The sequence below is a fragment of the Halorubrum sodomense genome (assembly GCF_900111935.1).
Classification (GTDB): domain Archaea; phylum Halobacteriota; class Halobacteria; order Halobacteriales; family Haloferacaceae; genus Halorubrum; species Halorubrum sodomense.
The window spans coordinates 837,570-894,194 of sequence record NZ_FOYN01000002.1 but is presented as its reverse complement, the minus strand read 5'-3'; the positions used below and the strand labels follow the sequence as shown (position 1 = coordinate 894,194).

General features: G+C 69.5%; 52 protein-coding genes and 2 tRNA genes (2 of these 54 running past the window's edge). 24 read left to right on the top strand and 30 right to left on the bottom strand.

What is annotated here, in order from left to right:
* Positions 1–293, bottom strand: the 5' portion of a protein-coding gene (locus BM286_RS09270) for a GNAT family N-acetyltransferase (RefSeq protein ID WP_092921261.1). Its footprint begins 175 nt before the window's first position; 293 of the gene's 468 nt are visible here — the first part of the coding sequence; the start codon lies at positions 291–293; the stop codon falls past the left edge of the window.
* Between the two features lie 164 nt (positions 294–457).
* Between BM286_RS09270 and BM286_RS09265 the strand changes: the two genes are divergently transcribed.
* Together BM286_RS09265 and BM286_RS09260 are read left to right on the top strand one after the other, a co-directional pair.
* On the top strand, positions 458–1,288 hold the full coding sequence (locus BM286_RS09265; protein ID WP_092921260.1) for an amidohydrolase family protein: 831 nt from the start codon (positions 458–460) through the stop codon (positions 1,286–1,288).
* 82 nt (positions 1,289–1,370) lie between these two features.
* The gene (locus BM286_RS09260; protein WP_092921259.1) at positions 1,371–1,832 is read left to right on the top strand and encodes a DUF371 domain-containing protein; all 462 of its coding nucleotides are present in this window, start codon (positions 1,371–1,373) and stop codon (positions 1,830–1,832) included.
* A gap of 30 nt (positions 1,833–1,862) precedes the next feature.
* Here BM286_RS09260 and BM286_RS09255 read toward each other — a convergent pair whose 3' ends face one another.
* Positions 1,863–2,210, bottom strand: a complete 348-nt coding sequence (locus tag BM286_RS09255) for a hypothetical protein (RefSeq protein ID WP_092921258.1) — start codon at positions 2,208–2,210, stop codon at positions 1,863–1,865.
* A 54-nt stretch (positions 2,211–2,264) separates the two neighbouring features.
* On the bottom strand, positions 2,265–2,864 hold the full coding sequence (locus BM286_RS09250; protein ID WP_092921257.1) for an NUDIX hydrolase: 600 nt from the start codon (positions 2,862–2,864) through the stop codon (positions 2,265–2,267).
* A gap of 524 nt (positions 2,865–3,388) precedes the next feature.
* Between BM286_RS09250 and proS the strand changes: the two genes are divergently transcribed.
* The 3 genes from proS (at position 3,389) to BM286_RS09235 (ending at position 7,395) form a co-directional block, all read left to right on the top strand.
* Positions 3,389–4,864 (top strand): proline--tRNA ligase, encoded by a 1,476-nt coding sequence (proS, locus tag BM286_RS09245; protein WP_092921256.1) that lies wholly within the window; start codon positions 3,389–3,391, stop codon positions 4,862–4,864.
* Positions 4,865–5,001: 137 nt separating this feature from the next.
* A complete protein-coding gene (locus BM286_RS09240; protein WP_092921255.1) occupies positions 5,002–6,072 on the top strand; it encodes a hypothetical protein in 1,071 nt (356 codons plus the stop codon).
* A 108-nt stretch (positions 6,073–6,180) separates the two neighbouring features.
* A complete protein-coding gene (locus BM286_RS09235) occupies positions 6,181–7,395 on the top strand; it encodes a helix-turn-helix transcriptional regulator (protein WP_092921254.1) in 1,215 nt (404 codons plus the stop codon).
* 39 nt (positions 7,396–7,434) lie between these two features.
* On the opposite strand, the gene BM286_RS15205 is transcribed toward BM286_RS09235, so the two are convergent.
* The 7 genes from BM286_RS15205 to btuC form a co-directional block, all read right to left on the bottom strand.
* Positions 7,435–7,566 (bottom strand): rubrerythrin-like domain-containing protein, encoded by a 132-nt coding sequence (locus tag BM286_RS15205; RefSeq protein WP_137694416.1) that lies wholly within the window; start codon positions 7,564–7,566, stop codon positions 7,435–7,437.
* Between the two features lie 173 nt (positions 7,567–7,739).
* Positions 7,740–7,812: transfer RNA gene (locus BM286_RS09230), tRNA-Thr, on the bottom strand.
* A 583-nt stretch (positions 7,813–8,395) separates the two neighbouring features.
* Entirely contained in the window at positions 8,396–8,785 is a 390-nt protein-coding gene (locus BM286_RS09225; protein ID WP_092921253.1) for a peptide ABC transporter ATP-binding protein, read from the bottom strand.
* Positions 8,772–8,993 carry a hypothetical protein gene (locus BM286_RS09220; protein ID WP_092921252.1) on the bottom strand — a complete coding sequence of 74 codons (222 nt, stop codon included), beginning with the start codon at positions 8,991–8,993 and terminating at the stop codon, positions 8,772–8,774. The genes BM286_RS09225 and BM286_RS09220 overlap by 14 nt, the downstream gene beginning before the upstream one ends.
* Positions 8,994–9,076: 83 nt before the next feature.
* Positions 9,077–10,072 (bottom strand): class I SAM-dependent methyltransferase, encoded by a 996-nt coding sequence (locus tag BM286_RS09215; RefSeq protein WP_092921251.1) that lies wholly within the window; start codon positions 10,070–10,072, stop codon positions 9,077–9,079.
* A gap of 67 nt (positions 10,073–10,139) precedes the next feature.
* Positions 10,140–11,423 (bottom strand): ATP-binding cassette domain-containing protein, encoded by a 1,284-nt coding sequence (locus BM286_RS09210; RefSeq protein ID WP_092921250.1) that lies wholly within the window; start codon positions 11,421–11,423, stop codon positions 10,140–10,142.
* On the bottom strand, positions 11,420–12,586 hold the full coding sequence (btuC, locus tag BM286_RS09205) for a vitamin B12 ABC transporter permease BtuC (protein ID WP_092921249.1): 1,167 nt from the start codon (positions 12,584–12,586) through the stop codon (positions 11,420–11,422). The genes BM286_RS09210 and btuC overlap by 4 nt, the downstream gene beginning before the upstream one ends.
* A gap of 62 nt (positions 12,587–12,648) precedes the next feature.
* On the opposite strand from btuC, the gene BM286_RS09200 reads away from it, so the two are divergent.
* A complete protein-coding gene (locus BM286_RS09200; protein ID WP_092921248.1) occupies positions 12,649–13,878 on the top strand; it encodes a PGF-CTERM-anchored ABC transporter substrate-binding protein in 1,230 nt (409 codons plus the stop codon).
* Positions 13,879–13,926: 48 nt separating this feature from the next.
* Here the strand turns inward: BM286_RS09200 and BM286_RS09195 are convergent, their stop codons facing one another.
* Positions 13,927–15,174: a pyridoxal-phosphate dependent enzyme gene (locus tag BM286_RS09195; RefSeq protein WP_092921247.1), complete on the bottom strand. Its 1,248-nt coding sequence runs from the start codon at positions 15,172–15,174 to the stop codon at positions 13,927–13,929.
* 316 nt (positions 15,175–15,490) lie between these two features.
* Between BM286_RS09195 and BM286_RS09190 the strand changes: the two genes are divergently transcribed.
* Positions 15,491–16,807, top strand: coding sequence for an NAD(P)/FAD-dependent oxidoreductase (locus BM286_RS09190; RefSeq protein WP_092921246.1), 1,317 nt, complete (start codon positions 15,491–15,493; stop codon positions 16,805–16,807).
* Between the two features lie 151 nt (positions 16,808–16,958).
* On the opposite strand, the gene BM286_RS09185 is transcribed toward BM286_RS09190, so the two are convergent.
* From BM286_RS09185 to BM286_RS09175, 3 genes are all read right to left on the bottom strand, one after another.
* The gene (locus BM286_RS09185; RefSeq protein ID WP_092921245.1) at positions 16,959–18,140 is read right to left on the bottom strand and encodes a thiamine pyrophosphate-dependent dehydrogenase E1 component subunit alpha; all 1,182 of its coding nucleotides are present in this window, start codon (positions 18,138–18,140) and stop codon (positions 16,959–16,961) included.
* A 22-nt stretch (positions 18,141–18,162) separates the two neighbouring features.
* Complete coding sequence (locus tag BM286_RS09180; protein WP_092921244.1) at positions 18,163–18,645, bottom strand: hypothetical protein; 483 nt, start codon at positions 18,643–18,645, stop codon at positions 18,163–18,165.
* A 241-nt stretch (positions 18,646–18,886) separates the two neighbouring features.
* The gene (locus tag BM286_RS09175; RefSeq protein WP_092921243.1) at positions 18,887–19,927 is read right to left on the bottom strand and encodes an NAD(P)-dependent alcohol dehydrogenase; all 1,041 of its coding nucleotides are present in this window, start codon (positions 19,925–19,927) and stop codon (positions 18,887–18,889) included.
* Between the two features lie 133 nt (positions 19,928–20,060).
* On the opposite strand from BM286_RS09175, the gene BM286_RS09170 reads away from it, so the two are divergent.
* Together BM286_RS09170 and BM286_RS09165 are read left to right on the top strand one after the other, a co-directional pair.
* Positions 20,061–21,122 carry an amidohydrolase family protein gene (locus tag BM286_RS09170; protein ID WP_092921242.1) on the top strand — a complete coding sequence of 354 codons (1,062 nt, stop codon included), beginning with the start codon at positions 20,061–20,063 and terminating at the stop codon, positions 21,120–21,122.
* Positions 21,122–22,054, top strand: coding sequence for an iron-sulfur cluster assembly protein (locus BM286_RS09165; protein ID WP_092921241.1), 933 nt, complete (start codon positions 21,122–21,124; stop codon positions 22,052–22,054). Before BM286_RS09170 ends, BM286_RS09165 begins: the two co-directional genes overlap by 1 nt.
* 82 nt (positions 22,055–22,136) lie before the next feature.
* Here BM286_RS09165 and BM286_RS09160 read toward each other — a convergent pair whose 3' ends face one another.
* From BM286_RS09160 to BM286_RS09145, 4 genes are all read right to left on the bottom strand, one after another.
* Entirely contained in the window at positions 22,137–22,337 is a 201-nt protein-coding gene (locus BM286_RS09160; RefSeq protein ID WP_092921240.1) for a hypothetical protein, read from the bottom strand.
* Positions 22,338–22,369: 32 nt separating this feature from the next.
* Complete coding sequence (locus tag BM286_RS09155) at positions 22,370–23,161, bottom strand: metallophosphoesterase (protein WP_092921239.1); 792 nt, start codon at positions 23,159–23,161, stop codon at positions 22,370–22,372.
* The gene (locus BM286_RS09150; RefSeq protein ID WP_092921238.1) at positions 23,158–23,988 is read right to left on the bottom strand and encodes a J domain-containing protein; all 831 of its coding nucleotides are present in this window, start codon (positions 23,986–23,988) and stop codon (positions 23,158–23,160) included. Before BM286_RS09150 ends, BM286_RS09155 begins: the two co-directional genes overlap by 4 nt.
* A 107-nt stretch (positions 23,989–24,095) precedes the next feature.
* Positions 24,096–24,353 carry an MTH865 family protein gene (locus BM286_RS09145; RefSeq protein ID WP_092921237.1) on the bottom strand — a complete coding sequence of 86 codons (258 nt, stop codon included), beginning with the start codon at positions 24,351–24,353 and terminating at the stop codon, positions 24,096–24,098.
* Positions 24,354–24,602: 249 nt separating this feature from the next.
* On the opposite strand from BM286_RS09145, the gene BM286_RS09140 reads away from it, so the two are divergent.
* Together BM286_RS09140 and BM286_RS09135 are read left to right on the top strand one after the other, a co-directional pair.
* Positions 24,603–25,781: an inorganic phosphate transporter gene (locus BM286_RS09140; RefSeq protein WP_092921236.1), complete on the top strand. Its 1,179-nt coding sequence runs from the start codon at positions 24,603–24,605 to the stop codon at positions 25,779–25,781.
* 113 nt (positions 25,782–25,894) lie between these two features.
* Complete coding sequence (locus BM286_RS09135) at positions 25,895–26,953, top strand: M42 family metallopeptidase (protein WP_092921235.1); 1,059 nt, start codon at positions 25,895–25,897, stop codon at positions 26,951–26,953.
* Positions 26,954–26,976: 23 nt separating this feature from the next.
* On the opposite strand, the gene BM286_RS09130 is transcribed toward BM286_RS09135, so the two are convergent.
* The gene (locus BM286_RS09130) at positions 26,977–28,278 is read right to left on the bottom strand and encodes an MFS transporter (RefSeq protein ID WP_092921234.1); all 1,302 of its coding nucleotides are present in this window, start codon (positions 28,276–28,278) and stop codon (positions 26,977–26,979) included.
* A gap of 293 nt (positions 28,279–28,571) precedes the next feature.
* Here BM286_RS09130 and BM286_RS09125 point away from each other — a divergent pair, with 293 nt between their 5' ends.
* On the top strand, positions 28,572–29,462 hold the full coding sequence (locus tag BM286_RS09125; protein WP_092921233.1) for a substrate-binding domain-containing protein: 891 nt from the start codon (positions 28,572–28,574) through the stop codon (positions 29,460–29,462).
* 53 nt (positions 29,463–29,515) lie between these two features.
* On the opposite strand, the gene purN is transcribed toward BM286_RS09125, so the two are convergent.
* The gene (gene purN / locus BM286_RS09120) at positions 29,516–31,120 is read right to left on the bottom strand and encodes a phosphoribosylglycinamide formyltransferase (RefSeq protein WP_092921232.1); all 1,605 of its coding nucleotides are present in this window, start codon (positions 31,118–31,120) and stop codon (positions 29,516–29,518) included.
* A 168-nt stretch (positions 31,121–31,288) separates the two neighbouring features.
* Between purN and purB the strand changes: the two genes are divergently transcribed.
* The 6 genes from purB (at position 31,289) to BM286_RS09090 (ending at position 37,248) form a co-directional block, all read left to right on the top strand.
* Positions 31,289–32,770, top strand: coding sequence for an adenylosuccinate lyase (gene purB, locus BM286_RS09115; RefSeq protein WP_092921231.1), 1,482 nt, complete (start codon positions 31,289–31,291; stop codon positions 32,768–32,770).
* A gap of 93 nt (positions 32,771–32,863) precedes the next feature.
* A complete protein-coding gene (locus BM286_RS09110; RefSeq protein WP_092921230.1) occupies positions 32,864–33,202 on the top strand; it encodes a zinc ribbon domain-containing protein in 339 nt (112 codons plus the stop codon).
* Positions 33,203–33,251: 49 nt separating this feature from the next.
* On the top strand, positions 33,252–34,160 hold the full coding sequence (locus BM286_RS09105) for a sensor domain-containing protein (protein WP_092921229.1): 909 nt from the start codon (positions 33,252–33,254) through the stop codon (positions 34,158–34,160).
* A gap of 42 nt (positions 34,161–34,202) precedes the next feature.
* Complete coding sequence (locus BM286_RS09100) at positions 34,203–34,883, top strand: hypothetical protein (protein WP_092921228.1); 681 nt, start codon at positions 34,203–34,205, stop codon at positions 34,881–34,883.
* Entirely contained in the window at positions 34,884–35,561 is a 678-nt protein-coding gene (locus tag BM286_RS09095; RefSeq protein WP_092921227.1) for a metal-dependent hydrolase, read from the top strand. It begins immediately after the preceding gene.
* Between the two features lie 85 nt (positions 35,562–35,646).
* Complete coding sequence (locus BM286_RS09090; RefSeq protein ID WP_092921226.1) at positions 35,647–37,248, top strand: phytoene desaturase family protein; 1,602 nt, start codon at positions 35,647–35,649, stop codon at positions 37,246–37,248.
* 39 nt (positions 37,249–37,287) lie between these two features.
* Here BM286_RS09090 and BM286_RS09085 read toward each other — a convergent pair whose 3' ends face one another.
* The gene (locus tag BM286_RS09085) at positions 37,288–37,692 is read right to left on the bottom strand and encodes a PAS domain-containing protein (RefSeq protein ID WP_245779336.1); all 405 of its coding nucleotides are present in this window, start codon (positions 37,690–37,692) and stop codon (positions 37,288–37,290) included.
* Between the two features lie 309 nt (positions 37,693–38,001).
* On the opposite strand from BM286_RS09085, the gene BM286_RS09080 reads away from it, so the two are divergent.
* On the top strand, positions 38,002–39,522 hold the full coding sequence (locus BM286_RS09080) for a Matrixin (RefSeq protein ID WP_092921225.1): 1,521 nt from the start codon (positions 38,002–38,004) through the stop codon (positions 39,520–39,522).
* Between the two features lie 350 nt (positions 39,523–39,872).
* Here the strand turns inward: BM286_RS09080 and BM286_RS09075 are convergent, their stop codons facing one another.
* Positions 39,873–40,295 (bottom strand): hypothetical protein, encoded by a 423-nt coding sequence (locus tag BM286_RS09075; protein WP_245779335.1) that lies wholly within the window; start codon positions 40,293–40,295, stop codon positions 39,873–39,875.
* Positions 40,296–40,394: 99 nt separating this feature from the next.
* Between BM286_RS09075 and BM286_RS09070 the strand changes: the two genes are divergently transcribed.
* Positions 40,395–40,598: a type II toxin-antitoxin system HicB family antitoxin gene (locus tag BM286_RS09070; RefSeq protein WP_092921224.1), complete on the top strand. Its 204-nt coding sequence runs from the start codon at positions 40,395–40,397 to the stop codon at positions 40,596–40,598.
* A complete protein-coding gene (locus tag BM286_RS09065) occupies positions 40,595–40,846 on the top strand; it encodes a type II toxin-antitoxin system HicA family toxin (protein WP_092921223.1) in 252 nt (83 codons plus the stop codon). Before BM286_RS09070 ends, BM286_RS09065 begins: the two co-directional genes overlap by 4 nt.
* A gap of 157 nt (positions 40,847–41,003) precedes the next feature.
* Here the strand turns inward: BM286_RS09065 and BM286_RS09060 are convergent.
* Positions 41,004–41,075, bottom strand: a tRNA-Ala gene (locus tag BM286_RS09060).
* A gap of 69 nt (positions 41,076–41,144) precedes the next feature.
* Positions 41,145–41,714: an SRPBCC family protein gene (locus BM286_RS09055; RefSeq protein ID WP_092921222.1), complete on the bottom strand. Its 570-nt coding sequence runs from the start codon at positions 41,712–41,714 to the stop codon at positions 41,145–41,147.
* Between the two features lie 501 nt (positions 41,715–42,215).
* Here BM286_RS09055 and BM286_RS09050 point away from each other — a divergent pair.
* Positions 42,216–44,300 (top strand): ABC transporter ATP-binding protein, encoded by a 2,085-nt coding sequence (locus tag BM286_RS09050; protein WP_092921221.1) that lies wholly within the window; start codon positions 42,216–42,218, stop codon positions 44,298–44,300.
* 18 nt (positions 44,301–44,318) lie between these two features.
* Here the strand turns inward: BM286_RS09050 and gltB are convergent, their stop codons facing one another.
* The 3 genes from gltB to BM286_RS09040 all read right to left on the bottom strand — a co-directional run bounded on the left by gltB (position 44,319) and on the right by BM286_RS09040 (position 50,839).
* A complete protein-coding gene (gltB, locus tag BM286_RS09045) occupies positions 44,319–49,064 on the bottom strand; it encodes a glutamate synthase large subunit (protein WP_092921220.1) in 4,746 nt (1,581 codons plus the stop codon).
* A gap of 232 nt (positions 49,065–49,296) precedes the next feature.
* Positions 49,297–49,464 carry an HEWD family protein gene (locus tag BM286_RS15610; protein ID WP_167603374.1) on the bottom strand — a complete coding sequence of 56 codons (168 nt, stop codon included), beginning with the start codon at positions 49,462–49,464 and terminating at the stop codon, positions 49,297–49,299.
* Positions 49,465–49,564: 100 nt separating this feature from the next.
* On the bottom strand, positions 49,565–50,839 hold the full coding sequence (locus BM286_RS09040) for a PGF-CTERM sorting domain-containing protein (RefSeq protein ID WP_245779334.1): 1,275 nt from the start codon (positions 50,837–50,839) through the stop codon (positions 49,565–49,567).
* Position 50,840: 1 nt separating this feature from the next.
* Here BM286_RS09040 and BM286_RS15840 point away from each other — a divergent pair, with 1 nt between their 5' ends.
* Positions 50,841–51,167 (top strand): hypothetical protein, encoded by a 327-nt coding sequence (locus BM286_RS15840; RefSeq protein WP_245779333.1) that lies wholly within the window; start codon positions 50,841–50,843, stop codon positions 51,165–51,167.
* 1,953 nt (positions 51,168–53,120) lie between these two features.
* Here the strand turns inward: BM286_RS15840 and BM286_RS09035 are convergent.
* Positions 53,121–53,804, bottom strand: a complete 684-nt coding sequence (locus tag BM286_RS09035) for a DUF6517 family protein (RefSeq protein ID WP_092921219.1) — start codon at positions 53,802–53,804, stop codon at positions 53,121–53,123.
* A 140-nt stretch (positions 53,805–53,944) separates the two neighbouring features.
* On the opposite strand from BM286_RS09035, the gene BM286_RS09030 reads away from it, so the two are divergent.
* Positions 53,945–54,685 (top strand): hypothetical protein, encoded by a 741-nt coding sequence (locus tag BM286_RS09030; protein WP_092921218.1) that lies wholly within the window; start codon positions 53,945–53,947, stop codon positions 54,683–54,685.
* A 58-nt stretch (positions 54,686–54,743) separates the two neighbouring features.
* On the opposite strand, the gene BM286_RS09025 is transcribed toward BM286_RS09030, so the two are convergent.
* Both BM286_RS09025 and BM286_RS09020 read right to left on the bottom strand, forming a co-directional pair.
* On the bottom strand, positions 54,744–55,253 hold the full coding sequence (locus BM286_RS09025; RefSeq protein WP_092921217.1) for a DUF7097 family protein: 510 nt from the start codon (positions 55,251–55,253) through the stop codon (positions 54,744–54,746).
* Between the two features lie 79 nt (positions 55,254–55,332).
* Positions 55,333–56,625, bottom strand: the 3' portion of a protein-coding gene (locus BM286_RS09020; RefSeq protein WP_092921216.1) for an alkaline phosphatase family protein. It continues 54 nt past the right edge of the window; 1,293 of the gene's 1,347 nt are visible here — the last part of the coding sequence; the start codon falls outside the window, past its right edge; the stop codon is at positions 55,333–55,335.

Below are 56,625 nucleotides of genomic sequence, written 5' to 3'. Positions count from 1 at the left end.
TGTTCCGCGTCGATTTCGACGTTCACGATGCTGAGGTATCTGGACCGCTTTCGGGAGGGACGACTGCCGGTTTCGAGGGTGACGAACCCGACGGTCTCGCCGTCGACGACGACGAGGTAGTCGGTTATCGACGGGTCTTCGAGGTGCGCGCGAAAGCCGTCGTCCGGAACGTCCGTCGCGTCCTCGTAGACGATCTCGTTCAGCTCCGAGTACGGCTCCATCGCCGTCGCGAGGCCGAACCATCGGTCGACGAGGGCGCCGAGGTCGTTCTCGGTCGCTTCGACGAGTTCCATATCGCCCCACGACGGCAGACGACCTTCAGTTTTCGTGCGCCGTGGGCCGTCGTCACATCCGAGAGGGGTGTCGAGTCGCGCTCGCAGCCGGGAGGGCGGGGCGACCCGCCGTGCGACCGACAGGCACATGCGGGTCGCCCGAGACGGGACGGTAGAGAGCCGCCATGCTCGGGCTTGAACACGACTTCCGGATCGTCGACACCCGCGCGACTCTCGACCCCGACGAGTCGTCGGTCGCCACCCACGGGCGGGACATCTCCCCGGAGCGACTGGAACGCGAGATGCTCCAGGCGGGGATCGTCCGCGCCGTGGCGAGCCCCGGCCAGCGCGCCGCCGGACGGAGCTACCTCCGCGCGAACAACGCCGTCGCCCGGCTGGCGATCGACCGCCCGTTCGTCGCGTTCGCCCGCCTCAACGGTCCCCGCGACCCGGGTACCGGCCCGGTGTCGGCCGTCCGGAACCTCCGCGCCGAGCGCGACGACCACCACACCCGACCGGACGACGTCGAGCAGTACTCCTACGACGACCGCTTCCACGGCTTCACGCTGGCGCCCCACGTCGACGGGCTCCCGGACGAGGACGTGCTCCGGCGGCTGGAGGACGCCGACCTCCCCCTCTTCGTCCACGCGGGGCGGGAGTTCCCGCCCGAGGCGGTCGAGACGGAGCTGCTCGGCTACGACCTCCCGGTCGTCCTCGGGAGCTTCGGCGGGTACCCGCTGGACGCCGAGCTGATGAATCGGACGCTGGACCTACTGGACGAACACGACCGACTGTACGTCGACACGAGCGCGGTCCGGTACCGCGAGGTGCTGGAACGCGGCGTGTTGGAACACCCCGACCGCGTCCTCTTCGGCTCCGGCGCGCCCGACGTCCACCCCAACGTCGGCGTGATGGAGGTGCTCACCCTCGACGTCTCCGAGGACCTGATGGCCCGGGTGCTGGCGAAGAACCCCGCCCGCCTCGTCCCCGCGCTCGCCGAGGGCGCCGACGTCTGAGGCGGTGGGAGCCGACGGCTCCGGCACCGGTCCGCGCCGCCGAAGCGACGGCCACTTGTCGCGCGCGCCGGATTTCACGGTAATGAGCGACGACGCCGACGACCCCCTCGTGGAGGTGATCCGCGCGGTCGGCCACGAGAACGTGACCGCCGAGCACGCGAGCACGTTCGAACTCACGACCGACGACTGGCTCACGCCCGCCGGCGACTGTATCGTCGGCGTGGAGGCCGACCGAACCCCGCGGGACTTCTCCGCCGCGTTCCGGGAGGCGTGCCGGGACGCGGACGCGACGATCGAGGCGACGCTCGTCGTCGACGCGGGCGACGAGACGTACGCGGAAACGGTCACCGGGCGCGGCCACCCCGACCTCGCCCTGCTCGACGACCGCTCGATGGTGGGGCGCACGAGCGAGTACACCGACGACGAGCGGACGGTCCTCGTCGACGGCGACGCGGCCGCGGCCGATCTCGACCGCGACCTCGTGGCCGCGCTGGCCGACGAGGCCGAGCTGACGCTCCGACTGGCGGTCGAGCCCGCCGAGTGAACGGCCGTCCGGGAGCCGCGGGCCGCGCGGTCAGGACCGGTCGGCGGCGTCGATGAGGTCGAGGACGGGAAACGGCTCGGTCCGGTCGAACGAGGCGAAGATAGCCTCGTAGCGGGCCGAGGGCAACACGAACACGACGACGTTCTCGAAGAAGAGCGTCTGGGCCTCGAACGACTCGTCTATGAGCTGCTTGAACTCGTCGCCGGTGACCTGGTTCGCCATGATCAGCCGGTACGCGGACTCCAGGTCCCGGTCGGAGTACCGCGACTCGAGGTCGTCCCGGACGTACTCGACGGTGAAATCGAGGGACCCGAGGTGGGCTATCACCCGGGCCTCCGCGCCGTCGACGGCGCGGAGGCTTTCGACGAGGTCGACCATGCCGATGGATTTTGCTCCCGTGTGGTAAAAGTACCCATCCGGAGCTAACGACCCTCAAATCGGCAGTTCCGCGTCTGCCCCGACGACGCGATCCGGCTCCTCGGGGACACGCCAGTCGGTGGTTCGCTCCAGCAGTTGGACGACCATCCGCCCCGTCACGCCCCAGACGGTGTAGCCGTCGACGTGGAAGTAGTGGACGCGGTGATCGCCGTACTCAGGGTGGCCGACCCGCCGCTCCGACTCGTAGTTGTCGGGGTCGGTGAGGGCGTCGACGGGAAGCACCGCCACCTCCGCGACCTCCGACTCGTCGGGGACGTACTCGCGGTCGGACGCGACGCCGACGAACGGCCGGACCGAGTACTTGCTCGACGTGCGCGTGTCGTCGAGACGGCCGATCACGTCCACCTCGTTCGCCCGCATTCCGACCTCCTCGTCGGCTTCGCGGAGCGCGGTGTCCGTCAGCGTCCGATCGATCGGCTCTCGGCCGCCGCCGGGGAAGCTCATCTGGCCGGGGTGTTCGCCGAGGTGCGCGGCGCGCTTGGTGAACAGCAGGTGGGCGTCGCCGCCGCGCTCGATGACGGGCGCCAGCACCGCCGCCTCTCGCCGCCCGGCGAGCGACCGCGGCGTGTGTCGGCGCAGCCCCGACAGGTCCATGGGCGAGGTAGGCGACGCGAGGCGGTTAACGTTTCCCCGGCGACGGTATCGGTGGATGTGAACGTGTCACGCGTTCGGGCGGATTCCGGACGCGACGGTCCGACGGGCGTCCGGGGAGGGGCTCCGGCGACCCGTCGTTCCCCGATTGCCCCGGTCACACCGCGAGCGCCTGCTGGACGATCGTCGCCGCGAACGCCGACAGCACGAGGGCCGCTGCGATGAGTAGGACGGTCCGTTTCGTCGGGAACCTCATGCGTCGACCCACAGGTGGGACGGACAAGTACCCCGACGACCGTTCACACCGGATTTCGCTCGTTTTACGCCGAAAGCGGGCCTTACCGGCGATATTTATGAGGAGTAATCGGAGCCAACCGAAGCGGACGGCGCGCCGGGAGGACGACCGGTCCGACCGGGACCGCCGACGCGATGCGTCCGCGAGCGAGAGCGGGGCGCGCATGGCCGCCGCCCCGACGCGGCGGTCGGGTTCGGACCTTTTAAGCCCGCGACACCCGCTTTCGAGAGTAATGAGCGACGACGACCAAGAGCTCGGCATCACCGAGTCCAAGACGCACAACACCGGCGAGTGGTACGCCGAGGTCGTACGGAAGGCGGGGCTAGCCGACTACGGACCGGAGGGCATGAGCGGCTTCATCGTCACCCGCCCGCGAGCGTACGCCGTCTGGGAGCGGCTCCAGGGGTTCCTCGACGCGAAGTTCAAGGAGACCGGAGTCCAGAACGCCTACTTCCCGCTGTTCATTCCCGAGTCGTACCTCGAACGGGAGAAGGACATCGTGGAGGGGTTCGACCCCGAGGTGGCGTGGGTCGAGGAGGCGGGGAACAAGGAGCTCGAGGAGCGCCTCGCCGTCCGGCCCACCTCCGAGTCGATCATCACCCCGTACATCAGCCAGTGGGTGCGGAGCCACCGGGACCTCCCGCTGCGCGTGAACCAGTGGTGTTCCGTCGTCCGGTGGGAGGCGACCGAGACGAAGCCGTTCTTCCGCACGAAGGAGTTCCTCTGGCAGGAGGGCCACACCGCGCACGCGACCAGCGAGGACGCGTGGGACGAGACGCTGACGCGGCTCGACCAGTACGAGTCCGTCTACGAGGACCTGCTGGCGCTCCCGGTCCTCAAGGGACAGAAGCCCGACCACGACAAGTTCCCCGGCGCGGACACCACGACGACCGTCGAGGCGCTGATGCCCGACGGGAAGTCGGTCCAGGCGGGCACCTCCCACCACCTCGGACAGTCGTTCGCGGAGGCGTTCGACATCACCTACTCCGACGAGGACGAGGAGGAGCGGACCGCACACACCACCTCGTGGGGGCTCTCGTGGCGGGCGCTCGGCGCGCTGATCATGACCCACTCCGACGAGCAGGGGCTCGTCCTCCCGCACACGGTCGCGCCCACGCAGGTCGTCGTCGTCCCCATCTGGCAGGAGGACACGAAAGACGACGTGCTGGAGTACGCCGAGGGCGTGGCCGAGGACCTTGACGAGGCCGGAATCCGCGTCGAGCTCGACGACCGCGACGAGCGCAACCCCGGGTTCAAGTTCAACGAACACGAGCTGAACGGCGTCCCGCTCCGGATCGAAATCGGGCCCCACGAGGTCGACGACGGCGAGCTCACCCTCGTTCACCGCCCCGACGGCGAGACGATCGAGGTCGACCGCGACGGCGTCGCAGACGCCGTCCGCGACGGGTTCGACGAGATCTACGCCAAGCTGTACGCGACCGCCGAGGAGACCCTCGACGACGGCGTGCGCGAGGCCGACGACCGCGCCGAGATCCTCGGGACGCTCGGCCAGCACGGCGGCTACGTGAAGGCGCCGTGGTGCGGCGACGAGGCCTGTGAGGAACCGATCAAGGAGCCGCTGGCCGCCGAGATCGTGATGGTCCCCTTCGAGGACGACGACCCGCTCGTCGACGGTGACGGCGACGAGACGTGCGCGATGTGCGACGACGACGCCGAGCGGACCGCGTACTTCGCGAAGACGTACTGACGCGGGACGAGGGGGATCCCGCGGCGACGCACGTTTCCGAATATCACCCCGTCCCCGTCACGTCCCCCGATTAATCCGCGTTGATCCGGCTTAACGGAGTTCCGGATATATAGGTGAGGGACGCGTACGGACTGGTGATGAACCGATGGATCGCGAGTCTCCTCGCGGCGGCCGTCGCCGCGGCGGTGATCGCCGTCGCCGTCGCCGGCGCACCGGCGGGAACGGTGACCGCACAGCTCGACCCGACGACGACGAACGGGAGCGGCGCGAACGCCTCGCTCGACCTCAGTCCCGGTGAGCGTCTCGCCGGCGTCGTCGGGGTTCAGGGCGCCGAAATCGAGGGAGAAGTCGAGTCGCGCGCCTTCGAGGTGGCGCTCAGACGGTCCGAGACCAACGAGAGCCGCGCCGACGTCGTCGCGGACCGGCTGAACCGAACCGAAGAGCGCCTCGCGGAGCTGGAGCAGCGGCAGCAGGAGCTCCGCGAGCGGCGCGAGGCCGGCGAGCTGAGCCGGGGCGAGTACGCCGCCCGGATGGCGAGGACGACCGCGCGGATCGAGACGCTCTCCCGGACGCTGAACCGGAGCGCGAGCGTCGTCGCGTCGCTCCCGGCCGCCGTCCGGGACGAGCGCGGCGTCGACCCCGAGCGGTTGGCGGCGCTACGCGAGCGCGCGAACGAGCTCAGCGGCCCCGAGGTCGCCGCAATCGCCCGCAGCGTTGCCGGCGGGGGCGTCGGGGGGCCGATCGGACCCGGACGGCGCGGGCCGCCAGGGAACGGGACCGAGCGCGGACCGCCGGGCGACGCCGGCCCACCCGAGAACGGCTCGTCCGGGGGTGGCCCCGGGAACGGATCGGTCGGACCGCCGGGAGCCGGAGCAGCCGGTACGCCCAGCGCCGGTTCGGGAAACGGGTCGACGGGACCGTCGGAGACGGGCCCCGGGAACGGATCGAGCGGCGTCCCCGGACCGAACGGTCCCGCCGGAGAGAGTGCCGAAAACGGCTCGGAGACCGATACCGCGGACGGCTCCGACTCGTCTGACCCGCCCGGAAACGGTACCGCGACCGACGACGATTCCGGAAACGCGTCGACGGGCGCCCCGCCCGACTCCGGAGACGACGCCGACGGGGAGACCGGTCCGGGCGGTCCGGGCGGTGACCGTTCCGAGGGGAACGGCTCGAACGGCGACGCCGGGCCGCGACTCGGTGGGTGAGCGATGCCGCGCGGTGGGCTCGGAACGCGGCGCAGTTCGACCCGCGCCGGGGTATCGGAGCCGTCGCGGATGAGAAGGAATTTATCGGCTCTCCGCGTGACGTGATCCGTGCAGCGAGCGTCGGTTCTCCTCGTCGTCGTCGCCCTCCTCGGAGTCGCCGGTCTCGCGCTCGGTGCCGGCGGCGCGGGCGCGGTCCCGTTCGAGGGCGGCTTCGCGCAGATGGACGTCGAACCGGACGACGTGTCGCTGGCGGTCGCGGTCCAACCGGACGGCGACGCGCAGTGGACCGTGGAGTACCGGATCCGACTCGCAACCGACGAGGAGGAACGGGCGTTCGAGGGACTCCGCGCGGACGTCGAGAGCGACACCGACGCGTACACGAGCCGCTTCCGCGAGCGGATGGTCTCGACCGCGGCGACCGCCGAGTCGGCAACGGGCCGAAACATGACGGTGTCGAACGTGACCGTGACCGCCGAGCGCCGCGAGCTCCCCCAGGCGTACGGCGTGTTGACCTATCGGTTCGAGTGGACGAACTTCGCCGCCGTCGACGGCGACCGACTCCGGGTCGGCGACGCGGTCGGCGGGCTGTTCTTAGACGGCTCCTCGTCGCTCATCGTCTCGTGGCCCGAGGGGTACCGCCTGGAAGAGACGACGCCGGACCCGGACGAGGTGCGCGAGCAGTCCGTCGTCTGGAACGGCCCGGTCGACTTCTCGGCCGGGCAGCCGCGGCTCACGGTCGCCCCCGCGGGCCCGCTCTCCGGGCTGCCGACCGCCGGAGCGGTCGCGCTCTTCGGCCTGCTCGTCGTCGCCGGGGGGGCCGTCGCGTATCGTCGGCGGGGCGACGAGGACGACGCGGGCGCGGGAGTCGTCGCGGCCGGGAGCGAAGAGACGGCGACCGAGAGCGAGGCGACCGCGGGCGAGGCGGCGGACGCGGCGACCGTCGGCGCGGCCGCGAGCGACGGGGCGGAGCGCGACGGCGGCGACGCGGACGGCGGCGAATCGGAGCGCGGGTCGGCCGAGACGCCGCCCGTCGACAGCGACCTGTTGAGCAACGAGGAACAGGTGCTTCGGCTGATCGAGTCGCGGGGCGGGCGGATGAAACAGAAGCGGGTGGCCGAGGAGTTGGACTGGACCGCCGCGAAGACGAGCCAGGTGGTGACCGGACTCCGCGACGAGGGCGACCTCGACGGGTTCCGACTGGGCCGCGAGAACGTCCTCTCGCTCCCCGGCTACGACCCCGAGGCGGACGCGGGCGACGGCGAGGGAGCCGAGAGAGACTCCGACGACGGGAGCGACGAGGCCGACGCTACCGGGGACAACTGACCGAACCGACGACCGTCCGAGGTCGGTCGAGTCCGCCGGTCACAGGTCCCGCGAGCGCCCGAGGTGGTGGAGTTCACCCCCGCATTCGCACTCGCCCGGCGAGCCGGTCCGACGACCGCATTCGAAACACTCGTACACTTCTTCGCCGTCACAGTCGTATTTTGGTCGCATATATCTACACACGCTCCCGTGGTAGATAATCACATTCCTAATATTATTTGGATAATATGAATACTATATCGAGTTCCGGTGACCGAACGATCGGACGTAGTCGATCGGGGAAAGACGGGAGTGCGACGGCGCCCGAGTCGAGGCTCCTCGGTTCGGCGGCGGTCGGTGAAAAGAGCCGGAGGAGGGATTTGAACCCTCGACCTATTCCTTACGAAGGAATCGCTCTGCCAGCTGAGCTACTCCGGCACGCATGCTTCAATTCCCGGACGGAAAAATAAGGGTTCCGAAACGGTGACGGAGCGGCGATTCGGCGCCTCCAGTCGCTCGCTAGAACCGGTGAATTATTCCGATATTAATCAGACATACGTCTCTGATACCCTCGAATACTATCATGAGACACACAAGAAATCGGGAGACAACACAACTATATAAGGAAAAAGACTAAATACGTGTTCGGACTTCAATCTGAGCGTGATGACACCGCCCGCGTGCCGAGACGGCGGGGATCGAATCCCTCGGCGGTGCGTGCCCGGTCGAAGCCCGTGCCGGGCGGCGAAGGTCCCGCCGGTCGTCACCCCCACGACGACTCGGCGCGGCCGTCATCCCGATCGGCGTTCCGTCGCGGCTACCGTGTGAAACGCGTCTCCGACGCGCCAAGCGCAGAATCGCCTCTGGTCCGAGACCGCCGCCGCGACCGCTTGTCATGTGACGGGCCACGGCCGCGCCGCCCCGACCCCCTCGGGCGGCGCGGCGTTCTCGCTGTCTCGACGCCTCCTCGCGAGCGGCCGGACCGCTCGGCGCATCCGAGCGTCGGCGCGCGAGACGCGAACTACGCGAACAGCCGCCGCGTCCGGCGCGCCGCCGCGGAGAGGCCGCCGTAGCCGGCGCCGACGAGCCCCGCGAGCCGGACCTCGGCGGGCGCGACGCCGAGGCGGTGAGAGAGCGGACCGGGGCGCGCGTCAGCGCCCGCCACCGCAACCGTTCGGCCGCGGACCCTGACCTCGGCGGTGAGCCCGCCGCGAACCAGCTCCGCGACCGCGAGGTTCGAGACGGACTCGTCCGGGAGTCGCCGGGCGATGCGGAGGGCGTCGCGAGCGCTGTCGACCTCGACGAACACCCGGCGGTCCGTCGCGTGGACTTCGGCCTCCGCCCCGCCCGTCGACAGCGTCAGGTCCTCGGTCTCGACCGTGAGCCGCCGCCCCGACTCACTCCCGCTCACTCGTGGTGACCCGGACCCCGCCGTCGATGCGCCACTCGGCGTGTTCGGCGTCGTCGCCCGTGCCGCTCGGCACCTCGACGGTCATGTCCTCGAACTGGTAGTGTATCTCCGCGTCCCGTCCGGTCAGTCGGTCGTACAGTCCGATCGCCAGCTCCGGCCAGGTGGTCGTCTCGTCGATGCGCTCCTCGGGGTCTGCGGCGTCACTCATGCCATGAGACGTTAGTGAGCATCACTCATAAGTTACTCCCCTGACGTGTCTGTCCGAGCGCCCCCGGGCGCCCGGCGGCGGGCTCAGTCGTCGACGCGCGTCAGCCGGACGTCGAGACAGACGTTGTACTCGTGAGGGGCGTACGACCTGACGACGCGCTCGGTCTCGACGTCGACGGCGTAGGCGTCGCCCGCGGCCGCCTCGATCGCGCGCCGGCCCGGGCCGAACGGGTCGTCCTCGTGTTGGATGTCGTAGTAGTGGACCGCGCAGTCGTCGCCCGCGAGCGCGACCGCGGCCTCCAAGAACTCCTCGGCGGAGTGCGGGAGGTTCATCACCAGGCGGTCTGCGGTCCCGGCGTGCGAGTCCGCGAGGTCGCGGGCGTCGCCGGCGATCGCGGTGACGCGGTCCGCGACGCCGTTGCGCTCGGCGTTCTCGCGGAGGTACTCGACCGCGCGCTCGTTGAGGTCGCAGGCGACCACGTCGGCGCCGCGGGACGCCAACGGGATCGCGTAGGGCCCCACGCCGGCGAACATGTCGACCGCCGACTCCCCCGATTCGACCTGCTCGACCACGCGGTGGCGCTCGGTCGCGAGCCGCGGCGAGAAGTAGACCGCCGCGACGTCGAGCGCGAACTCGTGGCCGTACTCGCGGTGGACGGTCTCGGTCCCGTTCCCGGCCAGCACGTCCCACTCGCGGACCCGGAGTTCGCCCTCGATCGGCGACGCGCGGTTGAGGACGGTCTCGCAGGGGAGGTCGGCCGCCATCACGGCGTCGGCTATCTCGCGGGCGCGCTCGTCGTCGTCCTCGTCGATTATGACGATACCCCCCAGCCGTTCGAGCGAGGGCTCGTAGCCGAGGATCTCCGCGGGCGCCGTGGGGCGGTCCCGCGCCGCCGCGTCGCGGGCGACGATCCGGTCCGCGAGGTCGGCGGGGACTCGGTCGCGGCCGACCACGGGGATGTATATCGTGTCGTCGTCGACCGCGATCTGGTGGTCGCCGTCGAGGGCGTCGGCGTCGGCGAGCCGGCTCCGAACGGTCTCGCCGCGCTCGCGGGCGACGGCGACGCAGGGAACGCTCATCGTCGGACGGAGGGGGGCGAGCGAATAAACGGTGACGCTTCGCGGATGGCGCGCGGAACTCGGCGGGTCACCCTCGGTCCGCGGTCGCGGCCGCGGCCCCGACCGCGTCGAGCAGTTTCGCGTCGTCGACGTCCGCCGGAACGGGAACGAGGCGGTCCGCGGCCGCCGCTACGTCCGCGTTCGGGCCGCCCGCCTTCGGGCCGCCCGCGATCACGGACTCGCCCCCGGCGGTCCCGACCGCGAGCGTCGCGTCCGCCTCGGCGGCGAGGTCGCGGGCCGCGGCAGTCGTCTCCGGGGTCGGTCCCTCGAACGGCGGCGCCGTCACCGCCGTCGCGCCCGCGTCCGCGGCGGCGCCGGCGGCCGCATCGCCCTCCGGGATCACCCCGACCGACGGCTCGTGGCCCGCGGCGGCCAACCGGGCGACGACGCGCGCGGCCGGGCGCCCCGTGCCGATCACGTGAACCCGCCGTGGTTCGACGTCGCTGTGCGGGAACGCCGTCACCGCGGGCGTCCCGGTCGCCGGGTTGCGACCGACGAACGCCTCCGCGTCGAAGGCGGCGCCGACCGCGGACGCCGACAGCACCGACTCCGGCGGGCCGGCCGCCCGGACGCCGCCGTTCGCGAGGACGACGACCTCGTCGCAGTACCTCGCGGCCGCGTCCAGGTCGTGGATCGCGGCGATCGCACCGCGTTCGCCGTCGTCGACGAACTCGCGGACCAGTTCGAGGGTCTCGACCGCGTGGTTCACGTCGAGGCTGGCGGTCGGCTCGTCCAGGAGGAGGAGCGGGGCCGCCTGCGCCAGCGCCCGCGCGAGCAGCACGCGCTGGCGCTCACCGCCCGAGACCGCCGTGATCGACCGGTCCGCCAAGCGCTCGACGTCGGCCGCGGTCATCGCGGCGTTGACCGCGTCGTCGTCCTCGACCCCGTGCGCGTCGAGGCGACCGAGGTGCGGCGTTCGCCCCATCTCGACGACGTGTCGCACGGGGAAGTCGAACGCCAGGTTCGTCGTCTGCGGGACGCTCGCGACGCGGCGCCCGACCTCGCGGGGCGACAGCGACGACGCCCGCTCGCCCCCGATCCGGACCGTTCCCGCGTCCGGCTCGACCGCGCCGGTGACCGCGCGCAGCACCGTGGTCTTGCCGGCGCCGTTGGGGCCGACGAGGCCGACGAGCGAGCCGGGCTCGACCCGGAGGTCGACGCCGGAGACGACGTCGACGTCGTCGAACGAGACGGCGACGTCCGACGCCGACAGGAGCGGTTCGTCACCGAACGAGAGCGACGTGTCGGGGAGCGACTCGGGGTCGGCCGCGGCGGCCGAGGGAGCCTCGTCGTCGGAGCGGTCCGCGCTCACAGCTCCGTCACCTCCCGGGTCACGAGCAGGTAGACGAAGAAGGGCGCGCCGACCGCGGCGGTGATGATGCCGACCGGGTACTCGGCTGGCGCCGAGCGCGCGACCGTGTCGGCCGCGACGAGGAAGGTGCCGCCCGCGAGCGCCGCGGTCGGGAGGAGCACTCGGTGGTCGGGGCCGACGACGAGCCGGAGCATGTGCGGGACGATGAGGCCGACGAACCCGATCACGCCGGCGAACGCGACGCCGGCGGCCGTGACGAGCGCCGAGGCCGCGAGCAGGATCCGCTTCGTGCGCTCCACCGCGATACCCAGCCCGCGGGCCTCCTCCTCGCCGAGCAGGAGGACGTTGAGGTCGCGGGCGTACGCGAGCAACACGGCGAACAGCGGCGGCACGACGGCGGCGGTGACGGCGACCTCGCTCCACGCCGCGCCCGAGAGGTGGCCCATCAGCCACGCGACGATCTGCCGGAGCGACTCGCCGGCCTGTAGCTGGAGGTACGAGACCACCGCGCCGAGGAACGTCTGGACCGCGACGCCGGCCAAGAGCAGGGTGGCGACGGGCGTCCGACCGTGACGGGTCGCGATGGCGTACACGCCGAAGGCGGCGACGAGCGCGCCGGCGAACGCGAAGAGGCTGGTCCCCGCGCCGCGCGAGAGCGAGACCTCGACGGCGCCGAGGAGGGGGACGGCGACGGTCGTCGAGAGCGCGACGGGGAAGACGATGAACGCGACCGCGCCGACCGCGGCCCCCGAGGAGACGCCGATGATCGACGGGTCCGCCATCGGATTGCGGAAGAAGCCCTGCATCACCGTGCCGGCGGCCGCGAGCGCGAACCCGACGAGCGCGGCGAGCAGGATCCGCGGGAGCCGCACCCCCACGACGATCTGCTGGTGGACGGCGTCGACGGGGAACGCGAACGGCGACGCGAACGCGAGGCCGAGTCCCGGGAGCGTGAGCGGCCCGACGCCGGGGACCGGCAGCGGGCCGACGCCGCTCGCGGTCGTCTCAATTCCCGACGGCACGGAAAAGGCGTTCAACACCGATTTCACGACGGTCTCGGGTGGGATTCGGACCGGTCCGATCGCGGCGCTGACGACGACGACGACCGCGAGCAGCGCGGCTATCGCCGCCGACCAGCCCGCCGACCGCACCCAGGGACGCATCCGTACTCCAACACAACTTGTAGTAGGTAAATACTTATTGGACGAGCCCGGTCGTGGATGCGATGCGAAACAGCTTCGCGATCGCGATGGCCGTGCTGGTGACGACCGCCCTGATCGGCGGCGTCGCCGGGACTGCCGCGGGCGCACAGCCGACGATATCGATCGACGGACCGACCGCGGGCGCGCAGCCGGCGGTCGGAGCCGCGGGCGCGACGGGGGGCGGCCCCGCGCAGACTGACGGCGCCTGCGGCTTCCCGGTCAGCGCGACCGACGCCACCGGGACCACGGTGACGCTGGAGGAGCGCCCCGAGCGGATCACGACGATCAACCCCTCGGCCGCGCAGACGCTGTGGGAGCTGGGCGCACAGGACCGGGTCGTCGGCGTGAGCCGGTTCGCCACCTACCTCGACGGCGCCGAGGAGCGCGCGAACGTCTCCGCCTCGTTCGGCGCGAGCGTCGAGCGCGTCGTCGCCACCGAGCCCGACCTCGTGCTGGCGCCGAACTCCTCGGCGGCCGACGTCGAGCCGCTCCGCGAGCAGGGGCTGACGGTGTACCACTTCCCCGCGGCCACCTCGATCGACGACATCGCCGAGAAGACGGAGACGATCGGTCGGCTCGTGGGGGCGTGCGACGCCGCCGCGGAGACCAACGAGGAGATGTACGACGCGGTCGAGGCCGCGGAGGAGCGGACGAGCGGCGTCGACCGCCCAGCTGCGCTGTACCCGCTCGGCGGCGGCTACGTCGCGGCGAACAACACCTTCATCGACGCGATCATGACCGTCGGCGGGACCGAGAACGTCGCCGCCGACGTCGGATCGGGGTACCCGCAGCTCTCCGACGAGGTCATCCTCGAAGCGAACCCGGAACTGATCCTCGTCACCGACCCCGAAGCGGCGATCCTCGACACCGAACCGTACGCCAGCACGACCGCGGGCACCGAGGACAGCTACGTGGTCATGAACGTGAACTACCTCAACCAGCCGGCGCCGCGCAGCGTGATCGAGTCGACGACGACGCTGTCGAACGCGGTGGTCGAACTCCGGAGCGAGGGCGGCGAGTCGACGGACGGCGCGGACGACGGCGATTCGTCGGGCAACGGTACCGCGACCGACGGCGCGGACGACGGCTCGTCGACCGACGGCGCGGACGGGAACGAAACGGATCTGACCGCCGCGGACGGGAACGAGAGCGACGGAAGCGCCGGAGAGACGGGCGCGGAGTCGCCCGGCTTCGGCGTCGTCGCGGCCGCCCTCGCGCTGCTCGCGACCGGGCTGCTCGCGCGGCGCGAGTGACCGGCGAGGAGCGCGCGAGTCGCACCGACCGCTGACCGACGTTCCGGCTCAGATTCCCTGACCCATCAGGTGGCTGCGCAGGACGTCCGGCGTCTTCAGTCCGGCGTCGCTGTTGAGCAGCACGACGGTCTCGTCGCCGTCGAAGAAGCCGTCCTCCGCGAGCGCCCACGCCCCGGCGGGGGCCGCGCCGCCGGTGGCGCCCATCTCGACGACCTCGTTCTGCGCCACGGCGGTCGCGCTCGCGAGGATGTCCTCGTCGTCGACGCCGACCGCGGTCCCGCCGCTCTCCGTGACCGCCTCAACGGCCGCGGCGCCGCCAGCCGGGTCGGGGATCTCCAGTTCGCCGCAGATCGTGTCCGGCGTCTCCCACGGCTCGGGCTCGTCGAGGCCGCGCTCGACCGCGGCCGCGATCGGGGCGCAGCCGGACGCCTGCGCCGCGACGACCTTCGGAGTCCCGTCGATCGCACCGACCCGGTCGAGCTCGACGAACCCCTTGCGGACGCCGGCGACGACCTCGCCGGACCCGGTCGGGACGACGACGACGTCGGGGGCGTCACCGAGGTCCGCGACGAGCTCGAACGCGACGGTCTTGGCGCCCTCGTGGCGGTACGGGGTGACGAACTCCCCGAGGTCGGTGTAGTCGGTCTCCAACTGCTCGTCGACCGCTTCGGCCGCGTCCGGGAAGCGCCCGCCGACCACGCGCATCTCGCCGCCGTGGACGTTCGTCATCGCCTTGTTCGAGAAGGCGCACCGCGAGGGGACGAACGCGTACGAGCGCAGGTCCGCTCGGCCCGCGTACGCCGCCATCGACTGGCCGGCGTTTCCGGGGCTCGCGCAGACGAGCGGCTCGACGTCGGCGCCGTCCGCGACCCGTCCCGCCACCGCGGTCATCGCGAGCGAGAGACCGCGGTCGAGGACGGTCCCGGTGGGGTTCCGGCCCTCGTCTTTGACGTACACCGATGCCACGTCGAGCTCGTCGGCGAGGCGGTCGGTGGCCACGAGCGGCGTCCCGCCCTCGCCGGCGGTGAGCGCGTCCGCGGCCGGGAACGGGAGCAGCGCGTCGAAGCGCCAGTGGCCGCGGGCGGTCGCGGGCGCCGCGCGAGCGTCCCCGCTCCCGCCACGAGCCGCCGGGTCGAACAGGTCGTCCGGGTCGACCGCGTCGTAGTCGTAGGTCGGGTCGAGCCCCCGCGCCCGCTCGTCGTCGTCGATCGCCGCCGCGTCGGCGGTCTCGTGAACGCGTCCCGACGCCCGACTCTTCAGCCCGCGAAACGCCGGCGTGGTCTCGGTCGTCTCCATACCGAACCGTGTGGCGGCGGCGACTAATCGCTTCGCACTCGGACGCGAGTCGCGGGAGGATGGACCGCCGGCGGTGCGGCGGCGCGCGCCTTCGAGCGGCCGCCCTCGGCGGCCGCGAGACAGCGCGTGCGAGGGAGTCGGTGGTTCGGAGCAACGCGGAGGACCACCGACGAGGCTGGGGAGGCGTGAGGCTGCGGTGCCGTGCGGGGCGGGACTCGAAGGGGCAGCCGGGAGGCGGGCGCAGGCGTTCACGAGAGCGAAAGCGACTCGTATCGACTCGCCGCCGCTTATAATCCCGCGACCCGAAACCGCACCTATGAACGGAGACGCCACGGTCGTCGGCGGCGGGCTGGCGGGGCTCGTCGCGGCGACGCGGCTCGCCGAGTCGGGCGCGGACGTGACGCTGTACGAGCGACGGCCCGAGGTCGGCGGCCGGGTACGCACGGAGACGGTCGACGGGTTCACCCTCGACCGCGGCTTCCAGGTCCTCTTCTCGGGCTACCCCGCCGTCGAGCGCGAACTGGGCGCCGACGGGCTCGACGACCTCGACCTGCGGACGTTCGCGCCCGGCGCGACGATCTGCCGACCGGGCTCGCGCTCGACCCTCGGTGACCCGCTCCGGGACCCGCGCGCCGCGCTCCCCTCGCTCCTGAACGACGAGGTCTCCCTCTCTGACAAGCTCCGGACGCTCGCGCTCCGGTACGACCTCGCGAACCGCGACGCGGACGAGTTCTTCGCCGGCCCGGACGCGTCGATCCGCGAGTACCTTCGCGACTGGGGATTCGCCGAGGACTACGTCGAGAACTTCGTGGAGCCCTTTTACGGCGGGATCACCCTCGACCGCACCCTCTCGACCTCGAAGCACGTCTTCGAGTACACGTTCCGCGCGATGGGGCGCGGCTCCATCGGCGTCCCCGCCGCGGGGATGGCCGCGCTCCCCGCCGCGCTCGCCGACCGCGCCCGCGAGGCGGGCGTGACGATCGAGACCGGCGAGGACGTCGAATCGGTCCGGATCGCGGGCGGCGGGCGGATCCCCTTCCGGTCCGGCTCCGCCGACGGCGCGACCGTCGAACTCGCGGACGGCGCGACCCGCGAGACGGACGCCGTCGTCGTCGCGGCCTCGCCGCCCGAGGCCCGGCGGCTCACCGGCGTCGAGTCGGTTCCCACGGAGGGCGTCCCGAACGTCACCGGCTGGTACGCGCTCCCCGCGGGGGAGTCGTTCGAGACCGGCGATCGCATCCTGCTCAACGCCGCGAGCGAGTCCCCGAACGCCGTCGTGCCGATGTCCGAGGTCGCGCCCGAGTACGCGCCGGACGGCCGCGCGCTGCTCGCGGCGACGTTCCTCGGCGAGGACGCGCTGGACCGGCCCGACGAAGACCTCCGCGACGACGTCCGCGACGCCCTCGACGCGTGGTTCCCCGAACGCGACTTCTCCGGGCTGGAGACGCTCGACATCCACCGGATCCGGTTCGCGCAGTTCGCACAGCCGCCGGGCGTCCACGCCGACCTCCCGGATCCCGACGACCCGGAGGGACCAGTGGCGCTCGCCGGCGACTACACGGAGTGGTCGTCGATCCAGGGCGCGTTAGAGAGCGGGCGGAAGGCGGCGGACGCGGCGGCGGAGTATTTATAACCGATCGTCGTCGCGCCCGGACTCCCAGTCCGACTTCGACTCGCGTCGCATGCGATCGAGGTCGACGTCTCGGTCGCGAAGAACTCGCTTGATCGCACGGAGGCGGTCCATCGGATCCATCGTCTAAGTACGTCTACTCGTTTCCAGTTAGTTATTCTTCCCGCAGAAACGCGTCCTCGCCGTGCTCCTCGACGGCCGCGAGCAGTTCGTCGCGCTGGCGGCGGACCTCGGGCGGGAGCTCGGCGTACGCGTGCTCGAACATGTCGGCGGGGTCGGGCTCGACCGACTCCGCGAAATCGATCGCGTCGGCGACGACGTCGTCGGCCTCGTCGTGAACCGCCGCGACGCCCTCGTCGTCGATCCGGCCCGTCTCCCGGAGGAACGCCTCCATCCGGTCGAGGGGATCGAGCGCGCGCCACGGCTCCACGTCGTCGGGATCGCGGTAGGCGCTCGGGTCGTCCGCGGTCGTGTGCGCGCCGAACCGGTACTCGACGAACTCGACGAGGCTCGGACGGGGGGCGTCGTCGGTCTCGGACGGGTCGGGGACGGCGTCCGACTCGGCGCCGCCTCGCGCCCGCTCCGCAGCCTCTCGGGTGACCGCGTAGCTCGCGAGGGGGTCCATCCCGTCGACGCGGACGCCGTCGAAGCCGTAGGCGGTCGCCTTCCGCGCGAACGTGTCGCTCGCGGTCTGGCGGGATTCGGGGATCGAGATGGCCCAGCCGTTGTTGTGACAGCAGAACAACGTCGGCGTGTCGAACACGCCCGCGAAGTTCATCGCCTCGTGGAAGTCGCCCTCGCTGGTCGCGCCGTCGCCGAAGTGCGCGGCGACGACGCGGTCCTCGTCGCGGTAGTCGAACGCCCACGCGGCGCCGACCGCGTGCGGGAGGTGCGCCGCGATCCCGATGTTGAGCGGGAAGACATTGCCGTCGGCGATCGCCTCCGTCCCGGACTCGTGACCCATCCAGTACGGGAGGTACTCCGAGAGGAGGTCGCGGACGACGACCGCGCCGTGTTCGCGGTACTGGTAGCTGATCAGGTCCCGGTCCGCGAGCGCGTGCGTCGAGCCGACCGCGGACCCCTCCTGGCCCGCGCAGGGCGCGTACGTCCCGATCCGTCCCTGCCGCTGGAGGCTCACCGCGCGTTCGTCGAACCGGCGCGTGACGACGAGGTCCCGGTAGATCGCGCGGAACTCCTCGTCGGAGAGGTCCGGGACCGTCGCGTCCGGCAGGGGGCTGCCGTCCGGCCCGAGCACGCGGTAGAGGTCCTCGCCGGCGAGGGGGTCGGTCGCGTCGTCGCGGCCGGACGCGCCCGCGTCGCCGCCGTTCTCGTTCATGGGCGATCGGTGTGGGCCGCGGTCACAAGGAGTTAGCGGTCGCGCCGGCGTCCGAGCCCGCTCGGCTCCGGCGGCGGAGGAAGGTTATCGGGGGGCCGATCAGCGCGCCGGCGGCCGTCGTCAGTCCGATCACGAGGCCGACGAGGATCGGGGTGGGCCCCGCGACGAGCAGGTCGACGCTCCAGACGACGAGGAACCACGCGATCCAGCAGAGGCCGGTGCCGAGCGCCGTGAGCGCTCCGAACGCGACGCCGGCCGGGTACGTGTACGTCGCGCGGCGCTCGACGAGCAGCCACCAGACCGCGGTGCCGACGAGGAGCGCCGGCGCCGCGAGGAGCGGGACCGGGAACGACGGCGAGAGGCCGACAACCTCGGCGAAGAGGCCGAGGACGGTCGAGAGCAGGCCGGCGGTGACCGCGCCGCAGGCGAACGCGTAGCCGCCGGCGAACAGCGCCCACCTCTCCGGGGACGAGAGCCCCAACTCGGGCGGGAGGTATCGATCCATACCCGGAAGTCACGAACGCGGGATAAAGGCTTTACCGTGAATGAAACGCCGGTTTGCGTCTCCGATCACTCACCGACCACCCGGAACGCGCGACGGCGGATCCGCCGGTGACGGACCCTCGGATCGTTGTGAAGCGGGCTCTGCGGTCCGCGGTCCGCTGATTCGGGACGAACACCGAAACCCTCCCGTGAGCCGGGCCACGGTTCGTCGGTCGGAGGCCCGTCAGGGGGGTGGAGACCCGTCAGGGCGTGATGACGGCGCGCCCGTCGATCTCGCGGTGTTCGAGCTTCTCGGCGACCGTGTTGATCTCGCCGAGGTCGTAGCGGCTGGTGTGGAGGTCGACGTCGCCCTGCTCGACGAGCGCGACGAGCTCCTGGAGCTCGGCGTACCGGCCGACGATGTTGCCGACGAAGGAGAACTCGCCGTTCACCAGCGCCTGCGACGGCTCGTGGACGTGGCCGCCGTAGCCGATGATGTGGTGGTCGCCGCCGGCGGCGGTGATCTCGGGGGCGTACGAGGTCGTCACGTCCTCGCCGACGAAGTCGAGCACCTGCGCCGCGCCGGTGCCGTCCGTTATCCCCTCGATCTCGGCCGCGACGTCCTCCTCGCCCGGATTTATCAGGTGGTCGGCGCCGTACCCCTCCGCCAGGTTGAGCGCCGAGTCCTTCAGATCGACCGCGGTGATCCGGGCCGCGCTCATCGCGTCGAGGCACTGGAGGCCGATGTGGCCGAGGCCGCCGACGCCGATGACGACGGCGTGGTCGCCCGGGTTCAGGTCGGCGACCGCCTTCTTCGCGGCGTGGTACGCGGTGATCCCGGCGTCGGCGTGAGGCGCGATGTCGATCGGCTCGACGCCCGACGGGAGCGGGATCACCGAGCGCTCGCTGGTGTGGAGGTACTCGGCGAAGCCGCCGTCGGTGGTGAGCCCGTTGAACGCGTCGTTCTCGCAGTACATCGTCTCGCCGAGCCGGCACGGGCGACACGTCCCGCAGGTCTGGACCGGGTGGCAGATCACCGGGTCGCCCGGCGAGACCAGGTCGACGTTATCCCCCGTCTCGACGACGGTACCGGCGTTCTCGTGGCCCAAGGTCAAGGGGAGCTCCTGCGGGACGTACTCGGTCCACATCCCCTCGATGATGTGGTTGTCCGTCTGGCACCACCCCGCGCCCTCGACCTCGACGATCACGTCGTCCGGCCCCGTCGCCGCCGGTCGGTCGACCTCGTCGATGCTGAGCCCCTCGCTCATGTCGTCGGTGTACTCGTGGAGTCTGGCAGCTCGCATGTGACGTACTCTCTCGCAGCCTATGTCATAAACGTTCGTTCTGGTGTCAGTAGCGAGGTAAACGGGAAACGAACAGGTAATTTACCTGAACGATCCTTATAGTTATATGTAAACACGTCACAGAGTAACTCGTATGTACGAGATGGACGGCGAGGAGATCTTCGTCATCGACGGCCACGTTCACCTGTGGGACGCGCGGGAGGAGAACATCATCCACGAGGGGGGCGAACAGTTCCTCCAGTGCTTCTACGACTACCACACCGGGTTCACCCCGGAGGAGGAGCAGTGGGACATCGACACCTATCGGCACTACGGCGCCGACAAGATGACCGAGGACCTGTTCGGCAACGCGGCCGCCGACATGGCGATCTTCCAGCCCACGTACCTCGACGACTTCTACGACGAGGGGTTCAACACGACAGAGCAGAACGCCGAGCTCGCCGAGGAGTATCCGGAGCGGTTCGTCTTGAACGGGAGCTTCGACCCGCGCGACGGGGAGGAGGGTCTGCGCTACCTCGAACACCTCAAAGCGGAGTACGACATCCCCGGCGTGAAGCTGTACACCGCCGAGTGGCGCGGCGAGTCGAAGGGGTGGCGCCTCGACAGCGACGAGGCCTTCGAGTTCCTCGAGAAGTGCGCCGACCTCGGCATCGAGAACATCAACGCCCACAAGGGGCCGACGATCCGCCCGCTTAACCGCGACGCGTTCGACGTGAAGGACATCGACGACGCCGCCTCGTCGTTCCCGGAGCTCAACTTCATCGTCAACCACGTCGGGCTCCCGCGGCTCGACGACTTCTGCTGGATCGCCGCCCAGGAGCCGAACGTGTACGGCGGGCTCGCGGTCGCCTCCGCGATGTCGACGAACCGCCCGCGGAAGTTCGGCGAGATCATGGGCGAACTGCTCTACTGGCTCGGCGAGGACCGCGTCCTGTTCGGCTCCGACTACGCGCTGTGGAACCCCGACTGGCTCGTCGAGCAGGTGCTGAACGCGGAGCTCACGGACGAGCAGCGAGACGAGTACGGGGTCGAACTCGACGTCGACACCATGAAGAAGGTCATGGGCGAGAACGCCGCGGAGCTGTACGACATCGACATCGAGGAGAAGAAGCGCCAGTTCCGCGACGACGAGGTCACCGAGCGGTTCGATCTCGAGTCCCACTACGGCGGCGACGCGGGGGCCGCGGCGGACTGATGTCGGGGAGCAGCGCAGGCCCGACGAGCGGTCCCGGCGGCGACGCCGCGAGCGACATGACCGGCGACGCCGGCGACTCGACGGACGACCCGAGCGGAGATCCGGACGGAACGTCGACGGTCAGGGACCGACTGGACCGCGTCGAGGACCCGGAGCTCGCCCGCTCGATCGTCGAACTCGACTACGTCGACGCGATCGAGGTCGACGGCGACCGCGTCGAGGTCCGATTCACGCTTCCGACCGCGTGGTGTTCGCCCGCGTTCGCGTGGATGATGGCCACCGACGCCCGCGACGAGGTCGAGGCGCTCGACTGGGTGCGGGAGGCCCGGATCGAGCTGTGCGACCACATGCACGGCGAGGAGATCACGACCGGCGTGAACGCGCGCGACACCTTCGGGGAGACGTTCCCGGACGCGGACGGCGGCGTGGCGGCGGTGCGTGCGGCCATCGCCGACAAGGCTCGGGTCTCGACGCAGCGCGAGGCGGTCAGCGAGCTGCTCGACGCCGGCGTCGACCCCGAACAGGTCGTCGCCCTCGAACGCTCGGAGGTCGAGGTCGCCGGCGACGAGGCGCACGTCTCGCTCGACGGCCTCGCGGTCGTCGTCGACGCCGAACCGGTCGCCGACTACCTCGACCGCGTCGAGACGAGCGGCCACGTGACGGAGCCCGACGACACGCTGTTCCTGACGCCGGAGGGCGACCCGATCCCGGCCGAGCGACTCGACGTGGTCCAGAAGCGCTCCCGGCTGGCGAGCGTGAACATGGGCGGACAGGGCGCCGTCTGCGACGCGCTTCACCGGGCGCGCCACGGGCCCGACGGCCCGGACGGGTCCGGCGCGTCGTACGTCGACCAGTCGGGCGACGGTCCCTCGGCGTACGACGGCGACGTCGACGAGTTCACCTCGACGTGGACGCTCGGCAGCAACGACTGACTCGCGGTCGGCCCCCGCCTCGTCCGCTGTCGCGTTCCGCGCCCTCGGTCTCGTTCCTCTCCCTCCGTCGCGGTTTCCCGCCTCAGCGGATCGGTCCGAGTCCGCCGAGCCCCCCGCCGCCTTCCGACCGGCCGTCCGTCTCTGGCTCGCCGTGCCCCTCCCTCTCCAGTCCGTGTCGACCGCTCGCGGCCCACTCGTCGCGGTCCCAGCCGCACGCCGGACACTCGCTTTCCCCCCAGTCGAACGGCTCGCCGCAGCCGAGACAGGCGTTTTCCGTGTTCATGGGTCACAGTACTCACGAGAGGGCAAAAGCGTTCACAACAGCTCGCGAAACCGTCCGAGCGGCGGGAACCGTAGCGACTCCTCGCGGTCGGGATCGTACACCACCGGGGCGAGGGCGGCGGCGTCGGAGAGGAGCGGGGAGTCGAGCCCCGCCGTCGTCGCGTCGTTGACGGTCACGCCCGGGGCGAGTCGGGTGAACGCGGGGAGCACGAGGAGGTCGGCGTCGCGGTACGTCCCGTCGCCGCGGAGGAAACAGGGGCGCCTGTCGCCCTCGATCTCGATCGTCGGGTGGACGTGACCGATCACGTATCGGTCCGCCGCCGTCGCGGGCGCCTCGTGACCGTGACAGACGACGGTGCGGTGCGCGCCCGGGTCGCCGTCGGTCGCGTCGTCACCCACCCGCGTCCCCTCGGTGTCCCGATCGCGTTCCGCGCCGAGGACCAATTCGTCGCGGATCGGCCCGTCCCACGCGTTCGCGAGCGCGGCGTCGTGGTTCCCGGCGACGAGTTCGAGGGCGGCGCCGTTCGCCTCGCAGACGTCGCGGAGCGCGTTCAGGGTCTCGCGGCTCCGGCCGGTGACTCGGTCGAAGGTGTGTATCGCGTCGCCGGCGACGACGACCGTCGCCGGGTCGAACCGATCGAGGAGCGCGCCGAGGCGGTCGCGGAGGTCCGCACGCTCGCCGAGCGGGAGGGAGACGGCGGAGGCCTCGTCGCGGCCGACGTGGAGGTCGGCGACGACGAGCGCGTCGGGTCCGCCGAGGTGTATCGCGCGCTCCGCGAACGCGACGCCGCCGTCGGGGGCGGGGTCGACGTCGGGATCGGTCACCGTCCGAACCCGGGCGACCGCTCCCCGCGTCGGCCCGCGTCGGGGTCGCCGGGCCCCTCGGTGCGGTCCGCGTCCCGGCCGCCGGAACGGCCCCGCCCCCCGGCGTTTGCTCCGCCGTCGGCGTGGTTGCGGGCGGTCGCGTACGCCTCTCGGACGCGTCGGAACGACTCCTCGTCGCCGCCTTGGTCCGGGTGGGTCTCCTTGGCGCGCTCGCGGTAGGCGCCCTTCACGGCGTCGAGGTCGGCGTCGCGGTCGAGGCCGAGTTCGTCGAAGGCGACGCCCACGGGGTCGGCCCCGCCGCCGGGACCGCGGGGCGTCGACCGCCCGACGGATCGGTCACCGCCGAACCGGTCGCTCCCGAATCGACCGCCGTTGAACGGGCCGGAATCGGAGCGATCGGCGCCCGAGTCGTTCGGGCTCGCCCAGTCGGGTTCGTCGACGTCGAAGGGGAGGCGACGACCGAGTCCGCGCCCCGGCATCTCGTGTTCACAGAGGACGGTGTAGACGCCCTCGCCCTCCAGCCGGAAGTAGTCGTGCGCGTCGAAGGTGATCGCGACGCCGCGGTCGGGGAGGTAGAACGGGACGGCGACGTCGTCGAACGCGTGGCCCTCGTCGAAGCGCTCGCCCGCGGCGTTCAGGTACGACCGGATCTCGCGACGGCGACGCTCGTCGCCGGCGGCGCCGCGGCGGCCGGTCTCCGCGGCGCGGGGCGGCGCGAACCGGTCCCCGAGGTAAAAGGCGAGCGCGACCACCCCGGTGGCGGCGGTCCCGAGGGCGATCCCCCAAAGGACCCACGGCGGCAACAGTCCGATCAGGTCGGCGGGCACACCCGCGGTAACGGCTCCGCGGTAATCAACCTCCCGCCGGCGTGTGGGCTACGGGGCACCGGGCGCTGCGGATCGTCGGCGGGACAGTCCCGCTCGTCCCGAGCGACTCAGATCATCTCCTTCGCCTCGAGCCCGTCGAGGATGTCGTCGACGAGGGCCTCGGCGGAGTCGTAGGGGAACTCCTGTTCGCTGCCGAGCTTCGCCGCCAGCTCCATGGCGGTGAGGCTCACGTCGCCGGCCTCGAACTTCGTCGCCGGACCGTCGGGCAGCGCCGGAACGAGGTCCATCTGGTTCTCGACGGGGAAATCTGCGCCGCCGAACGCGTCCAAGAACTGTTCGCGGAGTTCCGCTCTCACGTCGCTCATACACGTTTCATCCCGAGAGCGACCGCAAAAGGGTTCCGGAACAACGCTGAACTTGTTTAGCGTTGAACGGAGCCGCGGGACCACCGATCTCGATGACACGAATACGGCGTTCGGAGACCGGTTCGGTGGAACCCGCCGACGCGTCGCCGCTCACCGGTTCAGTGGAACCCGCCGACGCGTCGACGCTCCGACGACGCGTCTTCGGCTATGACGCTACTTATTTTACGGGGGTGCGTGTACCGATCGATAATGGTCGAGACCGTTCTCGTAGTCGGCGTTATCGCGGCTATCTTCGTCGGATTCAATATCGGCGGCTCGTCGACGGGAATCGCGTGGGGGCCGCCCGTGGGGGCCGACATCATCAGGAAGACGACCGCCGCGGGGCTCATGACGTTCTTCGTGTTCCTCGGCGGGTGGACGGTGGGACGGAACGTCATGGACACGCTGAGCGAGGGCATCATCACCACGGAACTCGGGCTCTCGGCGGGCGTCGCCATCCTCTTTTTCATCGGACTGGGTATCCTCGTCGCCAACATCTTCGGCGTCCCCGTGCCGACCTCGATGACGACCGTCGGCGCGATAGCCGGGCTCGGACTGGCGACTGAGACGCTCAACTACGAGACCATGTCCGGCATCATTTCGTGGTGGATCGTGACGCCGATCATCGGATTCTGGGTCGGCGGCGTCGTCGGACGCTACCTGTACCCCGAGGTGAACCGACGGGTGGAGATCGACAAGTCGGACGGTCCGCTACTGGTCTTCGACCGGAGCGGAGGAGTTCCGAAACCGGAGTTCGGTCCGAACACGACGTGGTCGGAGCTCCTCAGCACGGTGGTCGTGATCCTTATCGGCTGTTACATGTCGTTCAGCGCCGGGGCGAGCAACGTCCCGAACGCCGCCGCACCGCTGGTCAGCGGCGTCGGCGGACTCCCCGACGACACCGCGATTATCATCGCCACGCTCGCTATCGGCGTCGGCGGCTTCACGATCGCTCGCCGGACGATGGAATCGGTCGGCGGGGAACTGAGCGACATTCCGCTGCTTGCGGCCCTGTTCGTTATGCTCACCGCGTCGACGATCACGACGGCGCTTTCCGCGATCGGCATCCCGATCAGCCTCGTGATGGCGACGGTCATGACGATCGTCGGGATCGGCTGGGGCCGCGCGACCCGTCCCGTCACCGTCCGCGAGGCCGTCACTCGGGACACGGGGGAATCCGAGATCGTTCCCGGCGCGATCACCGCCGAAGAGATGGCGGGGAAACCCGCCGCACCGATCGGGGAAAATGAGCCCGACGAGGTGCTCGAAGCGGGAGACCTGTTCAACCCCCGGGCGATAATGAAGTACGTCTCGATGTGGATCATCGGCCCGTCCGTCTCGACGATTCTGGCCTACGGGTTCTTCCGCCTCGTCCCCGGGATCGCCTGACGACGGAACGTCCGTAGCCGGACGGCGTCCTCGAAAGTCGTCCCGCGAACTCCCGATCCGAGCGGCGTGCCGGATCCTGCGGAATTTAGTCGGTGGCGCGGTCACCACGTGGTATGCCACGCGAGTTCGACTTCGAGTTCGACCTGCTCCGAGAGCTGACCGAGGCCCGCGGTGTCCCCGGCTACGAGGACGACGTCCGCGAGATCGTCCGCCGCGAGTTCGCAGACCGCGTCGACCGCGTCCGGAGCGACGCGATGGGCAACGTCGTCGGGACGATCGAGGGCGACTCCGACTACTCCGTCGCCGTCGCGGCCCACATGGACGAGATCGGCTTCATGGTCCGCCACGTCACCGACGAGGGGTTCGTTCAGGTCGACCCCCTCGGCGGCTTCGACGCCCGGGTGCTTCGCGCGCAGCGCGTCACCGTCCACGGCGACGAGGACCTGACCGGGGTCATCGGTTCGGTCCCGCCGCACACGCTCACGGAGGAACAGCAGGAGAAAGCCGACGAGGTGAAAGACGTCTTCATCGACCTCGGGCGCGACGCGGAGGCGGTCGCGGACCTGGTGAGCGTCGGCGACCTCGTCACCCTCGACCAGACCACGACGCGCATGGGCGACCGCGTCACGGGGAAGGCGCTCGACGACCGGATCTGCCTGTTCGCGATGCTGGAGGCCGCCCGCCGGATCGAGGATCCGGACGTGACGGTCCACTTCGCGGCGACGGTCCAGGAGGAAGTCGGCCTGCGGGGGGCACGGGCGCTCGGCGTCGACGTCGACCCCGACCTGGCCGTCGCCTTGGACGTGACCGTCGCCAACGACGTGCCGCAGATCGGCAGCCCGGCCGACGCCGTCACCGAACTGGGCGAGGGGACCGCGGTGAAGCTGAAGGACTCCTCGGTGATCACCAGCCCGAAGGTCCACGGTCGGCTCACCGAGGTGGCCGAGGAGGAGGGGATCGACCACCAACACGAGGTGTTGCCGGCGGGCGGCACCGACACCGCGGGGTTCCAGACCGGCGCGGGCGCCAAGCCCGTCGGGGCCATCTCGATCCCGACGCGATACCTCCACACCGTCACCGAGACCGCCGACGGCGGCGACGTCGAAGCGACGATCGACCTGCTGACGGCCTTCTTGGAGTCCGAAACGGGCGAACACGACTACACGCTCTGAACGGGATTTCCCGCTGATCGGTGTCAGTCGTCGCCGGGGACGGTCGGTCCCGGATCCCGGCCGGCGCGGTGGGCCCGCCGCGCCTGCCACGCGAAGCCGGTGGTCGCGAACGCGATGAACCCGGCCGCCAGCAGGAACCCCGTCTCGGTGGTCGTCACGTCCATCGTGGTCCCGACCAGCACGGGACCGACGACCTGGCCGACCTTCCACGAGACGGAGCGCAGGCTCATCGCGCTGGCGACGGAGTCGTACGCCTCGCCCTCGCTGACGAACAGCGACATGCTCGCCGGCAGCCGGATCGAGTCGGCGATCCCGAGCAGCGAGTAGGCGGCGAACAGCGCGAAGAAGGCCCCGCCGAGCGTCTGGGAGCCCCCGAGGTACGAGACGGTGACCGGCGAGAGCGTGCCCTCGAAGTACGCCGCGAGGGGGATGATCGCGGTCCCGACGCCGTAGAGGAGCGCACCGACCGCGACGAACAGGTACGTGCGCTCGTAGCGGTCGGTGAGGTCGCCGACGAACCCCTGCGTGAGCGCCTTCGTCGCCTTCCCGCCGGCCATGATCCAGCCGATGGCGAACGCGGAGATGTCGAACGACGTCCGCGCGTAGATGGGGAGGAAGATGATCACCGCCATTTTCCCGACGCTGAACGTGAACCGGAAGAAGACCAGCGCGCGCAGCATCGGGAGCCCGAGCAGCGACCGGAACGTCTCCAGGCCGCCCGCGTCATCGGGGTCCTTCCGGCCGCCGGGGTTGTCGCGGAGGAACGCGAACACCAAGACGAACGCGGCGAGCGTGACGAGCGTCAAGACGAGGTACGTCTCCGCGAACCCGTAGGCGTACAGGAGGTAGCCGCCGACGAGGTCGCCCGCGAGCGACGAGAAGGAGGCGAACTGGTTGTACGAGCCCAGCCACCGCCCCTGTTCGTCGTCCGGGCTGATCTCGCCGATCACGGTCGCGCCCGTGATCCAGAGGACGCTCGCGCCGAGCCCCTGAACCATCCGCACGAGGATGACGTGGACCGAGCTGTCGACCAAGGCGAAGCCGACGAAGACGGCGACGTTGATCAGGAAGCCGCCGAGCAGCCACCGCTTCGCGTTGCCGGTGTCGACCTTCCGCCCCAGCGGGAGGACGATGACCAGTTGAACGACCGCGAACGCGGTGCCGAACAGCCCCTCGATGAACCCCGTGGTGCCGAAGAGGTCCGCGTACAGCGCGAGGGCGATGAGGATCGTCGAGTACGCCTGACTGCGCGCGAACGCGGTCCCGGCGAGCGCCGCGAACTCCCGGTCCCCGAGCAGCCGTACCGAGTTGCCGAACTGGGCCACGGTCGTCTCCGATCGGGGCAACGACGGCCCGAGAAAAAAGCGCCGTCGATCCGGCGGTCCGCGTGGGGTTATCGTTTCAGGCGGTCGATATTCGGGTCGGACTGTCCGCGTGAGCCACCGACGGCGGAGACGCCGCTGCTGACTCCGGTCGGCGGCGAGAACTCGCGGGGAAGACTCGCGTCGCGGTCGAAGAGACGATCCGCCGCGCGGATCCGACGCGTATCGCGCGAACCCCGGCTGGGATAACGAAAAATGCGTACTTTTTTCACGAGATGTAACTATATTCGGCTATCGTGGGTACGCGTCGGCGACAGTATCTGCGGGCACTCGGCCTCGGTGGCGCCGTCTCGGTGGCCGGCTGTGCGAATCGGACCGAGGAGACCCGACCACGCCTCGGCTCGTTGACGCTCGCCACCGCCACGACCGCGTACGACAGCGGTGTACTAGCCGTCCTCAACCGAGCGTACACCGGCCGGTTCGGGTCGGGGGTCGACGCGGTTGCGCGCGGAACGGGCGCGTCGCTCCGTACCGCCCGGGACGGCGACTGCGACGTCGTCCTCGTCCACGCCCGCCCGCTGGAAGACGAGTTCCTCAGGGAGGGGTACGGGATCAATCGGCGCAGCGTGATGGTCAACGACTTCCTCGTCGTCGGTCCGCCCGACGATCCGGCCGACGTCGCCGGAAGGGGCCCCGTGTCGGCGTTTCGAGCGATTTCGGAGGCGGAAGCGACGTTCCTGTCGCGGGGCGACCGGTCGGGGACGCACGTTCGAGAGCTCCGGATATGGGAGGCGGCGGGCGTCAGTCCCGGCGGCGAGTGGTACCTCGAAACCGGCCAGGGGATGGGTGATACGCTCGTCGCGGCCCGGCAGTCGAACGCCTACACCCTCGTCGACCGCGGCACGTTCCTCGCCGTCGGCGGCGACGGCGGCCTGACGCGGCACGTCGACTTCGGGATCGACGACCCGCCGCCGCTGCTCCGAAACGAGTACGCGGTCATCCCGGTCAACCCCACCCGACACGACGTTTCGTACCCGCTCGCGATGTCCTACGTCGGGTACCTCACCGGCCCGGGACAGTCGGAGATCGAGGAGTTCCGGGTCGACGGGGAGCGGGCGTTCCGGCCGCTCGCCCGCTCGGCCGACCCCGAGTTCGACCAGTACGTGCCGAGCGACTGGCGGGAGTAGCGGCGCGAGCGCGACGACGCACCGAACGGTCGGCGGGCTTCCGCCCGCCGAGATCAGTCGTGCCGGAAGCAGCGCGACCCGGTGAACGCCATCGCCATGTCGCGCTCGTCGGCCGCGGCGATCACCTCCTCGTCGTTGACGGAGCCGCCGGGCTGGATCACGGCCTCGATGCCGGCGTCGGCCGCCTCCTCGATCGCGTCCGGGAAGGGGAAGAAGGCGTCCGAGGCCATCACGGCGCCCTCGGCGGACTTGCCCTCGGCGTCCTTCTCGGCTTTCATCGCCGCGAGCGTCACGGCGTCGACGCGGGACACCTGTCCCATCCCGACGCCGACCGTCTCGGTGCCGGTCGCGAAGAGGATACCGTTCGACTTCACGTGTTTGAGCGTCTGCCACGCGAACAGCATCGTCTCGACCTGCCCGTCGGTCGGCTCGCGCTCGGTGACGAACTCGAGGTCGTCGGCGGTCGGTGACTGCCGGTCGCGCTCCTGGACGAGGCGGCCGCCGACGATGGGTTTCTCGGTGAACCGCTCGGAGAAGCGGTCCTTGCCCTCGCCGAGCGGGCCCACGTCGAGCATGCGGAGGTTCTTCTTCTCGCGGAGCACGTCGAGCGCGCTGTCGGTGTAGCCGGGCGCGACGACGACCTCTTTGAACGAGTCCGCGACCGCGGTGGCGGTGTCGGCGTCGCACTCCCGGTTCAGGGCGACGATGCCGCCGAACGCCGACTTCGCGTCGGTCCGCAGCGCGCGGTCGTACGCGTCCGCCAGGTCCGACCCGACCGCGCAGCCCGCGGGGTTCGTGTGCTTGATCACCGCGGCCGCGGGGTCGTCGAACTCCTTGACGAGGTCGAGGGCGGCGTCGGCGTCGTTGTAGTTGTTGTACCCCATCCCCTTCGCGCCGGGGTTGCGCTGGTCGGCCTCGACGACGCTCGCCTCCTCGCAGCCGTCGTCGACGTACAGCGCGGCGTCCTGATCCGGGTTCTCGCCGTAGCGCAGCGAGGCGGTCCGCTCCTCCGAGACGAAGCGCCGCTCGGGGAAGTCGCCGCCCACGTCGCCCTCGACCGCGACGTCGACGGGCTCGCCGTCGGCGTTCCGCTCGACCGTCACGCGGTCCTCGGCGAACCAGCGGACCGCTCGCGGGTACGCCGTGAACTCCGCCTCGCGGAGGACGCGCGCCTTCAGCGAGTCGGCGTCGTCGTCCTCGTACACCGGGATCGGCTCCTGGGTGACGACCGGCCCCGCGTCGACCTCCTCGGTGACGACGTGGACCGTACAGCCGGTCGTCCGGACGCCCGCGTCGAGCACCTGCTCGTGGGCGTCCGTGCCGGGGAACGACGGGAGCAGCGAGGGGTGGACGTTCAGCGTCGTCGGGACGGCGTCGAGGAACTCGTCGGTCAGCACCCGCATGTAGCCGTCCAGACAGACCAGGTCGACGTCGTAGTCCGACAGGCGCTCGACGATCCGGCGCTCGTGCGACTCGCGCGACTCGCCCTCGTCGCGCTCGACGACCTCGGTCGGGATCCGGCGCTCGGTCGCGGCCCCCAACACGGGCGCCTGCTCGCGGTTCGTCAGGACGACCGACAGCGCCGCGCCGCCCGGCGCGGCGTCGGCGATGTGTCTGAGGTTCCGTCCCCGGTTGCTCGCGAGTCCCGCGATCTTCATGTCCGAACCCTCCGACCGATCGGGTATATCGATTGCGGTCCGCGCCGCATTCCTGTCCACGTTCACGGATCGGAACGGGGTATCGTCGCGGCGCGAGGACGCCACGGATCCACGTCCGTGCGTCGATCCATCGACACGCTTTTGCTGGCTCCGGGGGCAGTCGCGGACATGACCGACGACTTCGAACCGACGGCGGACGACGCCATCCCGGGGCTCTCTCGGTCGGACCCGCTCGCGGCCGTCTCGCCGCTAGACGGCCGGTACGCCGGTCGGACGGCGCCGCTGTCCCCGTACGCGAGCGAGGCCGCGCTGATGCGCGCGCGGACCCGCGTGGAGGTCGAGTACCTGCTCGCGCTGGGAGCGCTCGACGCGACGCCGATCGCGTTCGACGAGGCGACCGAAGCGGCGCTCCGCGGGGTTTACGAGGCGTTCGACGCCGAGGACGCGCGCCTGATCAAGGCGCTGGAGACCGAGGGCGCCGCGGGGTACGACGCGACCAACCACGACGTGAAGGCGGTCGAGTACTTCCTCCGCGTCCGGCTGGCGGAGTTCGCCGAGGACGGAGCGGACGGGGAGCGCGACGCCCCGCTCGACGACGCCGAGTCGCTGTTCCCGTGGATCCACTTCGGGCTCACCAGCGAGGACGTGAACAACCTCGCGCACCGGCTCCTCGTCAAGCGCGCGGTGAGCGAGGTGATCGTCCCCGCGGTCCGCGAGGTACGCGACGCGCTCGTCGAACTGGCGCACGAGTACCGCGACGCGCCGATGCTGGCGCGCACGCACGGCCAGCCCGCGACGCCGACGACCTTCGGGAAGGAGATGGCCGTCTACGCCGCGCGGCTCGGCCGCGCGCTGGGGCGGGTCGTCGTCGCGAACGAGGACCTCTCGGGGAAGCTCGCGGGCGCCTCGGGCACCTTCGCCGCCCACCGCGCGGCCTACCCCGACGTCGACTGGCGGGGGTTCTCCGCGTCGTTCGTGCGCGGCCTCGGCTTAGAACACACCGCGCTCGCGACGCAGGTCAACCCCTGCGACGACCTCGCGGCGCTGTTCGACGCCCTGCGGGGGGTCAACGACGTCCTCCTCGATTTAGACCTCGACGCGTGGCTGTACGTCTCCGACCGTTACCTCGGGCAGGAGGCCGTCGAGGGCGAGACCGGCTCGTCGACGATGCCGCATAAGGTCAATCCGATCGACTTCGAGAACAGCGAGGGGAACCTCTCGAAGGCGAACTCCGATCTCACCTTCCTCGCCGACTACGTGACGACCTCCCGGCTCCAGCGCGACCTCTCGGACTCCACCGTCAAGCGCAACGTCGGCGCCGCCCTCGCGCACTGCCTGATCGGCTACTCGAAGACCGCGGACGGGCTCGGGAAGGTCGTCCCGAACGAGACCGTCATGCGGGAGGAGCTGGACGCGACCCCCGAAGTCATCGGCGAGGCGGTCCAGACGATCCTGCGCCGCGAGGGCGACACGGAGGCCTACGAGCGCGTGAAGGCGCTCTCTCGCGGCCGGTCGGTGACGCTCGACGACTTCCGGGAGCTGTTCGACGACCTCGACGTCGACGACGCGGTGCGCGCGGAGCTGAAGGCGCTGAGCCCGACCGGCTACACCGGCTTCGCCGACGAACTCGTCGACGAGATCGACGAGTAGCGCCGGCGCGGGAGCGGCGGCGTGGGCGGCGTAGGCGACGGGCGGCCGGCGACGGCACAAGAGGTTTATCCCTCGACCGACGACTCGCGGCCGATGCCCTCCGAGAACGACGAGACCGAGTACTCGGTCTTCGACGACGAATCGAGCGACGAGCGGGACGGCGCGGGCGACGGCTCGGTCGAAGACGGCGACCCCGACGCCGGAGCCGACGACCGTCCCGCCTCGCTCGGCGGCGACGGCGACGACGGCTGCCCGAAGTGTGGCGGCACCGAGACGGAGACCGACGAGATCGCCACCAGCGGCACCGGGCTCACGAAGATGTTCGACGTCCAGAACCGGAAGTTCGTGGTGGTCTCCTGCGCCGAGTGCGGCTACTCCGAGCTGTACAAGGGGCAGTCGTCCGGCAACGCGATCGACTTCTTCCTCGCCTGAGTCGCCGGGGGAGCGACCGATTTTTGTCGGACGGCGAACCAGTCGCGGTATGGTCTCCCGCCGACCGCTCGCGAACCTCCCCGTCGTCGGCGTCGTCGCCGACGGCCGCACGTATCGCCGCCTCCTGTACCTCCTGGTCGCGGTCCCGCTGTGGGTCGTCTACTCGGGGGTCGCCTCGTTCGCGCTCGCGTTCGGGCTCGTCTTTTCGGTCGTCCTCGTGGGGATCGGGGTCCTGGCCGCCGCCGTCGTCGGCTCGCGGCCGGTCGCGGGCCTCGAACGGCGGCTGGCGAACCGCCTGCTCGGCACCGACCTCGTCGCGGCGGACGACATCCCCGCGGCCGCGAACGACGGGTCGACCGGCGCGATCGCGACCGTTCGCGCGTACCTCGCCGCGCCGTCGACGTGGCGCGGGCTCGGGTTCCTCTCGCTGAAGTTCTGGGTCACGCTGCTGGCGTTCGCGCCGCTCGCCGTCCTCGCGAGCGCGCTGTCCCTCGTCGCCGCGCCGGTCCGGTACCCCTACTCCCCGGAGTTCGGTGAACTGAACGGCGAACCGGTGGTGTGGACGGTCGACGCCGCGCCCGAGGCCGCCCTCGCGACGGGGCTCGGGGTCGTCGGCCTCCTCGTCGGGCTCCACCTGGCGAACCTGATCGCGGGCGGCGCTCGGCTGATGGCCGTCTCGCTGCTCGGCGGCGGAAAAGGAGACGGTGACAGCGACGCGAGCGGCCGGGCGGGCGAGAGCGAACCCGACCGTGAGCGCGTAACCGTCGACCGCGACCGCGACGGCAACACCGACGGCGACCGCGACGGCAACGACAACAGCAACACCGACGGCGACCGCGACGACGAGTCCGGAGAGACTCCCGACTCGACCGCCGACAGCTTCGAGTTCGACGCGGACCCCGCCGACCCCGACGCGAGTCCCCGCGATCCCGAGGCGGACCCGGAGGACCGCAACTAAGCTCCCCGGAGCGCTTATTCGGCTCCGAGCGTCAGTGGGCGTATGGCGCCGACGCCCGTGAGCGCGGCCGTGGGGGCGCTGCTCGCGGCCGCGCTGCTGGGGGACGCGTTCGACCGGCGCGCGGTGGCGGTCGTCGTCGCGGCCGCGGTCCTCCCCTCCCTCGACGCGGCCGCGAGCCTCGTCGTGCCGGGCGCGACGAACGCCCTCCTCCACGCCGTCTGGCCACCCCTTCTCGTCGGCGGACTGCTACACTGGGACACGGCGCTGCGCGCGGAGTCGACCCTCCGCGATCGAGGCGGCCGGCGCGCGGTCAGGATCGCGTGGGTCGCGCTCGCGTCGTTCGTCGTCGCCGGGATCGGCGCGGCGCTGTTCGCCGGCGAGGGCGCGGCGCTTTTGTACCCGCTGGAGGACGCGCGCTACGTCGTCCGCGGGCGGCTCGTGTTCTCGACGCAGGAGGGAATCGTCCAGACGTTCCTCGCGCTCGGCGGCGACGGGTCGGGAGTCCTGCCGCTCCGGACCGCCGGCGGCGCGGTCGCCGACCCGGTCGCCTCGTGGGTGAACCCCGACGGCCGTCCCGGCCTCGATCCGGGCGCCGACCGCGAGTTCCGGTTCGTCGACGGCGGGTGGCAGCTGGTCGTCGTCGCCGCCGCGGCCGCGACGCTCGCGGTCCGGTTCGGCAGCCGCGGCGGGGACGCGGCGGACGGCTCGGAGGTGGCCCGCTAGATGCCCTCGACGGCCGTTCACGCCGGGTTCGCGCTGCTGCTCGCGGCCGGGCTGCTCGGGGCGTACTACGACCGGCGCGCGCTCGCCGTCCTGCTGGTCGTCCTCGTCCTCCCGGAGGCGGACAGCTTCCTCGGGGTGGTCATGGAGGGCGCACACCGCACCGTCGGCCACAACTTCGTGTTCCCCGCGGTCGCCGCCCTGGCGCTGTACTACGACACCCGCGTCCGGGAGCGGTCGTGGGTCCGCGAGCGGCTCTCACCGCGGTGGGTCGCGGTCGCGTGGGTCGCCCTCTTCGTCCACGGCTTCGCGCACGTCGCGCTCGACTGGACCCACCTCGACGGGGTGAACGCGTTCTGGCCGCTCCGCGACCGCTTTTTCAGCCTCGACGGGGAGATACTGTACTCGACTGCCGACGGGTTCGTCCAGACGTTCGTCGACGTGCGGATCGACCCGGAGACGGGGAGCCGGACGATCGACGCGGGCGCCGGCGGCACCAGCGAGTCGGTCCACGTCAATAACCCGGTCCAGCCGCGCGACCCCGATCTCGACGTCGAGGAGCCGGTCGACCGCCGGTTCCCGGTCGCGAACGCGGGCTGGCGGCTCTACCTGATCGGGCTGGGGCTGTTCGCGCTCGGCGCCCGGCGGCTTCAGGGCGACGGCGTCGGAGACGACGGCTGACGGGGGCGAGGGAATCGAGCGACGGCGACGCCCCTAACATGGTATGACCGCAGGGTAAACGCTCCCGGACGCGTAGGGTGACGTGATGCCCACCCAACCGGACGCGGACCTGTCGGACGCGGCCGAGCCGCTGGCCGGGGAGTCGATCGCGGTCGTCGGCGCCGGCTTCGGCGGGCTCTCCGCGGCCTGTTACCTCGCGGACGCGGGGGCGGACGTGACCGCCTTCGAGCGGAACGAACACCCCGGCGGGTACGCCGGGCGGATCGAGCGCGACGGGTTCCGGATCGACACCGGCCCCTCGTGGTACCTCATGCCGGAGGTGTTCGACCGCTTCTTCGAGTTCTTCGGGCGCTCGACGGACGACTACTACGACCTGATCGAACTCGACCCCCTGTACGAGGTGATCTGGAAGGACGGCGACCGCGCGTCGATGCCGGCCGACCGCGCGGGACAGAAGGCGCTGTTCGAGTCGTACGAGCCGGGCGCGGGCGACGTCCTCGACGACTACCTCGCGGACGCCGCCGAGGCGTACGACCTCGGTATGGACCGGTTCGTCTACCCGAGCCGGTCGCGGCTGCGGGACATGATCGACGCCGACGTGTTGCGGTCGGGGCGCGCGCTCCCGAAGCTCCGCGAGATGGACGACTACGTCGGCGACTACTTCGACCACGAGAAGCTCCGCCAGATCGCGGAGTACAAGCTCGTCTTCCTCGGCGGCTCCCCGTACAACACGCCCGCGATCTACACGCTGATGAGCCACGTCGACATGAACCTCGGCGTCTATCACCCGGTCGGGGGGATCGCGAGCGTCGTCGACGCGATGGCCGACCTCGCGCGCGAACTCGGCGTCTCGATCCGGACGAGCGAGCCGGTGACCGCGATCGAACCGTCGATCGCGGCGTCGGTCCCGAAGTTCACCGTCGAGACGGAGGGTCGTGCGGAGCGCGGCGACGCCGCGGCGACGCCGTCGAGCGCCCGCTTCGACCGCGTCGTGGCGAACGCGGCCCCGCCGCACGTCGAGCGCGACCTCCTCCCCGCCGGGACCGTCGACCGCGAGTCGTACTGGGAGTCGCGGACGTACGCGCCATCGGCGTATCTCGCGTACCTCGGGGTCGAGGGCGAGGTCGACCTGGACCACCACACGCTCGTGTTCCCGACCGACTGGCGGCCTCACTTCGACGCCATCTTCGACGAGCCGGAATGGCCCGAGGACCCCGCGTACTACGTCCACGTCCCCTCGAAGACGGACCCCGAGGCGGCGCCCGACGGCCACGAGGCCGTCTTCCTGCTCGTGCCGCTGGCCGCCGGGCTGGACGACGACTCGGAGACCCGCGAGCGGTTCCGCGAGCGGGTGTTCGACGACCTGGCCGAACACGCCGGGGTCGACTTCCGCGACCGGATCGTCTTCGAGGAGACCGCCTGCGTCTCCGACTTCCGAAAGCGGTTCAACGCGCCTCGAGGGACCGCGCTGGCGCTGTCGCACACGCTCGGACAGACCGGGCCGCTCCGTCCCGCGCACCGCGCGCCCGGCGTCGACGGCCTCTACTACGTCGGCGCGTACACCAACCCCGGCATCGGGGTGCCGATGTGCCTGCTCAGCGGCGAGCACGTCGCCGAGGCGGTCGTCGAGGACGCGACCGGCGGCGGCGTGCTCCCGTCGGTCGTCCCGACGTCGACGCTGTGGTGAGCGGCCGGATCCGTTCGAGCGGCGGCGGCGGTCGCTTCCTTACTCGAACCGCGCTTCCGACCCCTCAATCGGCTCCGGCTCCTGCGCGGCGACCCAGTGCGTGACCGTGCCCGCGTCGCCGAAGAGCGGCCGCAGCGAGACGTGGGCGACGAACGGCGTCCCGTCCCGGCGGCGGTTTCGGACCTCGACCGTGACCCGCGACCACGTCGAGAGGGCCTCGCGGAAGTCGGCGCGGGCGTCGCGGAACTCGGCGCGGACATCGGCGTCCGGGTCCGCCGCCTGGAACAGGCGGGGGTTCCGGCCCCGGAGGTCGTCGAGCGCGTAGCCGGTCCAGTCGCGGAACCACCGGTTGACGTAAACGATCGGCGTGTCGCGGTACGCCGGTCCGGTGAGGGTGAGGCCGAGCGGGACGTCGTCGAACGCGCGGACGCGGTCGACCAGCATCGCGCTCCGCGCGGTCGTCGGGATCGGCGGACCGGGCCGGAACCAGGTCCGGGTCGAGCCCGCGTTCGTCGGCGAGCGCCGAGAGGCGGGTCCGAAACGAGCCGCGGTCAGCGTCGATCGCCGCGAGAACGTCGCGTCGAAGCGTCACGTTCCCGGTTGGGGGGTGGGCGACAAGCCAGTGTCGTTCGGTGACGCGAACCTGGCGTCCGGCGTCGGTCCGAGCCGAGGCGAGAGCGAGCCCGACATCCCCGCACCTGACCCCTGGTTGAAACGAACGTTATCCGTGTCCGGTCCCGAGGGGAACACGAGATGCGTACCGCAAGCGCCGCCGTCGCCCTCGCACTGCTCGTCGCGCTCGCCGGCTGCGGCGGCCTCGGCGGCGACGCCGTCGGGCCGGCCGACCCGTCGCCGTCGATCGAGTCCGTCTCCGCGCCCGAATCGCTCGAACACGACGAACGGGCGACGATCGAGGCGACCGCTCGGTGGGAGGGCCTCGCGAGCGACGCGGGCGGGTCGGCGGGCGAGAGCGGTTCGGACGCGACGCTCGATTCCGTCCGGGTGACGGTCCGGGTCGGTGACCGAACGCTGCGCTCGGAGAACCGGTCCGTCCCGGCGAACGGGACGCTGACGGTGACGGCCGAGGTCGACGCCGCGGCGCTCGCCCCGGGCGAACACGAGCTGACGGTGTCCGTCGGTGAGGCGACCGCGACCCGAGCGCTGGTCGTCGAGGAGGCTCGCGCGGCGACGTTCGCGGTCTCCGCGATCGAGGCGCCGGACAGCGTGGGGTACGGAGAGAACCTCACGGTCACGGCGACCGTGACCAACGCCGGCGATCTGGCGGGCAACCAGACCGTCCGGATCCGGTACGGGGCCGGCGCGAGCGCGAACCGGACGGTCGCGCTCGACGGGGGCGCGGCGGAGCGGGTGTCGGTCGCGTTCGCGAACGTGCGACTGGCCGGCGGCGAGCACCCGGTCGTCGTGACGACCGCGAACCAAACGCGGGAGCGGACCGTGTCGCTGGTCCACCCGAGTCCGTACGGGGAGACGACGCTCGGTCTCTACGTCGACGACGGCGCGGTCGACCGGAACGTCTCCGCGGTCGTCGCGGCCGCGACGGGCTACTGGGAGCGGAACGACGGGCGCTACCTCGGCTACCCGGTCGCCTACGAGCGGGTGGCGGACGAGGAACGGGCGGACGTCGTCCTCCGGTTCGACCGCGTGGAGCGGTGCGGCGTGGAGGACGGGGACGCGCGGTACTTCGGCTGCGCGGACCTCCTCGTCGACGAGCCGCGCACGCCGATGACCGCGACCGTCGACCCCCGGATCTCCGACGCGGACATGAACGCGACGGTCATCCACGAGCTCGGCCACGTCCAAGGGCTCGAACACGGCGAGGAGCCGGCGGGGCTGATGAACGCGACGAGCACGCTCGCGACCCACCGGCCGGTGAAGGTCCACCTGCGCGCCGAGAGCGGGGACGTGCCGACCCGGGTCGAACGCGAGGTGGCCGCGGCGCTCGACTACTTCGCCGGCCGCGACGACCTCGCCGGGAGCGACCGGTTCGCGTGGGAGTTCGTCGAGGACGCGCGCGACGCGCACGTCCAGGTCACCTTCGACGAGCGCGGCGACGTCTGCTTCGCGGACGGCGGCGGCTCCTGTACGGTCGAGGGGGAATTCTACGGCCAGCAGGACGTGCGGCTGGAGGCGTTAGACGACGAGGTCGTCGCGTGGCACGTCGGCGCCTCGTTCGCGCCGGTGCTGTTGGAGGAGGTGCCGCCGGAGCTCACGGGCGAGGCGGACCGGCGGGAGCGGGAGGCGTGGCCGGAGTGAGGCGGGCGTCGGGTGAGATCGGCCGATCGCGTGGGTCGGGCGCTCGGAGGATCGGTGGTCCGGGAACGCCGAGATTCGGGGGCGGTCGTCGAAAGAAAGTCTATACGGCCGCCGGTGTTCGCCTGTTCCATACGTGATACCTCGCGAACGAGTCGGGCGACGCGTTGCGGTCGGGAATCCGGCGGACGGTCGGAGTCCCTGCCTCGTCGGCCTCCCTGCGGTCGGCCGACTCCCTCGCGGGCGGTTCGTGGTCGCCTGCGGCGACCGCTCACCGGCGCGCCACCGAGATAACTGACGCTAATTGATTCGTCTGTACTGAGCGACGGGGTCGGTCGGACGCGACCGATCTCCTATTCGCGGAACTCCGCTTCGAGTTCCTCGGTGAAGCGGACGTACCGGCGTTCGACGCGTTCGAACTCCGTTCCGGGGATGGCGAGCGAATCGTCTATGGAACTGCTGTCGCGCACCGTCTCCTCGATCCGCTCGGTGGTGACGAGCCCCCTCGATTCGAGGCCCTCGATGGCCGCCTCGGCCGTTCCGTCGCCCCCGAGGACTCGGAGCTCCTCCGCGGGCAGGCCCTCCTCGATCATGAACTCGAACGTGTCCCGCTCGATGACCTCGCCCACCTCCAAGACCCCCTCGACGAGCCGTTCCTCGGCGTCGGTCAACACGGTCGGCTGTTCGTCTCTCGCGGCTTCACTCCAGCGTTCGTGCGGGGAGGCGAACGGAGTGGCCTCGTCTCGCCGGGAGGGAATCTCGATCCCCGAGCCCATTTCTGTGCCCCGAGGATCGAACCGTCCGCGGCCCGGGCGTTCGAAAGCGGTGTTCGAAGCGACAGAACGCTTATTCCGCGGTGATGACTACTGACTCCCATGAGCACTGGCCGAGAGATCCGCCTAATCGAGGAGGACGAGGGCGGTTGGTCGGCGATCGACCAGGAGCTGAACGTCGCCAGCCAAGGCGAGACGCGCGAGGAGGCGCTTTCGAACCTCGACGAGGCGGTCGAACTGACGAAGGAAGCCCGTGAGGCGGACACGGACGCACCCGAGCCGGACGCTCCCTGGTTCGAGGAATGAGCGGTCCGCCGCGAAACATCTCCGGCCGAGAGATCGTCAGCGTCCTCACTTCCTTCGATTACCGCAAAGACCGACAGCGCGGAAGCCACGCGATTCTGAAGTACACGAACCCCGACACCGGCGAGGTCCGAACCGTCACTGTCCCGCTACACGACCGGGTGAAGATCGGGACGCTCCAGTCGATCGCGGACCAGTGCGGCGCGGAGGACTTCGACGCGTGGTGCCGCTGGATCGACGAGCATCGCTGACGCGGCCACACGCGACCCCTTCTAGTCGCTCACTGCCTATCTCGGCGACCGTGTCGATCTCAGCGCCGTAAGAAAGCGAGGAGATGAGGCAACCGGAGGGAGCCGAATGGGCTCGCGGGGGTCCCGCGAGGGAACGAGACGAACGAAGTGAGTCGAGTGGACTCGCGGGGATTTGAACCCCGGGCCTTCCCCGTGCCAGGGGGATGATCTACCACTGATCTACGAGCCCGCGAACGCACTCGTTGGTTCCCCGGTGAATATCTTAAGGGCTTCGAATCGCGGACCCGGGGCCGCGCGCTCAGATCCGGTCGGAGTCCACGTACACGTCGAGGTCGACGTCCCGGGTCGACCCCTCTAAGTCCTGGACGGCGCGCTCGACGACGCGCTCGGCCTCGTCTCTGATCAGCGGGATCGCCTTCTTCAACACCCAGTCGAACGAGACGAGCCGCGGCAGGTCGAGCGCGTCGGGACTGGCCGACCCGGGGTCGAACTGGACTTCGAGCGCGACCTCACAGGGGTCGTCGCCGGTCGCGTCCGCGTCGCCCGTTCCGTCGGCGCCGTTCCCGTCGGACTCGTCGCCCTCGGGCGGGGTCACCCGCCAGCAGCCGCCGGCGTCGATGTCCTTCGTGATCTCCCAGTCGATCCGCTCGGGCGGCTCGACGCCGGTCACCTCCGAGCGGGCGGTGTAGGATATCTTCCACCACGCGAACGTGAGCGCGTACCGGGTCCCGGGGCCGCCGTCGCCGGTGACGGTCCGGACCTCCCGCAGGTACTCGGAGTAGTTCGCGTACCGCGGGAAATCGAGCAGGAACGCGTACACCTCCTCGGGGTCGGCGTACACCTCCGTCCGCACGACGAGTTCGTCCACGTGCGTGGGTTCGAGTGGCGCTTATTAAACCGTCCGGCGACGGTACTCGCTTAGTGGTTCTGTCGTGGTCGCTGTCAGAACTCCAGATCTTCGTTTATAAATAGTCGACGAGCGATCGACTGCGAACACCTCCAAAGCCCCAGCCGCGAGGGCGGCGCACGCTCGCTGCGGTCCTCGGTCGCTCGCTTCGCTCGCTCCCTGTGGTCCTTACATCGCCTGCGCCGCCCTCGCGGCTGCCCTTTTGAGTCCCACCCCGACCGCCCCGCACCGCAGCCTCACGCCTCCCCAGCCTCGCCGTTCGCTCCGGGCTCCCTCCGGTCGCCCGTCACTCACGGCGTCCCTCGCGCGTGCGACTCGCAGCCTGTCGGCCGCTCGTCGGCACGCGCCGCCGCACTCGATCAGCTATTTATTGCTAGTCGGTCAGGTAATCGCCAGTTGCCGGAACCCGGAACGAGCCGCCGAAGCCGCCGGATACATGCGGGTCGCCGCGTTCGTACGTCCATGGCCGCAGACGAGCGCAACGCATTCGAAGTGTACCGCGACCGGGTGGATCGACCCCTGGGTCGGCTGTTCCGCGAGTACGGCGCCGCCGAGGCCCACTGGCTCGTGATCGGGATGGTCGCCAACGTCGTCGCCCGCGTCGCGGGACTGGTCCCGCCGGTCGTCCTCGGCGTCGCCATCGACGCCGTCTTCACCGGCACCGGTCCGTACACGCTCCCGCTGGTTCCGGACGCGTGGCTCCCGACCGCCGAGCCCGCGCAGTTCCGGCTCTCGGTGATCCTCATCTTCGCGTCGTTCATCGTGACGGGCGTGTTCACCTACGTCTACGGTATCGCCGCGAACAACTTCGCGCACCGGGTGATGCACTCGGTCCGGACCGACTCCTTCGACCAGATGCAGCGGCTCGACATGACCTTCTTCGACGACAAGCAGACCGGGGAGGTCATGTCCGTCCTCAACAACGACGCCTCGAACCTGGAGGTCTTCTTAGACAACGCCCTCCAGAACTCCGCGCGCCTCGGCGTGATGCTCGTGGGGATCGCGGGCGTCCTCGCCTACTACAACTACGAGCTCGCGATCGTCACGCTCGCCGCGATCCCGCTGATGTTCCTCTTCACGCTCTGGTTCATGCGGGCCGTGGAGCCGCGGTACACCGCCCAGCGATCGGTCGTCGGCGACCTCAACACCGCCCTCGAGAACGCGCTCTCCGGCGTCGAACTGGTGAAGACCTCCAACACGGAGGCCCACGAGAGCGAGCGCGTCGAGGACGCATCCTACTCGTACTTCCGGCGCACGATGTCGATCCTCCGGCTCAACTACGTCTACCGACCCGGCATGGAGCTGCTCGCCGGGCTCGCCTTCGCCGCCACCTTCGCGGTCGGCGGCTTCTGGCTCGCGAACGGCCCGCCGGGCCCGTTCTCCACCGAGCTGACCGTCGGCACGTTCGTCACCTTCGTCCTCCTCACCCAGCAGTTCGTCGCCCCGCTCGCCGAGGTGTCGAACATCATCGACCAGTACGAGAACGCGAAGGCATCCTGCGAGCGCGTGTTCGGCCTGCGCGACATCCCGGTCCGCATCGAGGACGACGACGACGCGATCGAACTCGGCGGCGGTGCGCAGGGCGACGGCGGGGCCCGAAACGACGGCGGCGTGACGCCGGCCGGTGACCCCGATCACGGCGGCGTCGCGGGCGCCGTCGAGTACGACGACGTCTCCTTCGCGTACCCCGAGAACGCCCTCGTCGACCCAGAGGACGCCGACGAGGAAGTCCTCAGCGGCGTCTCCTTCACCGCCGACCCGGGCGACACGGTCGCCCTCGTCGGCCCGACCGGCGCGGGCAAGTCGACGCTGCTCAAGCTGCTTCTCCGGCTGTACGACGTCACCGACGGCGCCGTCCGCGTCGACGGGCACGACGTCCGCGACGTCACCGTCGAGAGCCTCCGCTCGTCGATCGGCTACGTCGCGCAGGACACGACGCTGTTCGACGGCACCATCGCCGAGAACATCCGGTACGGGCGGTTCACGCGGATCGAGGAGGCGGGCGCCGACGGCCTCGACGAGGAGGCGGTCCGGGAGCGCGTGGTCGAGGCCGCGAAGGCCGCGGAGGCCCACGAGTTCGTCTCGTCGCTGCCGAACGGCTACGAGACGCGGATCGGCGAGCGCGGCGTGAAGCTCTCCGGCGGCCAGCGCCAGCGGCTCGCCATCGCCCGGGTCGTGCTTCAGGACCCCGCGATACTCATCCTCGACGAGGCGACCTCGGCCGTCGACACGGAGACGGAGATGCTGATCCAGCGCTCGCTCGACCGCCTCGCGGCCGACCGGACGACCTTCGTCATCGCGCACCGCCTCTCGACGGTGACCGACGCCGACACCGCGCTCGTGTTGGAGGACGGCGAGGTCGTCGAGCGCGGCACCCACGACGAGCTGCTCGCGGCGGACGGGCTCTACGCGAAGCTCTGGGGCGTTCAGGCCGGCGAGATAGACGAACTGCCGGAGGAGTTCGTCGAGCGCGCCCGCGAGCGCCACGTCGACCGCGCGGTCGAGCGGGCGACGGAAAGCGAAGTGGACTCGGAGACGCTGGAGTAGGAGCCCCTTTTCGAAGCCTCAGTCGTCGCCGGAGACCTGCCCGGCCGCGTCGGCGTCTGCACCCGGAACCGCGGCCGCGGGCGCGGGCGGGTCCTCGCGCACGTCGGCGCCCTTGCCCTCCGCGATGACATCGGCGTACGCGTCGGGGAAGACCCGGACGAAGTCGTCGAGCGCGGTCCCCCAGTCGTCGAGCAGGTCCGCCGCGCGCTCGCTGTCGGTGTACGCGCGGTGGTTCTCGACGAGGCGGCGGAGCATCCGCTCGTCGGACTCCTCGAGCGTCTCGGAGACCGACACCATCCCGCGGTTGACGCGGTCGTCGAGGCGGTCGTCGGGGTCGTACACGTACGCGACGCCGCCGGACATCCCGGCTGCGAAGTTGCGCCCGGTGTCGCCGAGGACGGCGACGACGCCGCCGGTCATGTACTCGCAGCCGTGGTCGCCGACGCCCTCGACGACGGCCTTCACGCCGGAGTTACGGACGCCGAACCGCTCGCCGGCGACGCCGTTGACGTACATCTCGCCCGAGGTGGCGCCGTACAGGCAGACGTTGCCCGCGACGACGTTCTCGGTCGGGTCGTACCCCGCCTCCGCCGGCGTGTCGATCACGAGGCGCCCGCCGGAGAGCCCCTTGCCGACGTAGTCGTTGGCGGCGCCGGAGAGTTCCATCGTGATCCCCGGTGCGAGGAACGCGCCGAAGCTCTGTCCGGCCTCGCCGTCGAACCGGCAGGAGATGGTGTCGTCCGGGAGCCCCTCGCCGCCGTGTTCGGAGACGACGCGGTTCGAGAGCGTGGCGCCGACCGCGCGGTCGACGTTGCGCACGTCGCGGGTGAGCGCGACCGGCGCGCCGTCCTCGATTGCGGGCGCCGCCTCGTCGATGAGGTCCCAGTCGAGCAGGTCGTCGATGCCGTCGTGGGCCTGCTCGCGGACCTTGGTGCGGGACTCGCCCGCGGGCTCGGCGATCACCGCGGACAGGTCGAGGTGCTTCGCCTTCTCGTGGTCCGTCTCGCGCTGGGTGAGCAGCTCGGGGCGGCCGACGAACGCCTCCAGCTCGGTGTACCCCTGCTCGGCCATGATCTCCCGGAGCTCCTGCGCGATGAACGTCATGTAGTTGATGACGTGGTCGGGCTGGCCCGGGAACCGCTGGCGGAGGTCCTCGCGCTGGGTGGCGACGCCGACCGGACAGGTGTTCTCGTGGCACTGCCGGGCCATCACGCAGCCCGACGTGACGAGCGACGCGGTCCCGAAGATGTACTCCTCGGCCCCGAGCGCGGCCGCGACCGCCACGTCGCGGCCGGTCCGCAGGCCACCGTCCGCAGAGACGCGAATCCGGTCGCGCAGGCCGGTGGCGCGAAGCATCTGGTTCGCCTCCGCGAGCCCGAGCTCCCACGGCAGGCCGGCGTTCTTGATCGAGGTCTTCGGCGAGGCGCCGGTGCCACCGTCGTGACCGGATATGTGGACGACGTCGGCGTTCGCCTTCGCGACGCCGGCCGCGATGGTGCCGATCCCGGCCTCCGAGACCAGCTTCACGTTGACGTCTGCCTCGGGGCTGGCGGCCTTCAGGTCGAAGATGAGCTGCTTCAGGTCCTCGATCGAGTAGATGTCGTGCTGGGGCGGCGGCGAGATGAGCCCGACGCCGGGCGTGGAACACCGGACGTGCGCGATCATCTCGTTGACCTTCTTGCCGGGGAGGTGCCCGCCCTCGCCGGGCTTCGACCCCTGCGCCATCTTGATCTGGAGCTCCTCGGCGTTCGCGAGGTACTCCGAGGTGACGCCGAAGCGGCCGGAGGCGACCTGCTTGACGGTACACTCCTTCTCGGTGTCGAACCGCTCGGGCGGTTCGCCGCCCTCGCCGGTGTTCGACTTCGCGCCCAGCCGGTTCATCGCGATGGCGTTGTTCTCGTGGGCCTCCGGCGAGATGCTCCCGAGGCTCATCGCGGCCGTCGAGAACCGCTCGACGATCGACTCGACGGGCTCGACCTCCTCGACCGGCACCGGGTCGCGGTCGGAGTCGAACTCCAGGAGGCCGCGGAGCGACTGGAGCTCTTCCGTCTGGTCGTTCACCAGCTCCGCGAACTCGCGGTACTGCTCGTAGTCGCCGCCGCGGACCGCCTGCTGGAGCGTGCCGACCGTCTGGGGGTTCCAGCCGTGTTTCACGCCCGACGAGCGGTGTTCGTACTCGCCGACGGTCTCCAGTTCGGGGTCGGCGCCGAACGCCATCGCGTGGCGCGTGCGGAGGTCGTCTTCGATCTGTTCGATCCCGATCCCCTCGGTCCGGATCTCGGTGCCCTCGAAGTACTCGGCGACGAAGTCGGAGTCGAGCCCGACCGCCTCGAATATCTGGGCGCCCTGGTACGACTCCATCGTCGAGATGCCCATCTTCGCCATCGTCTTCAGGAGGCCGTCCTCCAGCGCGTGACGGTACGCGGCGAGCGCCTCGTCCTCGTCGGCGCCGTCCGGGCCGGCGACCACGTCGGCGATGGAGGCGTACGCGAGGTACGGGTCGACCGCGTCCGCGCCGTAGCCGACCAGCGTCGCGAGGTGGTGGACCTCGTGCGGTTCACCGGACTCGACGACGACGCCCGCGCGGTTGCGCAGCCCCTCGCGGACGAGGTGGTGGTGGACCGCGCCGGTCGCGAGCAGGCTCGGCACCGCGAGGCGGTCCGGACCGACGGCGCGGTCGGAGAGGACGACGGCGTCGGCCCCGTCTTCGATCGCCGTCGCGGCGTCCTCGCGGACCCGACTCACGGCGTCGACGAGCGAGCCGTCGCGGTCGTAGGTGACGTCGACGGTGACGGAGGCGAACTCGGGACCGTCGGCCGCCGCTCCGCCGCGGTCACCGGGAGTCCGCTCGCCGGGTCCGGGGAGATCGCGAAGCGCGGTCGTCTCAGCGTCCGTCAGGACCGGGGTGTCGGCGACTATCTGCTCGGCGTGTTCCGGCGTCTCCGCGAGCAGGTTTCGCTGGTTCCCGATCCGGGTCTCCAGCGAGGTGACGAGCTCCTCGCGGATGTAGTCGATCGGCGGGTTCGACACCTGCGCGAACAGCTGCTTGAAGTAGGTGAAAAGCGGGCGGTCGACGTCGGCGAGGACCGAGAGCGGCGTGTCGTCACCCATCGACCCGACGGGATCTTTCCCCTCTCTCGCCATCGGCTCGACGAGGTGGTTCAGCGAGTCGGTGGTGTAGCCGAACGCGGCCTGGTGGGCGCGGACGGTCGGTTCCGTCTCGTCCGTTTCGTCCGCCTCGTCAGCCCCGGCCGCCCCGCCTCCTCGTTCGTTCGAGTCGTCGTCGATCCCGGCCGCGACGCCGTCCCCGTCGGTGAGCGCGTCGTCCTCGTCGGTGAGCGCGTCGAGATCGACCTGCCCGCGGTCGACCCACTCGCCGTACTTCTCGTCGGTGAGCTCCTCGAACACCTCGTCGTCGGGGACGATCCGACCGGCCTCGGGGTCCGCGACGAAGATCTCCCCGGGCTGGAGCCGACCGCGGCGGCGCACGTCGGCGGGCTCGGTGGGGAGCGCCCCCACCTCGCTGCCGACGACGAGGCGGTCGTCCGTCGTCACCTCGTAGCGGCACGGGCGGAGCCCGTTGCGGTCGAGGACGCCGGCGACGCGCTCGCCGTCGAAGCCGATGACGAGTGCGGGCCCGTCCCACGGCTCGACGAGCGAGGCGTGGTAGTCGTAGAAGTCCGCGCGGTCGTCACCCATCAGGTCGTCGCCGCGGAACGCCTCCGGGATCAGCATCCGGAGCGCGTGCGGGAGGTCGCGGTCGGTCTGGAGGAGGAGTTCGAGCGCGTTGTCGACGCTGGCGGTGTCCGACTGGTTGGGGTCGTCGATCACCGGCTTGATCGTGTCGAGCTCGGCGCCGAACGCCGGGTGTTCGAGGTCGTTCTCGCGGGCCCGCATCCAGTTGACGTTCCCGCGGATCGTGTTGAACTCGCCGTTGTGGACGATGTTGCGGTACGGGTGTGCGAGGTGCCACGCGCCGAGCGTGTTCGTCGAGAACCGCGCGTGGACTAAGGCGACGTGGCTGGCGAACCGCTCGTCGACCAGGTCCGGGTAGTAGCCCACGAGCTGCGACCCCTTCAGCAGGCCCTTGTAGACGACGCGCTGGCGGTCGAGCGAGCAGACGTAGAAACGGCCGGCGCCGTCGACGTCGGACACCGCGTTCTCGATCTCGCGGCGGGCGGCGTACAGCGCGCGGTCGAAGCCGAGCAGGTCGGGGTCGGCGTCGTCCGGCCGAGTCCCCTCGCTCGTGAACCGCTGGGCGAGGCCCGCGCCCTCGACGGGGGCGACGAACACCTGCGACACCTCCGGTTCGGACTCGAGCGCCGTCGCGCCGAGGTCGGCGTTGTCGGTGGGGACGGAGCGCCACGCGAGCACTTCCAGCCCGTAGACGGCACACACCTCGGCAATGACGTCGTGGATCTCCGCTTGAACGCCCGGTTCCGGCGGCATGAAGACGGAGCCGACCGCGTACTCGTCCGGGAGGTCGGCGTCGACGACCTCGCGGAAGAACCCGTCGGGGCGGGCGACCATGATCCCCGCGCCGTCGCCCGTGTTCTCTTCCGCGCCGGTCGTCCCGCGGTGTTCGAGGTTCTCGAGCAGTTCGACCGCGTCCGCGACGGTCTCGTGAGTCGGCTCGCCGTCGAGGTCGACGACGCCGCCGATGCCGCAGTTCGATCGGTCGTCCGTCGGCGCCGCGAGCCCCCCTTCCTGACCCGAGGAATCCGAGTCGCGTACGCCCCGGGTGGTACTACGTGACTTGGTCATACGCGTTTTCACGAATGAACACTTAAAGGTATGACCCTGATAGGGGTAGGATCCATCGTACACACATTAGGGAATATAAGGTAATTATTCATCACGGGAGGTGAACAGATACCACACCGTCGGATCGATCAGTAGTCGTACCGTAACGGGCAGTAAATTGACGAAGTTTCTGCGAAAGCCACCAGACCGTTTCACACACACCGGTCAGAGTGGCAGAACGTCCAGTCGTCTACTACTCCTTGAGGGGGACGAACGAGCCGTTGATGTCCCAGTCGTGGATACAGTAGACGTTTCCGGGTTCGTCCGCGATCCGCCACCCGTCGGCCTCGTCGTCCCATCGCTCCTCGCGCCCGCACAGTTCGCACGTGCGCTCTTTCGGCGGCGTGATGGTTACGCTCATACGCGGACGAACGGCGCCGTCGAGCAAAAGGATACCGGCGGCGAGGCGCCGACGATGTGACCCCGACTCGACGGTGTGAGACGGACGGCCGCCGCTCCTCTCACGGGTCGGGCGCACGACGGCGGGCGAGCAGCGACGCAATCGTCAGCGCCGCGAGGGACGCGACGGAGCCGAATCCGGGGAGATCGTACACGGTCGATCGGATCGGCGCGTCGTCGTATCCGAGGTCCCTCGCGGCGGCCTCGTCGGACTTCGACTCGTTCGAGTCGGCCGGTCCGGCCGGTTCGGACGAGTCGGCGGACTCCGACGCCGCGGATCCCTCGCTCCCGGCGTCACCGCCCGATCGCCCGTCACCCGGACGGGATCCCCGCTCCGAGGCGTCGTCCGCGGTACGTCCCGTCGATCCGGTACCGAAGCGTTTCGCCGGGTCCGTAGCGGGCGGAATCCCGGACGCACCGGGCGGGACCGTCGTTCCGACTCCGGGACGAGGCGTCGGGCGGTCCACGTCGGAACCGTTCGGTTCCCCGGACCGGCCCGGACCGGCCGCTTCGGTGGCGTTGCCGGCGCGAGCGGAGCGGGGATCGGTCTGATCGGTGGCGCTAGAAGAGCCACCGACATCAGCTGGACCGGCGGAACCGCCGGAACCGGCCGGCGGATCAGATCGGTCCGCGCTTCCCGATTCAGCGGGGGCACTCGTCCCGGCCGCCTCGGTCGGTTCACTCGATTCGCTCGACTCGGTCGATTCGTTCAGTCCGGTCGATTCGGTCGATTCGTTCAATCCGGTCGACTCGGTCGGCTCGGTACTCGGTGACGGTGTCGCGGTAGACCCGTCGTCCGAGAGGTTCGCTCCGCCCTCGTCGGTCGGGTCGGCAGCGTACGTCAGTCGCGTCGTCACCCGGTGGTCGCCGTTCGCGGCCCGACGCAGTCGTTCGTCGTCGACCCTGAAGGCGGCCTCGAACGTCTCGCCGGCGGCCGGTGGCGTCTCGGTTCCGAACGCGGTCTCGCCGTCCGCGACGAGGAAGAGTCCGTCGCGGTCGAGGTGGACCGCAGACTCGTTCGGCGTCGGTCCGAGCGCGTCGCCGGTGGCGGAGGCGTCGGTGTCGTTCGCGTCTGTAGGCGTCACTCCGAACGAGAGGCCGTCGAGGCGAGCGAGGTCCGCACCGCGCTCCAGCGAGGCGTTCGCGGCCGCCGGGAGGCCGGTCAGCCCGGTCGCGTTCACGGCGTACACGACCGTGTCGTTGGCGGTGGCGTTCGTCGCGTCGGTGAGCGTTCCATTGGCGATCGCGTTCCGGATGGCGGTCGCGTCCTCGAAGTCGCCCGGGGCGGCTTCGCGCGTGGTGTACGCGGTCAGGTCGGTCGTCGAACGAGGATTCACCGTGATCGCGGCGGAGTCGTTGGCGACCGCGGCTCCGTACTCCGACCGGAGCGTGAGGTCGTACGACCCGGGCGAGAGCGGATCGGTATCCCCCGTGACCGAATCGACGCTGATACCGGGACCGGTCGTGACGAAGTCCGACGGAGATGCCGGCGACGCGTACGCGTTGATTGTGACGGGTGTTGGGCCCGTCTCAGAGGTTGTGAGTTCGAGTGTGGTTGTGGTGTTATTTACAGAGGTTAAGGAAACTGATGAATTAGAATATGTTGAATTAAGAACGAATCTAAAACGGTTGCCATTGGATATTGTTTCGCTGGTATTAATATAAATAGAAGGTGACCGATTTTCAATGACATTTACTTTTTGAGTCACATTTAGACCTATGTTCGGGTCATAAACTTCGATAGTATATGTTCCAGGCTGAGAAACAGAGACAAATCTACTGACATTAGAAGAATTATTTAAAATGACATTTTCTAAACTTTTTTCTTCAGAATTCGGGCCCAACACACTAAGAACAGCAGTTCGCTTGGCCCCAGTTGCGAGGACACTTATCGGTATCCGTGATTCGGTTACTGTATCTGTTGCTTTGATGTTAATATGGGGCTCAACTAATCGTATTGTAGTATTTGTAGTCTCAGAACTGGTGTTTAGCGAATAATATCCGAGCCTAAGTCTGTCAGTACTGAGTTTGTAAATCCTTTTTGAGTTAGTAGCATCTATTTGTCTAACGAGATCGCCATTAAGTTTTGAGAGATTGTACTTAGTTTGGTCTTCCAACCAAAGTCCAATATTTGATCCGCGATTAACGGTATATTCACGATCATCAGATACTATTTTACTCACACGTACAGGTGAGTCATAGCTATTCTTGAATGGAGTTCCACTTGATGTAGAAGTAATATTGTTAACAGAGACATTACTAATTCGTAGTTGATTAGTAGAAGACGTATTACTCGAAGAAGCAAATGGATACACGTATAGAATATTCTCATTCACATCATATTTTTGAGTATGATCTACAAGATAAATTTGTGTTGTATTTCCAGTTGAAAAGTTAATATTAATAGAGCCTTGTACTCTAGATATATTCGTATTAAACTCAAACAAAAGAGTGCTATTGAATTTGTGTTCTGTTTTAGACCCATCATAATAGAAAGGCCCACCCACGATCTGAGCAGGCACTGTAACATTAATTGTATCTGTGTCTAAAGAGTAAATTGTCTCAGAGCGGGGCCTATTCCGAGAAGAATGGAGGCCAATTATTAGTTTAGTTTCACCTTCAAGGCCTGTACCGCTTAGAGAAATACTTTCAGCGGATATATTCACAGTCTTAATCTGTTCTCCAATTCCTCCGTCGTGTTTTCCTTTCCAGATAGTTATAGAAGTATTCAAGATTAAATTGTTTTTAATAGAATAATCGTAAGAAATAGACCGTGTAGAGTCGTTGTACGCACCAGTAGACAATTCGATGGATCCAGGAAAAGACACACTAAATTCGACTATTGCCTTCTTTCCTCCTTGTTCAGCAGTATAGGAGATAGCACGGTTGATCTTTGAGCCCTCCTGATTGTACCTGCTAACATTCGTCGTATCAATATTGTCGATGTGAAGATCAAATCGTCCAGGACTAGAAATTGCGGAGGCAGAAATAACAATCACCGCATTTGAACTGTTTGAGTTTTGTAAATATACACCTGAACTGATATTATTCCCTTCGATGTTTATTTGATAAGATGTCGAATTATGATCTAAGATCGCTCCAGAGTCAACAAGATCACCAACGTGGATTTTAACAGGTTCATTTGAGCTAAGTACTTCGATATTAGTTATCACCTGTTGTTGCTCGGTCCCAATTTCTAGATCACTGGCACGATCCACATCCCATAATTCTCCAGAGGCCACAAATGTTCCTGAAATTATTAGTATTACAATAACGCTGATCACCAAACAGAGGGCGATACCGATAGACAGCCATTGGGACGATCGCATCCGGGTCATAGCGAATGGGCCACGGATGCGAGAGCGATCGCTTCCGGGGCAGTGCGGCGTTGAAAGCCGACCCGACGCCCGTAAAGCGCCTCTTGTCACACCGCGGGGTGTGTCACTCGGGCCGATCGCTTATAAATGACTTACGGACGTGAAAGCTTCCGCTGGGAGAAATAATCGCAAGACTGCGGTGTTGTCTGTACGGACTAACGAGTGCGATTTTTGAACGTATCGCGGAAAAAGTCCGAATGGGTACGAGGCTGGAAGTGGGCGCGGCGGCGGCCGAAATCGGTCAGTGTTCGACGGCTTCCATCATCGAGAGCAGCTGTTCGGACTGGTCGACCCCTACCGGATGGAGACCCACCAGCGCGATCACGTCCTCGCTGTCCGCGTCGTCCGCCTGGTGTTGGACGGTCGCGATATAGAGGAGGACGGGAACGTCCTCGACGGAGCCGCTCTGGTTGTTCGGGCCGTTGACGTCCGCGCTGACCGTCGTCTCGTAGATCGAGACGGTGGCCTCCTCGTCGAGGATCGTTCGGGTCTCCTCGCCGCGGTCCTGAATGTCGTCCGTTTGGATGTCGGCGCTGCCACCGCCGATCCCCTGCTGATTGACCTGATTAAGGAGCCGCCGGATAAGATCTGCGCCCTCCGCTCTGACGAGCGGGTTAACGGACTGTCCGGCGACGGACGCGTTCGGGGTGCTCGCCACGAACAGCGCCGATTGCGTCGTCGAATTGATGTACCGGGCGATCCACGTCGTCGCCGACACCTGCGCGTTCACGCCCGCGGCGTTGAACTCCTGTTCGATGGTGAACGACTCCGGCTCCTGGCCGGTGAACTCGGTGTCCGCGTACGCGCTCTCCGGTATCCGTGCCGGTTCGGCGTCGAACTCGTAGTTTCCGTCCCCGCCGGCGCACCCGGCGACAGCGACCGTCGTCGAGGCGGCGAGCGCCGCGAGAAGCCCACGTCGTTTCATGTGGACAGGTAGGTCTTCGCGGTTCTTTAATACTGTCGGCGCGGGTATCGGTCGCGAGAACGCCGCAGCCGAAGGCACAAAGTTCACGTCGGGGCGCGCGCGACGTGAGGCAAATGGAACGCCGAGGACAAACCGGGCTGGTGGAAGCGCTCTTCGTAGACGTGATTCGCCTCCACGAGACGTGGATGGAGGTCGTCTTCCCGCGACAGCTCGACCCGAGCGCGGTCCTGGGAAAGTGGAGACCGGAAACGGCCGTCCAGTCGGTGGGCTACTACCTCTGGGCGGTACTCGGCGCGCCCCTCGTCGCGGTCGCGTACCCGCTGTTGCTCGTCGGGTTCGCCACGCGCTACTACGCCGCGAAGCTCGACTCGGCGGTCACGCGTATCGGCGTCGCCGGCGCCGTCCTCGTCGCCGCCGTCGTCTGGGGAGCGCTCACGGTGATCACGCACCTCCAGCTCCCCTTCGACGCCGTGATCGCGGTCGGCGCCGCCAGCGTGGTGGCGGTCGTCTCGGCCGCCCTCGCCGCCGGCTTCTCGAAGGTCGGCGGGCGGTTCGTCAGCGTCCTGCTCGCGTACCCGTTCGCGATGACGGCGCTGTTTTTACCCCCGGTCGTCGCCGCGCTCGTCACGCCGACGCTCGAGGAGTTGATCCTCCCGCCGAGCTACGACCTCGCGCGGTGGATCCTCGACACGTTCCTCTCGGTGGGTGGGGTCAACGAGACGCTCCGCGGCGCGTTCAACCTGGAGACGTTCGGCGAGCAGTGGGGGCTCCCAGGGCTGGGGTACGTCCTGATGTGGATCGGTATCTCGGTGCCGCTGGGGTGGTTCCTCGGACTGCTCGTCGCGCTAGCGAACCTGATCCGGCCGACATCGGACGCCTGATCCGGCCGACGTCGGACGCTGATTCGGGCGCGCTCACGGTCGGAGCGGTGCCGCCGGCTCACTCCCCGGGGTCGTAGTTCTCGCCCGCGGGTTCGAACGCGGACGCCGAGCGCTGCGTTTCGCGCCGTCGCTCGCGCTCCGCGATCGCTTCCGGATCCGGACTCGCGTCGTCCCCGATCCGGGCGATCGACTCGTGGACCTTCGCGTGACACCAGCGGCACAGGCCGACCGTGATCTCGTGGGAGTCGTCGCCGCCGTACGAGAGGTGGTGTTCCTCCACGAGCGGGCGAGAGTCGTCGTGAGCCAGTCGCACGTCCGCCACCCCGCACCGGACGCACTCTTTCGCGTCGGTCGTCGACCGGTAGTGGGGACACGCGCGCCACTCGCCGTCGGCGCCGACGTGACAGTCGTAGCCGTCGGCGCGTCGGTCGGCCGCGAACTCCGGATCGTCTCCGGCCCGGGTCAGCGCGAAGTGGCATCGGCCGTCGTCGGTGAGGTGGTCACAGACGCCGGCGGCCGCGTACGGGTCGTCGACGCCGACGGGGGTCCCGTCGGGAGTGCGCTCCATACCGGTCGGTGGGGGCGGACTCACTTCAATTCGGTCGCCGGAAGCGGGACGCCGAGAGGGGTTCTGGGGTCGCGGCCGGTCAGACGAGGCTCGCGCCGTCGAAGTCCGTTCGGCCGTAGTCGACGTCCAGCAGGCGGAGGATGGTCGGCGCGACGTCGAGGAGGTCGGCGTCCTCTACCGTCGCGTCCGGGTGGTCGACGAACAGCGCGGCGTCGTCGAACGCGTGCATCCCGGTTCGCGGTCCGTCGGCGTCGAACACGCCGTCGTGTGACCGGAATCCGGATTTGAGGTCGAACCCGTCGTTCGGCACGACGACGAGGTCGGGCGCGATGGCGGCGTGGTCGCCTCGGAACACCGTCTCGCGGTCGACCACGCGGTCGGCGACGGGGGTTCCGTCGGGGCCGGTCCACGACTCCAGCGCGTCGCGAAGCTCCGCGCGCGTCGCCTCGTACTCGGACTCCGGGACGACGCCGTTCGGCTCGCGGTCCTCCACGTTGAGGTAGAAGCGGCCGGGAACGAGCGAGTACGCACGGGTGTCGTCGTCGATGTCGGCCAGCGAGTCGTGGTCGTCGCCCTCGTAGGAGAGCCACCCCTCGCGTTCGAGCCACTCGTTGCAGTAGACGTCGTGTCGCAGCCGAGTGAACCCGTGCGTCGAGCCGACCACGAGCGTGACGTCGCTCGGGAGCGCCTCGCGGACCGAGCCGACGTGCTCGTCGAGCGCGGCGTGGAAGGCGAGCAGCTCCTCGCGGTACGTCCCGCCGTCCTCGTAGTCGCCCCACAGGAAGTGATTGACGCGATCGGGCGCGGTGAAGACGCCGACGAAGAGGTCCCAGTCGTCCCGCTCGACGTACCGCTCGAACGCCGCTACGCGGGCGTCGAGGGTCTCGCGGGCGTGTTCCAGGAACGCGGTCTTGTCCGCCCTGTGGCCGAGCTTCGCGTTGACGGAGAGCCGGTAGTCGCTCTCGGTGAGGTACGCGCGAAGCTCCTCGGGAGTGGCGGCCGCGTCGAGGTCGGGCGAGAGGTACCCGGAGACCATCCGCTGGACGGTCCGCTGCGGCGGGAACGTGACGGGGACGTTCAGCACCGTCGCGTCGAGCCCCGCGTCGGTCGCGCGGTCCCAGACCCGCGGTGTCTGGACGTCGCGCCCCATCGGTACGTACGTGTCGTAGGAGCCGACCTCGCGGTCCTGGAACCCGTACACACCCGTCTCGCCGGGGTTCTTCCCCGTGGTGAGGCTCGGCCAGCACGCGCTCGACTCCGCCGGGACGATGCTGTCGATCCGCCCCCCCTCACCGTCGTCCGCGATCGCCGACAGCGTCGGGAACGTCTCCGGGTTGTCGGCGACGAGCCGATACGAGAGGCCGTCGATGCC

Excerpts from the sequence above, each read along its gene's own strand:
- BM286_RS09065 (WP_092921223.1), top strand. The coding sequence starts at position 40,595 with ATGAGCGGTCCGCCGCGAAACATCTCCGGCCGAGAGATCGTCAGCGTC.
- BM286_RS09095 (WP_092921227.1), top strand. The coding sequence starts at position 34,884 with ATGCCCTCGACGGCCGTTCACGCCGGGTTCGCGCTGCTGCTCGCGGCC.
- BM286_RS09070 (WP_092921224.1), top strand. The coding sequence starts at position 40,395 with ATGAGCACTGGCCGAGAGATCCGCCTAATCGAGGAGGACGAGGGCGGT.
- BM286_RS09220 (WP_092921252.1), bottom strand. The coding sequence starts at position 8,993 with ATGAGTGACGCCGCAGACCCCGAGGAGCGCATCGACGAGACGACCACC.
- BM286_RS09195 (WP_092921247.1), bottom strand. The coding sequence starts at position 15,174 with ATGGAGACGACCGAGACCACGCCGGCGTTTCGCGGGCTGAAGAGTCGG.
- BM286_RS09050 (WP_092921221.1), top strand. The coding sequence starts at position 42,216 with ATGGCCGCAGACGAGCGCAACGCATTCGAAGTGTACCGCGACCGGGTG.
- BM286_RS09140 (WP_092921236.1), top strand. The coding sequence starts at position 24,603 with ATGGTCGAGACCGTTCTCGTAGTCGGCGTTATCGCGGCTATCTTCGTC.
- BM286_RS09075 (WP_245779335.1), bottom strand. The coding sequence starts at position 40,295 with ATGGGCTCGGGGATCGAGATTCCCTCCCGGCGAGACGAGGCCACTCCG.
- BM286_RS09110 (WP_092921230.1), top strand. The coding sequence starts at position 32,864 with ATGCCCTCCGAGAACGACGAGACCGAGTACTCGGTCTTCGACGACGAA.
- BM286_RS09185 (WP_092921245.1), bottom strand. The coding sequence starts at position 18,140 with ATGAACGAGAACGGCGGCGACGCGGGCGCGTCCGGCCGCGACGACGCG.
- btuC (WP_092921249.1), bottom strand. The coding sequence starts at position 12,586 with ATGCGTCCCTGGGTGCGGTCGGCGGGCTGGTCGGCGGCGATAGCCGCG.
- BM286_RS09080 (WP_092921225.1), top strand. The coding sequence starts at position 38,002 with ATGCGTACCGCAAGCGCCGCCGTCGCCCTCGCACTGCTCGTCGCGCTC.
- BM286_RS09105 (WP_092921229.1), top strand. The coding sequence starts at position 33,252 with ATGGTCTCCCGCCGACCGCTCGCGAACCTCCCCGTCGTCGGCGTCGTC.
- BM286_RS15610 (WP_167603374.1), bottom strand. The coding sequence starts at position 49,464 with ATGAGCGTAACCATCACGCCGCCGAAAGAGCGCACGTGCGAACTGTGC.
- BM286_RS09025 (WP_092921217.1), bottom strand. The coding sequence starts at position 55,253 with ATGGAGCGCACTCCCGACGGGACCCCCGTCGGCGTCGACGACCCGTAC.
- purN (WP_092921232.1), bottom strand. The coding sequence starts at position 31,120 with ATGAAGATCGCGGGACTCGCGAGCAACCGGGGACGGAACCTCAGACAC.
- BM286_RS09265 (WP_092921260.1), top strand. The coding sequence starts at position 458 with ATGCTCGGGCTTGAACACGACTTCCGGATCGTCGACACCCGCGCGACT.
- BM286_RS09260 (WP_092921259.1), top strand. The coding sequence starts at position 1,371 with ATGAGCGACGACGCCGACGACCCCCTCGTGGAGGTGATCCGCGCGGTC.
- BM286_RS09200 (WP_092921248.1), top strand. The coding sequence starts at position 12,649 with ATGCGAAACAGCTTCGCGATCGCGATGGCCGTGCTGGTGACGACCGCC.
- BM286_RS09090 (WP_092921226.1), top strand. The coding sequence starts at position 35,647 with ATGCCCACCCAACCGGACGCGGACCTGTCGGACGCGGCCGAGCCGCTG.
- BM286_RS09190 (WP_092921246.1), top strand. The coding sequence starts at position 15,491 with ATGAACGGAGACGCCACGGTCGTCGGCGGCGGGCTGGCGGGGCTCGTC.
- BM286_RS09135 (WP_092921235.1), top strand. The coding sequence starts at position 25,895 with ATGCCACGCGAGTTCGACTTCGAGTTCGACCTGCTCCGAGAGCTGACC.
- BM286_RS09180 (WP_092921244.1), bottom strand. The coding sequence starts at position 18,645 with ATGGATCGATACCTCCCGCCCGAGTTGGGGCTCTCGTCCCCGGAGAGG.
- BM286_RS09165 (WP_092921241.1), top strand. The coding sequence starts at position 21,122 with ATGTCGGGGAGCAGCGCAGGCCCGACGAGCGGTCCCGGCGGCGACGCC.
- BM286_RS09035 (WP_092921219.1), bottom strand. The coding sequence starts at position 53,804 with ATGAAACGACGTGGGCTTCTCGCGGCGCTCGCCGCCTCGACGACGGTC.
- BM286_RS09175 (WP_092921243.1), bottom strand. The coding sequence starts at position 19,927 with ATGCGAGCTGCCAGACTCCACGAGTACACCGACGACATGAGCGAGGGG.
- purB (WP_092921231.1), top strand. The coding sequence starts at position 31,289 with ATGACCGACGACTTCGAACCGACGGCGGACGACGCCATCCCGGGGCTC.
- proS (WP_092921256.1), top strand. The coding sequence starts at position 3,389 with ATGAGCGACGACGACCAAGAGCTCGGCATCACCGAGTCCAAGACGCAC.
- BM286_RS09160 (WP_092921240.1), bottom strand. The coding sequence starts at position 22,337 with ATGAACACGGAAAACGCCTGTCTCGGCTGCGGCGAGCCGTTCGACTGG.
- BM286_RS09240 (WP_092921255.1), top strand. The coding sequence starts at position 5,002 with ATGAACCGATGGATCGCGAGTCTCCTCGCGGCGGCCGTCGCCGCGGCG.
- BM286_RS15205 (WP_137694416.1), bottom strand. The coding sequence starts at position 7,566 with ATGCGACCAAAATACGACTGTGACGGCGAAGAAGTGTACGAGTGTTTC.
- BM286_RS09145 (WP_092921237.1), bottom strand. The coding sequence starts at position 24,353 with ATGAGCGACGTGAGAGCGGAACTCCGCGAACAGTTCTTGGACGCGTTC.
- BM286_RS09255 (WP_092921258.1), bottom strand. The coding sequence starts at position 2,210 with ATGGTCGACCTCGTCGAAAGCCTCCGCGCCGTCGACGGCGCGGAGGCC.
- BM286_RS09215 (WP_092921251.1), bottom strand. The coding sequence starts at position 10,072 with ATGAGCGTTCCCTGCGTCGCCGTCGCCCGCGAGCGCGGCGAGACCGTT.
- BM286_RS09100 (WP_092921228.1), top strand. The coding sequence starts at position 34,203 with ATGGCGCCGACGCCCGTGAGCGCGGCCGTGGGGGCGCTGCTCGCGGCC.
- BM286_RS09250 (WP_092921257.1), bottom strand. The coding sequence starts at position 2,864 with ATGGACCTGTCGGGGCTGCGCCGACACACGCCGCGGTCGCTCGCCGGG.
- BM286_RS09170 (WP_092921242.1), top strand. The coding sequence starts at position 20,061 with ATGTACGAGATGGACGGCGAGGAGATCTTCGTCATCGACGGCCACGTT.
- gltB (WP_092921220.1), bottom strand. The coding sequence starts at position 49,064 with ATGACCAAGTCACGTAGTACCACCCGGGGCGTACGCGACTCGGATTCC.
- BM286_RS09085 (WP_245779336.1), bottom strand. The coding sequence starts at position 37,692 with ATGCTGGTCGACCGCGTCCGCGCGTTCGACGACGTCCCGCTCGGCCTC.